This window comes from Pseudomonas morbosilactucae, assembly GCF_023241665.1.
In the GTDB taxonomy this organism is placed as follows: Bacteria; Pseudomonadota; Gammaproteobacteria; order Pseudomonadales; family Pseudomonadaceae; genus Aquipseudomonas; species Aquipseudomonas morbosilactucae.
The window spans coordinates 1-57,410 of sequence record NZ_JALQCX010000009.1 but is presented as its reverse complement, the minus strand read 5'-3'; the positions used below and the strand labels follow the sequence as shown (position 1 = coordinate 57,410).

47 protein-coding genes and 3 pseudogenes (1 of these 50 running past the window's edge) are annotated in these 57,410 nt (G+C 60.2%); 34 read left to right on the top strand and 16 right to left on the bottom strand.

Annotated elements, in window-relative coordinates; all coding sequences use genetic code 11:
- Window positions 1–188, bottom strand: the start of a protein-coding gene (locus tag M1B35_RS05290; protein ID WP_123336734.1) for a YbaY family lipoprotein. The gene continues 205 nt to the left of window position 1, outside the view; only the first 188 of its 393 coding nucleotides appear in the window; it begins with the start codon at window positions 186–188; its stop codon lies beyond the left edge, outside the window.
- A gap of 51 nt (window positions 189–239) precedes the next feature.
- Entirely contained in the window at window positions 240–2,744 is a 2,505-nt protein-coding gene (gene plsB, locus M1B35_RS05285; RefSeq protein WP_268261407.1) for a glycerol-3-phosphate 1-O-acyltransferase PlsB, read from the bottom strand.
- 246 nt (window positions 2,745–2,990) lie between these two features.
- Here plsB and M1B35_RS05280 point away from each other — a divergent pair, with 246 nt between their 5' ends.
- Window positions 2,991–3,200: a cold-shock protein gene (locus M1B35_RS05280; protein ID WP_123336730.1), complete on the top strand. Its 210-nt coding sequence runs from the start codon at window positions 2,991–2,993 to the stop codon at window positions 3,198–3,200.
- A 78-nt stretch (window positions 3,201–3,278) separates the two neighbouring features.
- Here M1B35_RS05280 and M1B35_RS05275 read toward each other — a convergent pair whose 3' ends face one another.
- From M1B35_RS05275 to M1B35_RS05260, 4 genes are all read right to left on the bottom strand, one after another.
- On the bottom strand, window positions 3,279–3,656 hold the full coding sequence (locus tag M1B35_RS05275; protein WP_123336728.1) for a hypothetical protein: 378 nt from the start codon (window positions 3,654–3,656) through the stop codon (window positions 3,279–3,281).
- An 83-nt stretch (window positions 3,657–3,739) separates the two neighbouring features.
- Window positions 3,740–4,549 (bottom strand): putative RNA methyltransferase, encoded by an 810-nt coding sequence (locus tag M1B35_RS05270; protein WP_268261406.1) that lies wholly within the window; start codon window positions 4,547–4,549, stop codon window positions 3,740–3,742.
- The gene (gene dapE, locus M1B35_RS05265; protein ID WP_123336724.1) at window positions 4,549–5,700 is read right to left on the bottom strand and encodes a succinyl-diaminopimelate desuccinylase; all 1,152 of its coding nucleotides are present in this window, start codon (window positions 5,698–5,700) and stop codon (window positions 4,549–4,551) included. Before dapE ends, M1B35_RS05270 begins: the two co-directional genes overlap by 1 nt.
- Before the next feature lie 180 nt (window positions 5,701–5,880).
- Window positions 5,881–8,472, bottom strand: a complete 2,592-nt coding sequence (locus tag M1B35_RS05260) for a glycosyltransferase (protein WP_123336722.1) — start codon at window positions 8,470–8,472, stop codon at window positions 5,881–5,883.
- 215 nt (window positions 8,473–8,687) lie between these two features.
- Between M1B35_RS05260 and tcdA the strand changes: the two are divergent.
- Window positions 8,688–9,499: pseudogene (gene tcdA / locus M1B35_RS05255) on the top strand (tRNA cyclic N6-threonylcarbamoyladenosine(37) synthase TcdA).
- A gap of 519 nt (window positions 9,500–10,018) precedes the next feature.
- Here tcdA and M1B35_RS05250 read toward each other — a convergent pair.
- From M1B35_RS05250 to M1B35_RS05235, 4 genes are all read right to left on the bottom strand, one after another.
- Window positions 10,019–10,423, bottom strand: a complete 405-nt coding sequence (locus M1B35_RS05250; RefSeq protein ID WP_268261405.1) for a SufE family protein — start codon at window positions 10,421–10,423, stop codon at window positions 10,019–10,021.
- A complete protein-coding gene (locus tag M1B35_RS05245) occupies window positions 10,420–11,625 on the bottom strand; it encodes an aminotransferase class V-fold PLP-dependent enzyme (protein WP_268261404.1) in 1,206 nt (401 codons plus the stop codon). Before M1B35_RS05245 ends, M1B35_RS05250 begins: the two co-directional genes overlap by 4 nt.
- A 76-nt stretch (window positions 11,626–11,701) precedes the next feature.
- The gene (gene dapD / locus M1B35_RS05240) at window positions 11,702–12,736 is read right to left on the bottom strand and encodes a 2,3,4,5-tetrahydropyridine-2,6-dicarboxylate N-succinyltransferase (RefSeq protein WP_123336714.1); all 1,035 of its coding nucleotides are present in this window, start codon (window positions 12,734–12,736) and stop codon (window positions 11,702–11,704) included.
- A gap of 33 nt (window positions 12,737–12,769) precedes the next feature.
- Window positions 12,770–13,078: an arsenate reductase gene (locus tag M1B35_RS05235; RefSeq protein WP_425273392.1), complete on the bottom strand. Its 309-nt coding sequence runs from the start codon at window positions 13,076–13,078 to the stop codon at window positions 12,770–12,772.
- A gap of 288 nt (window positions 13,079–13,366) precedes the next feature.
- Here M1B35_RS05235 and M1B35_RS05230 point away from each other — a divergent pair, with 288 nt between their 5' ends.
- On the top strand, window positions 13,367–15,013 hold the full coding sequence (locus M1B35_RS05230) for a Na+/H+ antiporter (protein ID WP_268261403.1): 1,647 nt from the start codon (window positions 13,367–13,369) through the stop codon (window positions 15,011–15,013).
- Here M1B35_RS05230 and M1B35_RS05225 read toward each other — a convergent pair.
- From M1B35_RS05225 to map, 5 genes and pseudogenes are all read right to left on the bottom strand, one after another.
- A complete protein-coding gene (locus tag M1B35_RS05225) occupies window positions 14,932–15,312 on the bottom strand; it encodes an AAA family ATPase (RefSeq protein WP_268261444.1) in 381 nt (126 codons plus the stop codon). The two genes, M1B35_RS05230 and M1B35_RS05225, sit on opposite strands and share 82 nt — an antisense overlap.
- Before the next feature lie 1,031 nt (window positions 15,313–16,343).
- The gene (locus M1B35_RS05220; RefSeq protein ID WP_268261402.1) at window positions 16,344–17,321 is read right to left on the bottom strand and encodes a hypothetical protein; all 978 of its coding nucleotides are present in this window, start codon (window positions 17,319–17,321) and stop codon (window positions 16,344–16,346) included.
- Window positions 17,322–17,825: 504 nt separating this feature from the next.
- Window positions 17,826–19,025 carry a succinyldiaminopimelate transaminase gene (gene dapC / locus M1B35_RS05215; protein WP_268261401.1) on the bottom strand — a complete coding sequence of 400 codons (1,200 nt, stop codon included), beginning with the start codon at window positions 19,023–19,025 and terminating at the stop codon, window positions 17,826–17,828.
- 39 nt (window positions 19,026–19,064) lie between these two features.
- Window positions 19,065–21,760, bottom strand: a pseudogene (locus tag M1B35_RS05210) ([protein-PII] uridylyltransferase).
- A 48-nt stretch (window positions 21,761–21,808) separates the two neighbouring features.
- Window positions 21,809–22,591: a type I methionyl aminopeptidase gene (map, locus tag M1B35_RS05205; protein WP_268261400.1), complete on the bottom strand. Its 783-nt coding sequence runs from the start codon at window positions 22,589–22,591 to the stop codon at window positions 21,809–21,811.
- 407 nt (window positions 22,592–22,998) lie between these two features.
- Here map and rpsB point away from each other — a divergent pair, with 407 nt between their 5' ends.
- From rpsB to ispD, 23 genes are all read left to right on the top strand, one after another.
- The gene (gene rpsB / locus M1B35_RS05200) at window positions 22,999–23,736 is read left to right on the top strand and encodes a 30S ribosomal protein S2 (RefSeq protein WP_003219330.1); all 738 of its coding nucleotides are present in this window, start codon (window positions 22,999–23,001) and stop codon (window positions 23,734–23,736) included.
- A 199-nt stretch (window positions 23,737–23,935) separates the two neighbouring features.
- A complete protein-coding gene (gene tsf / locus M1B35_RS05195; protein WP_123336700.1) occupies window positions 23,936–24,799 on the top strand; it encodes a translation elongation factor Ts in 864 nt (287 codons plus the stop codon).
- Window positions 24,800–25,005: 206 nt separating this feature from the next.
- Complete coding sequence (gene pyrH, locus M1B35_RS05190; protein WP_011059526.1) at window positions 25,006–25,749, top strand: UMP kinase; 744 nt, start codon at window positions 25,006–25,008, stop codon at window positions 25,747–25,749.
- Window positions 25,746–26,303, top strand: a complete 558-nt coding sequence (gene frr / locus M1B35_RS05185; protein ID WP_123336698.1) for a ribosome recycling factor — start codon at window positions 25,746–25,748, stop codon at window positions 26,301–26,303. Before pyrH ends, frr begins: the two co-directional genes overlap by 4 nt.
- Window positions 26,304–26,319: 16 nt before the next feature.
- Window positions 26,320–27,075: a polyprenyl diphosphate synthase gene (gene uppS, locus M1B35_RS05180; RefSeq protein ID WP_268261399.1), complete on the top strand. Its 756-nt coding sequence runs from the start codon at window positions 26,320–26,322 to the stop codon at window positions 27,073–27,075.
- On the top strand, window positions 27,075–27,881 hold the full coding sequence (locus tag M1B35_RS05175) for a phosphatidate cytidylyltransferase (protein ID WP_123336695.1): 807 nt from the start codon (window positions 27,075–27,077) through the stop codon (window positions 27,879–27,881). Before uppS ends, M1B35_RS05175 begins: the two co-directional genes overlap by 1 nt.
- Window positions 27,878–29,068, top strand: coding sequence for a 1-deoxy-D-xylulose-5-phosphate reductoisomerase (ispC, locus tag M1B35_RS05170; RefSeq protein ID WP_123336693.1), 1,191 nt, complete (start codon window positions 27,878–27,880; stop codon window positions 29,066–29,068). Before M1B35_RS05175 ends, ispC begins: the two co-directional genes overlap by 4 nt.
- A gap of 53 nt (window positions 29,069–29,121) precedes the next feature.
- Window positions 29,122–30,474, top strand: coding sequence for a sigma E protease regulator RseP (gene rseP / locus M1B35_RS05165; RefSeq protein ID WP_123336691.1), 1,353 nt, complete (start codon window positions 29,122–29,124; stop codon window positions 30,472–30,474).
- A 74-nt stretch (window positions 30,475–30,548) separates the two neighbouring features.
- Window positions 30,549–32,936 (top strand): outer membrane protein assembly factor BamA, encoded by a 2,388-nt coding sequence (bamA, locus tag M1B35_RS05160; protein WP_123336689.1) that lies wholly within the window; start codon window positions 30,549–30,551, stop codon window positions 32,934–32,936.
- A gap of 45 nt (window positions 32,937–32,981) precedes the next feature.
- Window positions 32,982–33,485 (top strand): OmpH/Skp family outer membrane protein, encoded by a 504-nt coding sequence (locus M1B35_RS05155; RefSeq protein WP_010444737.1) that lies wholly within the window; start codon window positions 32,982–32,984, stop codon window positions 33,483–33,485.
- A gap of 3 nt (window positions 33,486–33,488) precedes the next feature.
- The gene (gene lpxD / locus M1B35_RS05150) at window positions 33,489–34,544 is read left to right on the top strand and encodes a UDP-3-O-(3-hydroxymyristoyl)glucosamine N-acyltransferase (RefSeq protein WP_123336687.1); all 1,056 of its coding nucleotides are present in this window, start codon (window positions 33,489–33,491) and stop codon (window positions 34,542–34,544) included.
- Window positions 34,545–34,653: 109 nt separating this feature from the next.
- Window positions 34,654–35,094 (top strand): 3-hydroxyacyl-ACP dehydratase FabZ, encoded by a 441-nt coding sequence (gene fabZ / locus M1B35_RS05145; RefSeq protein ID WP_095146541.1) that lies wholly within the window; start codon window positions 34,654–34,656, stop codon window positions 35,092–35,094.
- Window positions 35,091–35,867: an acyl-ACP--UDP-N-acetylglucosamine O-acyltransferase gene (gene lpxA / locus M1B35_RS05140; RefSeq protein WP_123336686.1), complete on the top strand. Its 777-nt coding sequence runs from the start codon at window positions 35,091–35,093 to the stop codon at window positions 35,865–35,867. The genes fabZ and lpxA overlap by 4 nt, the downstream gene beginning before the upstream one ends.
- 2 nt (window positions 35,868–35,869) lie before the next feature.
- Window positions 35,870–37,000 (top strand): lipid-A-disaccharide synthase, encoded by a 1,131-nt coding sequence (gene lpxB / locus M1B35_RS05135; protein ID WP_123336684.1) that lies wholly within the window; start codon window positions 35,870–35,872, stop codon window positions 36,998–37,000.
- 11 nt (window positions 37,001–37,011) lie between these two features.
- A complete protein-coding gene (rnhB, locus tag M1B35_RS05130; RefSeq protein ID WP_123336682.1) occupies window positions 37,012–37,644 on the top strand; it encodes a ribonuclease HII in 633 nt (210 codons plus the stop codon).
- A gap of 69 nt (window positions 37,645–37,713) precedes the next feature.
- Entirely contained in the window at window positions 37,714–41,235 is a 3,522-nt protein-coding gene (gene dnaE, locus M1B35_RS05125) for a DNA polymerase III subunit alpha (RefSeq protein ID WP_268261398.1), read from the top strand.
- A 152-nt stretch (window positions 41,236–41,387) separates the two neighbouring features.
- Complete coding sequence (locus tag M1B35_RS05120) at window positions 41,388–42,335, top strand: acetyl-CoA carboxylase carboxyltransferase subunit alpha (protein ID WP_268261397.1); 948 nt, start codon at window positions 41,388–41,390, stop codon at window positions 42,333–42,335.
- Between the two features lie 131 nt (window positions 42,336–42,466).
- Entirely contained in the window at window positions 42,467–43,783 is a 1,317-nt protein-coding gene (tilS, locus tag M1B35_RS05115) for a tRNA lysidine(34) synthetase TilS (RefSeq protein WP_268261396.1), read from the top strand.
- Window positions 43,784–44,057: 274 nt separating this feature from the next.
- On the top strand, window positions 44,058–45,689 hold the full coding sequence (locus M1B35_RS05110) for a CTP synthase (RefSeq protein WP_123336674.1): 1,632 nt from the start codon (window positions 44,058–44,060) through the stop codon (window positions 45,687–45,689).
- A 5-nt stretch (window positions 45,690–45,694) separates the two neighbouring features.
- Window positions 45,695–46,540, top strand: a complete 846-nt coding sequence (gene kdsA / locus M1B35_RS05105) for a 3-deoxy-8-phosphooctulonate synthase (RefSeq protein WP_123336672.1) — start codon at window positions 45,695–45,697, stop codon at window positions 46,538–46,540.
- 143 nt (window positions 46,541–46,683) lie between these two features.
- On the top strand, window positions 46,684–47,973 hold the full coding sequence (gene eno, locus M1B35_RS05100) for a phosphopyruvate hydratase (protein WP_123336670.1): 1,290 nt from the start codon (window positions 46,684–46,686) through the stop codon (window positions 47,971–47,973).
- Window positions 47,974–48,145: 172 nt separating this feature from the next.
- Window positions 48,146–48,424, top strand: a complete 279-nt coding sequence (ftsB, locus tag M1B35_RS05095; protein ID WP_011059544.1) for a cell division protein FtsB — start codon at window positions 48,146–48,148, stop codon at window positions 48,422–48,424.
- Window positions 48,421–49,134, top strand: coding sequence for a 2-C-methyl-D-erythritol 4-phosphate cytidylyltransferase (ispD, locus tag M1B35_RS05090; RefSeq protein ID WP_268261395.1), 714 nt, complete (start codon window positions 48,421–48,423; stop codon window positions 49,132–49,134). Before ftsB ends, ispD begins: the two co-directional genes overlap by 4 nt.
- A gap of 52 nt (window positions 49,135–49,186) precedes the next feature.
- Here ispD and M1B35_RS05085 read toward each other — a convergent pair whose 3' ends face one another.
- Window positions 49,187–50,089, bottom strand: a complete 903-nt coding sequence (locus M1B35_RS05085) for a LysR family transcriptional regulator (RefSeq protein WP_123336666.1) — start codon at window positions 50,087–50,089, stop codon at window positions 49,187–49,189.
- Window positions 50,090–50,196: 107 nt separating this feature from the next.
- On the opposite strand from M1B35_RS05085, the gene M1B35_RS05080 reads away from it, so the two are divergent.
- The 8 genes and pseudogenes from M1B35_RS05080 to rpoS all read left to right on the top strand — a co-directional run bounded on the left by M1B35_RS05080 (window position 50,197) and on the right by rpoS (window position 57,380).
- Window positions 50,197–51,309: an S-(hydroxymethyl)glutathione dehydrogenase/class III alcohol dehydrogenase gene (locus M1B35_RS05080; RefSeq protein WP_123336664.1), complete on the top strand. Its 1,113-nt coding sequence runs from the start codon at window positions 50,197–50,199 to the stop codon at window positions 51,307–51,309.
- An 88-nt stretch (window positions 51,310–51,397) separates the two neighbouring features.
- Window positions 51,398–52,242, top strand: a pseudogene (fghA, locus tag M1B35_RS05075) (S-formylglutathione hydrolase).
- Window positions 52,243–52,295: 53 nt separating this feature from the next.
- Window positions 52,296–52,769 (top strand): 2-C-methyl-D-erythritol 2,4-cyclodiphosphate synthase, encoded by a 474-nt coding sequence (ispF, locus tag M1B35_RS05070; RefSeq protein WP_007907189.1) that lies wholly within the window; start codon window positions 52,296–52,298, stop codon window positions 52,767–52,769.
- On the top strand, window positions 52,766–53,824 hold the full coding sequence (truD, locus tag M1B35_RS05065) for a tRNA pseudouridine(13) synthase TruD (RefSeq protein WP_123336660.1): 1,059 nt from the start codon (window positions 52,766–52,768) through the stop codon (window positions 53,822–53,824). The genes ispF and truD overlap by 4 nt, the downstream gene beginning before the upstream one ends.
- Complete coding sequence (surE, locus tag M1B35_RS05060) at window positions 53,812–54,561, top strand: 5'/3'-nucleotidase SurE (RefSeq protein WP_123336658.1); 750 nt, start codon at window positions 53,812–53,814, stop codon at window positions 54,559–54,561. Before truD ends, surE begins: the two co-directional genes overlap by 13 nt.
- 41 nt (window positions 54,562–54,602) lie before the next feature.
- Window positions 54,603–55,238, top strand: coding sequence for a protein-L-isoaspartate(D-aspartate) O-methyltransferase (locus tag M1B35_RS05055; RefSeq protein WP_185039434.1), 636 nt, complete (start codon window positions 54,603–54,605; stop codon window positions 55,236–55,238).
- 195 nt (window positions 55,239–55,433) lie between these two features.
- On the top strand, window positions 55,434–56,267 hold the full coding sequence (locus tag M1B35_RS05050; RefSeq protein WP_268261394.1) for a peptidoglycan DD-metalloendopeptidase family protein: 834 nt from the start codon (window positions 55,434–55,436) through the stop codon (window positions 56,265–56,267).
- A 105-nt stretch (window positions 56,268–56,372) separates the two neighbouring features.
- Window positions 56,373–57,380 (top strand): RNA polymerase sigma factor RpoS, encoded by a 1,008-nt coding sequence (rpoS, locus tag M1B35_RS05045; protein ID WP_123336651.1) that lies wholly within the window; start codon window positions 56,373–56,375, stop codon window positions 57,378–57,380.
- Window positions 57,381–57,410: the final 30 nt, after the last annotated feature.

Genomic DNA, 57,410 nt, shown 5'->3' with positions numbered 1-57,410 from the left:
TGCTCGGCCAGGATGACCGCGGGGGCATCGGCCAGGGACACGTCCTGCAGGCTGACGCTCAGGGTGGCGTCTGGCGGCAAGGCAATACGTTGCAGGTAGAAGACTTCACCGTCGAGCTTGGCGGCCGGGTGCATGGTCTGACAGGCCCCGAGCAGGGTGGTGACGGCCAGCAGGATGAGTTTCTTCATGGAGGATCTCCGTATCGGCGGCGCCTGAAGTTGCCAGGCGCCCATAAGAATCTAGTCGCTTTGCTCAGGCGCCGCGACCTGATCGGCGGCATCTTCGCTGCGGTGCAGGGCGACCTGGCGGATCGACAGGCGAATCTCCGCCGGCAGCACGCGTTTGGCCGCGCCTTCGGCCAGGTCCCCCAGCAGTTCGTGGTAGCTGAGCTTGCCGGCGGCGTCGCGGCGCAGCACGTCGAGGTCGAGCAAGGTCTGGATAAAGTGCCGGAACAGGCTTTTGTCGAAGAACTCCGGGGCGTTCAGGCCATGGAGAATCGACAGGCGCTGGGCCATGACCGTGCACAGGTCTTCCAGCTCTTCGGCGCTGATGCTGTTCTGGCCGCTGTTGAGCAACAGGGAAATGGCCATGTAGAAGCGTTGCAGGGTCTGGGCGATGCTCTTGGACAGCAGGGTCAGCAACACAAAGTGCCGCGAACTTGGGGCGGGTCGCAGGTACGCGTCTTTCTCGAAACGCAGCAGCCCCTGTTCGACAAAGGCCTCCAGCCACTGGTCAACCACGCTGTCCAGTTCTTCCAGGGACCAGCGGATGAACAGCTCCGACTGCAGGTAGGGGTAGAGCGCGCGGGTGTAGCGCAGGATCTGTTCGCGGCTCATGCGCGACGAACTCTGGAAGAAGCTCGCCAGCAGCGCTGGCAGGGCGAAAATGTGCAGCACGTTGTTGCGGTAATAGGTCATCAGGACGGCATTCTGCTCATCCAGATAGAGGATCTTGCCCAGGGCGTCGTTCTGCTCGGACAACAGCTTCATGTCCTTCACATGCTCGATCAGCGCCTGCCCATCGCCTTCCGGCAGCGTGGTGTGGGGCGAGTAGGGCACCCGGCGCAGCAGCGCCAGGTACAGGTCCAGCACCCGAGCCATGGCACGGTCGTCCAGGGCCAGGCGGCTGGTGGACAGCAGCGCCAGGGCCACCAGGTTCACTGGGTTGATCGCAGCCGCTTCGTTAAGGTGCTGAGCCACCCGCTCGCCGAGGCGGTTGGTGGTTTCGTTGAGCCAGGCCGGGCGGAATTGCGGGCCCAGTTCCTGACTGCGCCAGTCCGGCTGCTCCTGGTCGAGGAACTCCGCCAGCTTGATCGGCTCGCCGAAGTTCACCGCCACCTGGCCGAAGCGCTGCTTGAGGGCGCCAATGACCTTGAAGATGTCGAAGATCGATTCTTTCTTCTTGCTCGCGCCACGCAGCTCGCCCAGGTAGGTGCGACCTTCCAGCACCCGCTCGTAGCCGATGTACACCGGCACGAAGACGATGGGCATGCGCGAGGACCGCAGGAAGCTGCGCAGGGTGATGGCCAGCATGCCGGTCTTGGGTTGCAGCATGCGCCCGGTGCGCGAACGGCCGCCCTCGACGAAGTACTCCACCGGGAAACCCTTGGTGAACAGGGTGTGCAGGTACTCGTTGAACACCGAGGTGTAGAGCGGGTTGCCCTTGAAAGTGCGGCGCATGAAGAACGCGCCGCCGCGCCGCAGCAGGCTGCCGATCACCGGCATGTTGAGGTTGATCCCGGCGGCAATGTGCGGTGGGGTCAGGCCGTTGCGGAACAGTAGGTAAGAGAGCAGCAGGTAGTCGATGTGGCTGCGGTGGCAGGGCACGTAGATCACTTCGTGACCCTGGGCGACCTTTTGCACGCCTTCGATGTTGTTGACCTTGATCCCGTCGTAGATCTTGTTCCAGAACCAGCTGAGCACCACTTCCAGGAAGCGGATTGCCGTGTAGGTGTAGTCCGAGGCGATCTCGTTGCCGTAGCGCAGGGCCTGGGCCTTGGCTTTTTCCGGGGCGATCTTTTCGCGCTCCGCCTCTTCGAGAATCGCTTGCTTGACCAGGGGTTGGTTGAGCAGGCCCTTGACCAGGTTGCGCCGGTGGGAAATATCCGGGCCGATCACTGCCGCCTTGAGGTTGCGAAAGTGCACCCGCAGGATGCGCTGGGCCATGCGCACGGTGCGCTCGTGGCCCTTATTGTGTTCGATCAGTTCACGCAGGTTGATCGGCGCCGAGAACTGCACCCGGGTCTTTCGCCCCAGGATCATGATGCTCAGCAGCCGGCGCAGGCGTCCGGTGACGGCCCAACTGTCGGCGAACAGGAGTTTCCAGGGGCTGGACTCGCTGTCCGGCGACTGGCCCCAAAACACGCTGACCGGAATGATCTGCGCGTCTTCGGCGGCGTTTTGCGTCAGGGCACTGACCAGGCGGGTCAGGGTCGGCGGTGCGCCGCGCTTGTCCTGGCGGCCAAGCCAGTCCGGTTCCGGGGTCAGGTAGAAGAACGCTGCCGGTTCCAGCAGGCCACCCACCGCCACCGGCAGCACCGGGCGCGGCAAACCGGCCCTGGTGCACTCGGCGTCGACCACCGCGAGGTCGGTCAGCGAGGGGTTTTGCAGGACGTAGAACACCGGTCGGCTGCGGTCGAGGTCGAGGGTGAAGGACGACTGGTTGATGGTCTCGGAGCGAACCCAGAGATACAGCAGTCGGCGCAAGGTGCCAAACACAAGACGGCGGATCGGGGAGCGGGTCATACGGCTTCTGCATGAGTGAATAAAAACCGAGCAGGCGCTCGGGGCCGGTAGTGTGCCGGATTCACCGAAAATCGGCAAAAAAGCGCCGAAACAAGATTGAGTTGAGAGTTTTTACGCCTGTCATATACTCGGCCGACTCTCCCGCGGCCGTATGGCTTCCACTCATAGAGAGGCAGGTCGAGGGAAAGTTCTCAAGGTTTGGTTGCAGTGCACCAATCCAATAATAAAAAAATGAGGTGTGGATTCATGTCTACTCGCGAGACCGGCAATGTGAAGTGGTTCAACGACGCCAAGGGTTACGGCTTCATTCAACGTGAAGGCGGGGCGGATGTCTTTGTGCACTACCGGGCGATTCGTGGCGAAGGCCATCGCTCCCTGGCTGAAGGCCAGCAAGTGGAATATGCGGTGGTGACGGGTGAGAAGGGCTTGCAGGCTGAGGATGTTGTAGGTCTGTAGGTCTGTAGGTGCGAGCTACAAGCTACAAGCTACAAGCGGTTCAGCTTGAGACTTGCCGCTTGTAGCTTGCCGCTGCTTTTAAGCCGTCTTCCAGGTAATTTCTTCTTCACCGTCAACACTGATGCGAATCCAGCGGTCGGCGGTTTCTTCGCCTTCTTCCTCGACCCAGGTACCGGGTGCACAGCGCACTTCGACGTTCAGCGCGGCGAAGGCGGCGCGGGCGCAGGCGATGTCGTCGTCCCACGGGGTCTGGTCGCTTTCCAGGTACAGGCTGTTCCACTTGCCAACGGCTTTGGGCAGCCAGGTCACGGGTACGGTTCCGGCCTTGCACTTGAAGGTCTGGCCTTTCTGGACCCAGTCGGTGCAGGGGCCCAAAGCGCTGCCGAGCCAGGCGGCGATGGCCTTGTAGTCGACGTCGGCGTCTTTCAGGTAAATCTCGATATCGGGCTGGCGCATGGATGTCCTCACTGCCGGTCTGAAAAATCCATTCGCGGATTTATTCGGCCTCGAGCCGTTGCTCAAGGCCGTGGGTTAAAGGGTTATTGCAAGACGAAATAATCGTAGCGCATGGACACAGTGACCTCGAACGGCTCGGCCTGTTCGATGACCTGGGCCCGGCGTTCGGCACTGGCGCGCCAGCCGTGGGGCGTCATCGCCAGCAGGTTGGCGCGGTCCTGCGCACTCGCCAGGCTCAGTGTGAACTCCAGGGTCTCGCTGTGTTGCAGTGCCATCCCATTGGGTACCAGGGCCAGGTGCTTGTCGTCGGTGTATTCGCGCACCTCATCGTACAGGCGCTCGCGCAGTTCCATCAGGTGGCCGCGGGTGGGGCCGACTTTCATCAGGCCGCCGCCGGGGCTGAGCAGGCGTTTGGCCTCCTGCCAGTCCAGTGGGCTGAACACGCTGGCCAGGAACTGGCAGCTGGCATCGGCCAGGGGGACCCGGGCCATGCTGGCGATCAACCAGGTCAGTTCGGGGTTGCGGCGGCAGGCGCGCTTGATCGCTTCCCGGGAGATGTCCAGGGCGTAACCGTCGGCACCGGGCAGGGCGTCGGCGAGCTGCGCGGTGTAGTAACCCTCGCCACAGCCGATGTCGACCCAGCGTTGCGGCGCCCGCTCAGCGGCCAGTTCGGCCAGGCGCCGGGCCACCGGGGCGTAGTGCCCGGCGTTGAGAAAGTCGCGACGAGCTTCGACCATGGCCTGGTTATCACCCGGGTCGCGGCTGTTCTTGTGCTGCACCGGCAACAGGTTCAGGTAACCCTGGCGCGCGCGATCGAAACGGTGCCCGACCGGGCAGGCCACGCCGTTGTCTACTGCGCTCAGCGGCGCACTGCAAATGGGGCAGGCGAGCATCAGGCGAGCAACTTGATCAGGGTCTGGTAGTAGATTTCGGTCAGCACGTCGAGGTCGCTGGCCAAGACCCGCTCGTTGACTTGGTGAATGGTGGCGTTGACCGGGCCCAGCTCGACCACCTGGGTGCCCAGGGTGGCGATAAAGCGCCCGTCGGAAGTGCCGCCACTGGTGGACGCTTTGGTTTCGCGGCCGGTGATGGCCTTGATGCTCGCCGACACCGCGTCCAGCAGGGCGCCGGGTTCAGTGAGGAACGGCAGGCCGGACAGTGCCCATTCCACGTGCCAGTCCAGGCCATGCTTGTCGAGAATCGCCGCCACGCGCTGTTGCAGGCCTTCCACGGTGGATTCGGTGGAGAAGCGGAAGTTGAACAGGGCCACCAGCTCGCCAGGGATCACGTTGGTGGCGCCGGTGCCGGAGTTGAGGTTGGAGATCTGGAAGCTGGTGGGCGGGAAGAAGGCGTTACCGTCGTCCCAATGCTCAGCGGCCAGCTCAGCCAAGGCCACGGCAGCCAGGTGGATCGGGTTCTTCGCCAGGTGCGGGTAGGCCACGTGGCCTTGTACGCCGCGTACCGTGAGCTTGGCACCGAGAGAGCCGCGACGGCCGTTCTTCACCACGTCGCCCACCAGGCTGGTGCTCGAAGGCTCGCCGACGATGCACCAGTCCAGGCGCTCTTTGCGGGCGGCCAGGCGTTCGACCACGGCTTTGGTGCCGTGGTGGGCCGGGCCTTCTTCGTCGCTGGTGATCAGGAAGGCCACCGAGCCCTTGTGGTCCGGGTAGTCGCCGACAAAACGCTCAGCGGCCACCAGCATGGCGGCCAGGCTGCCTTTCATGTCGGCCGCGCCACGGCCGCAGAGCATGCCGTGTTCGTCGATCAGCGCGTCGAACGGGTCGTTCTGCCAGGCCTGCACCGGGCCGGTAGGGACCACATCGGTGTGGCCGGCGAAGCACAGCACCGGGCCTTCGTGGCGGCCGTGGGTGGCCCAGAAGTTATCCACATCCTCGATGCGCATCGGCTCCAGCTTGAAGCCGGCATCGCCCAGGCGCTGCATCATCAGCTTCTGGCAATCGGCGTCGACCGGCGTCACCGACGGGCGGCGGATCAGATCACAGGCAAGTTGCAGGGTCGGCGAAAGGTCGGCGTGGGCCGTCATGGGGAACTCCGGTGCAAGGCATTGTGTAGGAGCCGGCTGGCCGGCGCGGAACGAGAACGCGGTGCGTATGAAAACATCGCTGGCAAGCCAGCTCCTACAGGGTTGGGCAGGGCGCGCAAAATGGCGGATATCTTAAAGCAAAACGGCGGCCAGAGGCCGCGTTTAGTAGGTGCAAGCGATTTAGACGGCCGGTGCCTCTTCTGTTTCTGCTGCCGGTTTGGGCAGCGAGGACAGGAACGCCATGATCAGTGCTGCCAGATAGGGCAGCGACTGCACCAGGAGCATGGTCACCCAGAAGCGCATGTCGTTGCTCGGCAGGCCCTGGACCAGGAAGATCCCCAAGGCCGCGCCCCACAACAGCAGCATGATGAACAACTCTTCCCGGGCTTCCGAAATCGCCACCCAGAAGCCGTGGTTATCGGCATTCTTCGGCGTCCGGAAGAACGGAATGCTGCTGGTGAAGAACCCGTACAACACCGCCTTGGCAATGGTGTGGGACAACGCCAGGCCGGCCAGGGCCGCACAGAACGCATCGGTCAGGTTCACCCCCACCGCGCGACGGTAGAGGAAGATGATCTTGCCGACCTTGAACACGAACAGCGCCAACGGCGGGATTGCGAAGATCAGCAGCGGCGGATCGACCCGTTGCGGCACGATGATCATCGCCGCCGACCACAGCAGGGCGCCGACGGTGAAGAAGATGTTCATGCCATCGGCCACCCACGGCAGCCAGCCCGCGAGGAAGTGATAGCGCTGGCCACGGGTCAGCTCGGTGTCCTTGCCGCGCAGCAGGCTGGCGGTGTGACGCTTGATGATCTGAATCGCCCCGTAGGCCCAGCGGAAGCGCTGTTTCTTGAAGTCGATAAAGGTATCGGGCATCAGGCCCTTGCCGTAGCTGGTGTGGTAGTACGCCGCCGACAGGCCTTTCTCGAACACCCGCAGGCCCAGTTCGGCGTCTTCACAGATGCACCAGTCGGCCCAGCCCAGCTCTTCGAGCACCGAACGCCGGGTCATGGTCATGGTGCCGTGCTGGATGATCGCGTCACGGTCGTTACGGGTGACCATGCCGATGTGGAAGAAGCCTTTGTATTCCGCGTAGCAGAGCTTCTTGAAGGTGCTTTCGTTCTGGTCGCGATAGTCCTGTGGCGACTGCACCACGGCGATTTTCGGGTCGGCGAAGTGCGGCACCATGTGCTTGAGCCAGTTCGGCTCGACGCAATAGTCGGAGTCGATCACCGCAATCACTTCGGCGTCTTTGGCGGTGTGCGGGATCAGGTAGTTCAGCGCCCCGCCCTTGAAGCCGGCGAGGGGCGCGACGTGGAAGAACTTGAAGCGCGGGCCGAGGGTTTCGCAATAGGCCTGCACCGGTTCCCACACCGCCGGGTCCTTGGTGTTGTTGTCGATGATCAGGACTTCGAAGTCCGGATAGTCGAGGTTGGCCAGGGCGTTGAGGGTCTGTTTGACCATCTCCGGCGGCTCGTTGTAGCAGGGCACATGGATCGAGACTTTCGGCCGGTAATCGGATTCACCTTCCACCGGCAGGAATTCACGCCGGCGTTTGTGGGTCCAGACCGCCTCCGCCAGTTCGTGGGCTTCGGTCAGCAGGACGATAAACACCCCGAGAGCGCCGAGGGCCAGCAGGAAGCCCACCGTCAGGCTGAACCAGGTGCTGTATTGCTGGCTGTAGTCGTAGCCGATCCACACCAGCACCGACCCGCACAGGAAGGCGATAAAGGTCAGGAAGGTGCGGCCACGCTGGCGCAGGGCTGAGCCGTCGATCATCAGCAGGGTCAGGGACAGCAATGCCAGGACCACCGAGCCGATGGCCAGGACCCGCCATTGCGGAATCGCCACCACCGGGCCTTCAAAGTTGAATTTCTGCTGGCGCGCAGCGTTGTACACGCCCCAGTAGGCGCCCACGGAACCTTCGTCGCTGGCCTTCCACGGCTGGTCGAAGGCTTCGATGACGAAGTAGTTGTAACCCTGGCGGTTGAGCTTGTTGACCAGGGTACGCAAGTAGATCGCCTGGTCTGCCGGGCTGGCGTCAGCGCCACCGCGCATACGACCGTTGCTCGGCCAGCCCACTTCGGAGAGCAGCAGGGGCTTTTTCGGGAAGAGTTTTTTCAGGTCGCGGGCGCGGTCGAGGACGAATTGCCCGGCCTTGTCCACTGGGATGAACTCCCAGTACGGCAGGACGTGCGCGGCGATCAGGTCCACGTGCTTGGCCAATTCTGGGTGTTCTTCCCAGACGTGCCACTGTTCTGAAGTGGTCACCGGCACTTTCACCGCCGCGCGAACCCGGTCGAGCAGCACCGACAGTTGGTCGGCGGTGATTTCCTTGCGGAAGATCGCTTCGTTACCCACCACCACCCGCACGACACTGCGGGAGCTGTTGGCGATCTCGATGGCGCGGGTGATTTCCCGCTCGTTGCGCTCCAGGTCCGGGCTGATCCAGATGCCCAGGGTCACTCGCAAGCCGAACTCTTCGGCGAGCTTGGGGATATTCTCCAGGCTGCCGTCGACCGAGTAGGTGCGGATGTTATCCGTCAGCTTGCTCATGATCTCCAGGTCGCGACGCATCTCATCGTCCGACGGGTACTGGTTTTTCTGCGGGAACTGGCCTTGCTGGAAAGGCGAGTAGGAAAAACCGGAGATCTGTTCAGGCCAGTTCGGGGCCGAAACCGGGCGATTGATCAGCGCCCAGAAACCGGTGAACAGTGCGGCAATGGCCAGCACTATCACCAGATTGAGTCCAAATTTACGCGATGACATAGCTATTTCGGGTTCCAAAAGGTGTGGAACGAGGGGAGGGTTGGCAGGCGCCAAACGGCGGGCATCCTACACCGGCCCTCAACTGAGCGTACAGCGCAGAGGAAAACCAGACCTTGGGCACTGCATTTGAACTTAAGTTCTTAACTTGTAGCTTGTCGCTTAAAACTTGTCGTTGCGAAGCCCTATAATGCGCGCCGGTTTTTGGGGTAATGGTCATGAGTACAGAAGATCCGCGGTTTGCTGGTGTCGCCCGTTTGTATGGCATTGAGGGCCTGGAGCGGCTGCGCGCGGCCCATGTGGCGATCGTCGGGGTCGGCGGCGTCGGTTCCTGGGCGGCGGAAGCCATCGCCCGTTGCGGTGTCGGCGAGATCTCGCTGTTCGACCTGGACGACGTGTGTGTGAGCAACAGCAACCGCCAATTGCATGCCTTGGACAGCACCGTGGGCCGGGCCAAGGTCGAGGTCATGGCCGAACGCCTGCGGGGCATCAACCCGGATTGTCGGGTGCACGCGGTGGCGGATTTCGTGACCCGCGAGACCATGGCCGAGTACATCACGCCGAACATCGATTGCGTGATCGACTGCATCGACAGCGTGAATGCCAAGGCGGCGCTGATCGCCTGGTGCAAGCGCCGCAAGATCCAGATCATCACCACCGGCGGTGCAGGCGGGCAGATCGACCCGACCCTGATCCAGGTCTGCGACTTGAACCGCACCTTCAACGACCCGCTGGCCTCCAAGGTGCGCTCGACTTTGCGTCGCGACTACGGTTTTTCACGCACCGTGACCCGTCATTACAGCGTGCCTTGTGTGTTTTCCACCGAGCAACTGCGCTACCCGAAGCCGGACGGCAGCATTTGCCTGCAGAAGAGTTTTGTCGGCGACGGCGTGAAGCTGGACTGCGCCGCGGTTTTGGCGCAGTGATGATGGTGACGGCGACCTTCGGCATGGTGGCGGCCACCAAGGCTGTGGATAAAATCGTCGCCGGCGTGCGGCGCCCCGCCGAGCGCAGCAAACCCGCCGCCTAAATACATTGTTCGCATAACCTTGCAGGCGCTGGCTCGCCAGCGATTACGCCCGCAAGAGCGATGCAAGACTCAAAGGCCTGATCGCCGGCAAGCCGGCTCCTACGGTAGAACGCCCAACGGTGTTTTGTAGGCGCTGGCTCGCCAGCGATTACGCCCGCAAGAACCATGCACACCTCAAAGGCCTGATCGCCGGCAAGCCGGCTCCTACGGTAGAACGCCCTACGATGTTTTGTAGGAGCTGGCTCGCCAGCGATGACGCCCGCAAGAACGATGCAAGACTCAAAGGCCTGATCGCCGGCAAGCCGGCTCCCACGGTAGAACGCCTAACGGTGTTTTGTAGGCGCTGGCTCGCCAGCGATTAGGCCCGCAAGAGCGATGCAAGACTCAAAGGCCTGATCGCCGGCAAGCCGGCTCCTACGGTAGAGCGCCCAACGGTGTTTTGTAGGCGCTGGCTCGCCAGCGATTAAGTCCGCAAGGACGACGCAAGGCTCAAAGGCCTGATCGCCGGCAAGCCGGCTCCTACAGGGCCAGTTCGCGCATGCGCTGGAGCACGGCATTTAATCCGTTGCTGCGGGACGGCGAAAGCTGGCGCGACAGGCCCAGTTGATTGAACCAGTCCGCCAGGTCCACCTCGCGCAACTGCTCTGCCGACAAACCGTTGACCCGTGCCAACAGCAGCGCCACCAAGCCGCGAATCAATCGTGCATCGCTGCCGGCCGCGAACTGCCATTGCCCCTCTGCCAGCGTGCCCACCAGCCAGACCTGGCTCTCACAGCCATGCACTCGATTGGCTTCGACCTTGTCGGCCTCACTCAGAGGCGGCAGACGCTCGCCCCATTGCATCAGCAAGCGCGCCCGCTGTTCCCAGCCGGCTGCCTGCTCAAAGGTGTCCAGCGCCTTGGCGGCGTCGACGGGCAGGCTCATCGCAACAGCTCCAGGGCTTGATCCAGGGCTTCGAAAAAGCGCTCCAGGTCCTCGGAGTCGTTGTACAAGGCCAGGGACACGCGAATCGCCCCGGCCAAGCCAAAGCCTTTCAACAATGGCATCGCACAATGATGCCCGGCACGCACGGCGATTCCCTGCTCCGCCAGCAGGTGCGCCAGGTCAGCGTTGTGCACGCCGTCGACGACAAAGCTGGCCAGGGCCAGTTGCGGCCGGCCCAGCAAGCGAACGCCATTGCGGGCCTGCAAACCGTGGAGCAAATAGTCATGCAGCGCCGCCTCGTGGGCGTTGACGGCGTCCTGGTCCAGGCCGTCCAGGTAATCCAGGGTCGCGCCCAGGCCGATCACGCTGGCAATCGGCGGGGTTCCAGCCTCGAAACCCAGGGGTGCCGGGCGGAAACTGGCGTGCTGGTACTCGGCTTCCTGGACCATTTCGCCGCCGAATTGCCAGTGGTGCAGGGCCTTCAGCGCTTCGTTGCGGCCGAACAGCACGCCCACGCCGTCGGGGCCATAGAGTTTGTGGCTGGAAAACACATAGAAGTCGCAACCCAGGGCCTGCACATCGTGGCGCCCGTGCACCACGCCCTGGGCGCCGTCGACCACGGTCAGGGCGCCCCGGGCCTTGGCCAGGGCCAGCAATGGGGTCAAGGGTTGCCAGGCGCCGAGGACATTGGACAGCTGGCTCACCGCCAATAGGCGGGTGCGCGGGCCAATCAGCCCGGTGGCGGCCTCGATGTCGATCAGGCCGTCGGCATCCAGGGGCAGTACCTGCAGTTTGAGGCCGCGACGTTGCGCCAGTTGCTGCCAGGGCAGCAGGTTGGCGTGGTGTTCCAGGGCGCTGATGACAATTTCATCGCCCGTTTCGAATTGGTGTTCCAGGCCGTAGGCCAGGAGGTTCAGCGCGGAGGTCGCGCCGTGGGTAAAGACGATCTGCCCGCAGTCACCGGCATTCAGCCATTGCGCGACTTTGCTGCGGCTGTCCTCGAACGCCTGGGTGGCGTGGGCGCCGGGCAAGTGTTGGGCACGATGCACATTGGCGGCGCCATTGGCGTAGTAGTGCGCCAGGGCATCCAGCAGGGCTTGGGGTTTTTGCGTGGTGGCGGCGTTGTCCAGGTAGGTCTGGTCTTGCCGTTGCAGGGCGGCGATGGCCGGAAAGTCGGCGCGCCAGGGGGAGGGCACAAGCATGGTGGTCAAGACTCGTTTGAGCAGGCCGGGCGCTGATGATACGCGCCCGGTCGCTGCTATGGCATCGAGTCGCTGCTTAGTTGTGAGCGTGCAGCGCTTCGTTCAGTTCGATGGCCGATTTGTGGGTTTTGCATTCCACGGCACCGGTCTCCGAATTGCGACGGAACAGCAGGTCCGGCTGGCCGGCCAGTTCGCGGGCCTTGAGCACTTTGACCAGTTGGTTGTTCTCGTCCAGCAGCGCCACCTTGGTCCCGGCGGTCACGTACAGGCCCGATTCCACGGTGTTGCGGTCGCCCAGGGGAATGCCGATACCGGCGTTGGCGCCGATCAGGCAGCCTTCGCCAACCTTGATCACGATGTTGCCGCCGCCCGACAGGGTGCCCATGGTCGAGCAACCGCCGCCCAGGTCCGAACCCTTGCCGACGAATACGCCAGCCGAGACACGGCCTTCGATCATGCCCGGGCCTTCGGTACCGGCGTTGAAGTTGACGAAACCTTCGTGCATCACAGTGGTGCCTTCGCCGATGTAGGCGCCCAGGCGGATCCGTGCGCTGTCAGCGATACGCACGCCGCTCGGCACCACGTAGTCGGTCATTTTCGGGAACTTGTCCACGGAGAACACTTCCAGCAGCTCGCCACGCAGGCGGGCTTCCAGTTGGCGCTCGGCCAGCTCGCTCAGGTCGATGGCGCCCTGGCTGGTCCAGGCCACGTTCGGCAGCAGCGGGAACACACCGGCCAGGCTCAGGCCGTGAGGCTTGACCAGGCGATGGGACAACAGGTGCAGCTTCAGGTAAGCCTCTGGGGTCGAGGTCAGTTGGGCGTCTTCGGCCAGAAGGGTCGCGACCAGGGGCTTGTGGCTTTCGGCCAGGCGGGTCAGCAGCGCGGCCTGGGTGGCGTCGATGCTCTTCAGGGCTTCAGCCAGTTGCGCGGCCTGGGTGTTGTTGAAGGTGATGGCCTGGTTGCCTTCGCTGTAGCCCAGCACCGGGGCCACGGCAGCGACCAGTTCGGCCGATGGGTTGAGCAATGGTGCTGCGTAAAACACTTCCAGCCATGCGCCTTGACGATTCTGGGTGCCGACGCCGAAGGCCAGGCTGAACAGAGTAGTGGACATGCAGTTACCTCTTACAAAAATGAATGGGCAGGTTTACTTGAGCGCTGCCGCATAGATATCTGGCTTGAAGCCAATCAGGGTTCGGTCACCGAGATCGAGCACCGGGCGCTTGATCATCGAGGGTTGGGCGAGCATCAGTTCGATGGCTTTCGTCTGGTCGAGATCGGCTTTGCGTTCGTCTTCGAGTTTGCGAAAGGTCGTGCCTGCGCGGTTCAACACCACTTGCCAGCCATGCTCGTCGCACCATTGCGTCAGGTGTTCACGGTCAATGCCGGCGGTTTTGTAGTCGTGGAAGTCGTAGCTGATAGCGTGTTCATCGAGCCAGGTGCGCGCCTTTTTCATGGTGTCGCAGGCTTTGATGCCGAAAAGGTGCAACGTTTTGCTTGAAGCGGTCAAGGAATTGCCCCCTTTGCAGTGTCGGAAAATAAAGGTGGAGGATTATGCCATGCCCGCGCCGGTTCGGGCTCCGCCAGAGCCGGGCTTTAGTCGCTTTGTGTTGCAGGGCGTTGGCCGCTTGCGACCTTTGTGCAGCGGCCAGCATCTAGCTTAAGGGGCTAATATGGCACTTCGACTGCGATTATTACCTCAGATAGGTACGATTTTTCTGTTTGGGTCAGGGACTTCCGCTTTATGCAAACCGCTTATACCGTCCTCATCTTGCTGATGCTGGTGAGTGTCTCGCGCCTGGTGGGGCGGATGATTCCACTGCCGTTGCCACTAGTACAGATTGCCGCCGGGGCCTTGCTGGCTTGGCCGACCCTGGGGTTGCACGTGGCCCTGGACCCGGAGCTGTTCCTGTTTCTGTTCCTGCCCCCGCTGTTGTTTTCCGATGGCTGGCGCATGCCCAAGCGTGAACTCTGGCGCCTGCGCGGGCCGATCTTGACCCTGGCCGTGGGGCTGGTGCTGTTTACTGTGGTCGGCGCGGGTTACTTCATTCACTGGCTGTTGCCGAGTATTCCCTTGCCGGTGGCGTTTGCCCTGGCGGCAGTGTTATCGCCGACGGACGCGGTGGCGGTCTCGGCGATATCTCAGAATCGATTGCCCACGCCCTTGATGCACATGCTTCAGGGCGAGGCGTTGATGAACGATGCGTCCGGCCTGGTGACCTTCAAGTTCGCCCTGGCTGCAGCCGTGACCGGGGTGTTTTCCCTGGCCAATGCCAGCCTGACGTTTGTCCTGGTGGCGCTGGGCGGCCTGGCCATTGGCGTGGCCTTGAGCTGGCTGGTGGGGCGCTTGCGGGCCTGGATGATCGCCCGTGGCTGGGACGACCCGGCGACCCATGTGGTGTTCATGCTCCTGTTGCCGTTTGCCGCCTATGTGCTGGCCGAGCGCCTGGGAGCCTCCGGCATCCTCTCGGCGGTGGCGGCCGGCATGATGCAGAGTTGGCTCGACCTGTTGCCGCGCCAGACCAGCACCCGGCTGCTCAATCGCAGCGTCTGGTCATTGCTGGAGTTTGCTTTCAACGGCCTGATCTTCCTCCTGCTGGGCTTGCAGTTGCCGGACATCATCAAGGCGGTGGCCAGCCATGAAACCTCGTTGTGGCCGACGCTGTTCTATCGTTGCCTGGATGTGGTGGCGATCTTCCTGGTGTTGTTGGTGCTGCGCTTTGTCTGGGTGCAGAGCATCTGGCGCCTGTCCGGGCTGTTGCGACGCTGGCGCGGCAAGGGTGAGCTGACCCTGGTGCCCACGGCGCGTTCCTGCTGGTTACTGACGGTGGGCGGGGTACGCGGGGCGGTGACCCTGGCCGGCGTGATGTCGGTGCCTTTGCTGTTGGCCCCCGGGGAGGTGTTCCCCGAGCGTGACCTGCTGATCTTCATTGCTGCCGGGGTGATCCTGCTGTCCCTGGTGGCGGCCTGTGTGGCCTTGCCCCTGTTGTTGCGAGGCATCGAGAAAAGCCCCGACGACAAGCGCCGTGGTGAAGTGCGGGATGCCTGGCGCAAGACGGCTGAAGCGGCGATTCATGCCCTGGAGGCCGAGGAATTGGATGAGCCCGCCCAAGCCCCGGACGCCGCCCTGGCGGCGCTGGCGACCGAACTCAAGGCGCGCTTGATGTCGGAATATCGCCATCAGTTGGAGGTCTTCAATGATTCCGCCGAGGCCCAGGCCCTGGCTTCGCAGATGGATCTGCTGGAGCGCAAGCTGCGCCTGAAAGCCCTGCGCGCCCAGCGGCTGGAGCTTTATCGGTTGAGCCGGCATCACCAGATTGGCGACGACGTGCTACGCGAGGTGTTGGCGGAGCTGGATTTGAGCGAGGCGAATCTGGGGGCGGTGAAGTGAAGGTGGTTTATGTTGGCAGTGGCAAACACGAAAATCGGTGCGGTTTTCTCTTGCATCCAGGTCAGCAGAGTGCGAAATATTCGGGTGGCGGTCCCTCCATCTAAAGAGCCGCTGGAGGAGCCAGAGAGACCCTTTTCAATTTCGTCGATCCAAAGGATGCAGGGTGAAATAGCTTTGGCAGTTTGAAGTGCAGAGCGAATATTGGACTCCGATGAACCTACGATACCTTGAAATATCTTGCCCATATCAAGGTGTAGCAACGGCATGTTCCATGAGGAAGATACACACTTCGCGGTCAAGGACTTACCACCGCCGGGAACACCGGTAAGCAGCAGGCCTTTGGGTCTGCCTACACCAAACTCCTTGGCGGCTTGGCCGAAGCACTGGCCACTAAGATGCAGCCATTTTTTTAGCGTACCCAAGCCTCCAACATCATCCAGGTTCAGTTGAGAGTCTATGTACTCCAGGATTCCGGTTTTGCGGATGATCTGCTTTTCTCTTCCCGCGCCTTTTCTTCACAGAAGTCCGGTGCCAGTTTCAGGTCAAAGGTTTTATCTTCGGCAGCGGCGTCGTTTGTCTGGATGCCTTGCGTCGAATTTCATAGGGAAAACGATGGTTAAGTGACTTGGCGATGTCGCCCAGTACAGCTACAACACATTTTTCTTCAAAGGATTCAATAATCAGAATTGCATAACGTGCTTTTAGGTGGTTGGTAATTTTCTAGGTACGGTTCATCTTGGGCATCTTTTCACTGTCTTGTGCTATTTCTGCTGTATAGGGAGTTCGGTCTTGGTCATGTCGAGACCTGAAACAAAGAATTCAACAATTTTTGTTGTTCTGAAGAGGTTGATATCTATTCTGTCGCTGATTTTGATGAACTGCTTGCTTTGATAAGGACGTATGGCGTTGCTGTTATAGAGGCCAGCGAGTGTCAGATCCACGGCCTTGTACCCACACGACTATGCGCAGCCCGGGACCGTTGGCACGACTCAGCTCGGTATGATGCAAGTGGATGTATATCTAGAGCCTCGCGCTCAGTATTTGCAGCGTCTGTCCCTATGCATCACCGTGTTTTCCGGTTTTCATTCGGTTATAAGTTCCGCTGAGGGGCTGGCCAGCAGTGATTCAATTCTTCAGTACGCTTTGTGCATATATCGCCTTTCACGTCCAACACATCCTCGTAGCCAGGATTTCGAAGTGTCAGCTTGCTGAAAAAGTTGTATTTGCAAGTCAACTCGGTTGTGGGTGTTGGTCTGAGTTTTATAAGTGCCTTTATTATGGTTTCTTCGCCGGTATAAGTGAGCCAGGATTTTGTGCGGTGTTACACTGCCTATAACTCCAGCTTTCTACCTGGCATGATTTCTTTGGCGTTTTTTATGTCGTTCAATATGGTTTGCGCGATTTCTATGCTTCGAGCTACTTCTAATGTTTTAGGGTTGGATGTTTTGGGCGGTGCTGTATCTTCGGCTGTAATTGCTTGGCGACTGATTGAGGCTGTTTTTGCGGTGTTTTCACCAAGCAGTTTATTATCGATTACTTCAAGAAGTCGTTTTATAATCAACTTCGGATTTGAAGTTGATTTGTTGTCAAGTTGAATGCGCAGTACTGCGTCAGTGCCGTCATCGAAAATTAGCTTGATATGATGTGTCTCAGTTTTGTCGGCGATTATGCCTATCTGAGTAATTTGATTCAGGTCGCGGGAAAGTTTTTCCCAGAACTTTCCATTGAAGGAGGCAATGACCAATTTGTTCGCAGTGGCAACAAAAGCATTACTGCCTTTTCGTATGTTATCTGTACTGAAGTTCTGGTAGCTTGCTAGCGCTTTTTCTCCGGGGTCGATTCCCAGTGACGAAACAAGATAGAGGTTTGTCGAAAAATCTATGTCTTCATGACGTTTTATGGATTTTGAAATTTGGTAAAAGATAATTAGGGCGGTAGTGGTTATGGCGATTATTGAGATGTAAATAGAAGGCATAAGCAGTGAAAGGCCAATGGCGAGCAAGGGGAGTGTCAGAGCAGCATATTTTATAGACTTTTGTGCTTTGGCTTGCGTTGATCGATAACCGATAAATGATTGTCTCGGAATATATTTATTTGTTGGAATGAATAGAATGACGGCGGCCAAGCCAAAGAAAATTACGCCCATCAGTCCTACTAAGGCAGACCCGATCCGGCCGGTTTGCAAGCCATTGATAAATGCCAGGGCGCCAGTCGCAATAAAAATAGGAAGCGTCGCAAGAATGGCTAAGCCACGGGCCTTCCCCTCTTTATCTATGAGCATCTTCCATAGGGGAATAATTGTTATCACTGCTTCTCTCCTTGATGGGCAACGTCTACGGTCTTGACGCGATGTTTTTCGTATTAAATGCAACGCATTCTATACAGGCAGTTGCTAAAAAGAATGCTGGCAAGCATTTGGCTGAGGCGGACTGTATCGAAATGGTCCAATTTTCTCGAGAGTGAGGGATTAAAAAACGAGGGGGTAATGCAGTCCTCAGGGATGGACTACTGTTTGGTATCGGAAACGGAAATCCAGAAAAATGCTGATATCAATCAGCATCGCGATGCTTGTGTTCAATGCGTTATAGCTAGAGGAGGCCTGTCGATGGGGATGTCGCAGGCCTGCATCCAGCGGCTGGATAGGGTGGGCGTAAATGCAGGAGTCACGGGCGGCAGGCTGGAGTGCGCAATAGCCGGTAAGAACACCAAGAGTTTTTGGGGGGAGGGCTTACCGGGGGATGGCGTCCTGACGGGCGGAGATGATTGCGAGTCTCCCTTGGGTAAGCCCTGTGATCTCAGGGCCTGTTTGAGATTAGTTGCGGCGTTGAATAAACGCGCGAATCCGCTCGGCCGCCTCGACGCATTCCGCCAGCGGCGCTACCAGCGCCATGCGCACGCGGCCGGCGCCCGGGTTGGTGCCGTCCACATCCCGCGACAGGTAGGAGCCCGGAACCACGGTCACGTGTTCCTGTTCGAACAGGTCGCGGCAGAACGCGGCGTCATCACCGGCCACGTTCGGCCACAGGTAGAAGCTGCCGTCCGGGCGTTGTACGTCCATCACGGGTGAGAGGATCGCCAGCACCGCATCGAACTTCTCGCGGTACAGGGCGCGGTTCGCGCGCACGTGCACTTCATCGTTCCAGGCGGCGATGCTGGCCAGTTGGGTTTGTACCGGCATGGCGCAGCCGTGATAGGTGCGGTACAGCAGGAAACCCTTGAGGATCTCGGCATCGCCGGCCACGAAACCGGAGCGCAGGCCCGGCAGATTGGAGCGTTTGGACAGGCTGTGGAACACCACGCAGCGTTTGAAGTCCCGGCGGCCCAGCTCGACGCAGGCGCTGAGCAGGCCCGGGGGCGGGGTTTGCTCGTCGAAGTAGAGTTCGCTGTAGCACTCGTCGGCGGCGATCACGAAGTCGTGCTCATCGGCCAGGGCGATGAGTTTTTTCAGCACGTCGACGGGAATCAGTGCGCCGGTGGGGTTGCCAGGCGAGCACAGGAACAGGATCTGGCAGCGCTGCCAGATTTCGGCCGGCACGGCGTCGAAGTCCGGGTTGAAGCCGTTTTCGTCGAGGCACGGCAGGTAGTGCGGTTTGGCCCCGGCGAGAAAGGCTGCGCCTTCGTAGATTTGATAGAACGGGTTGGGGCTGACCACCAAGGCGTCGTCGCCACGGTTGACCACGGTCTGAGTGAAGGCGAACAGTGCTTCACGGGTGCCGTTGACCGGCAGCACGTTGCGCGCCGGGTCGATCCAGCCGGCCGGCACGCCGAAGCGTCGTTCGCACCAGCCAGCGATGGCTTCACGCAGGGCCGGGATACCCAGGGTGGTCGGGTACACGGCCATCTGGTCGAGGTTATTGGCCAGGGCTTCGGCGACAAAGCTCGGCGAGCGGTGCTTGGGTTCGCCAATGGACAGGGCGATCGGGCGCTTGTCCGGGTTGGGCGTGACACTGCCGAGTAGGGCGCGAAGTTTTTCGAACGGGTAAGGCTGCAACTGGTTCAGAGCGTTGTTCATCGGTGCGGTGTCTCACTCAATGCGTTGGTTCGTGGCGCGTCAGATGCTCAGGCGCGTCATTTCAGGTTCGTGGCTCACGCTCAGCTGTTCGACGATGGCGTCCTGCAGGCGGCGGCACAGTTCCGGGTCGGACAGCGGCTGGTTGTGCGCGTCGGTGATGAAGAACACGTCTTCCACGCGCTCGCCCAGGGTGGCGATCTTGGCGTTCTGCAGTGACAGGTCGAACTCCAGGAAGATCTTGCCGATCCGCGCCAGCAGCCCGGGACGATCCGGTGCACTGAGTTCCAGCACCGTGACCGGGCGCTGGGCGTCGTTGTGGATGGTCACTTGCGGGGCGAAGGCAAAGTGCTTGAGCTGGCGCGGGACGCGGCGCTGGATGATGGTCGGATAGTCGTCCGGGTTGCGCACAGCCTCGGTCAAGCCGTCGCGGATCTGTTTGATCCGCTGCGGATTGTTGCCGATCGAGCCGCCGTCGTTGTCGAGCACGATGTAGGTGTCGAGGGTGAACTGGCTGCTGGAAGTGATAATTCGCGCGTCGTGAATGTTCAGGTTGAGCTGATCCATGGCTGCCACGGTCACGGCGAAGAAGTCGTGCTGGTCCGGGGCGTAGATAAATATCTGCGTGCCGCCTTCAAACTCGCGCTGGGTGATTTCCTTGATTAACACCAGCGGGCCACCATCGGCGGGCTGCTGGAGGATGGCATCGCTGTGCCAGGCCACGTCGCCGGCGGTGTGGCGCAGGAAGTAGTCATCCCCCAGCTGCGCCCAGAGTTGCTCGACGTCGTCCGGGTCGGTGCCGCTGCGCACCAGGATGTCCAGGGCCGCGCTCTGGGTCTGGCGGATCTGCTCTTCGCGGTCCACAGGGTTTTCCAGGCCGCGACGCAGGGCACGCTTGGTCTCGGTGTAGAGCTGGCGCAGCAGGCTGGCGCGCCAGGAGTTCCACAGCGAGGGGTTGGTGGCGTTGATGTCGGCCACCGTCAGCACATAGAGGTAGTCGAGGCGCGTCTGGTCCATCACGACCTGGGCGAAATCGTGGATCACCTGCGGGTCGGACAGGTCCTTGCGCTGGGCGGTGGTGGACATCACCAGGTGGTTCTGCACCAGCCAGACAATCAGGCGGCTGTCCCACAGGGGCAATTGGTGCCGCGTGCAGAAGGCTTCGGCATCCACCGCGCCGATTTCCGAGTGGTCGCCGTGGCGACCCTTGCCGATGTCGTGGTACAGGCCGGCGAGGTAGATCAGCTCGGGCTTGGGCAGTTTGCCCATGAGCTTGCTGGCCAGCGGGAATTTATCCGAAACCTGGGTGTACTGCAGTTTGCGCAGGTGTTTGATCAGGTTCAGGGTGTGGGCATCCACGGTGTAGATGTGGAACAGGTCGTGCTGCATCTGGCCGACGATAAAGCCGAATTCAGGCAGGTAGCGCCCGAGGATGCCGTAACGGTTCATGCGCCGCAGGTTGCGGTGGATGCCGATCTCGCATTTGAACAGCTCGATAAACAGGCTGGTATTGCGGATATCGTTGCGGAAATCGTCGTCGATCAGGTGCCGATGTTCGCGTAGCAGGCGGATGGTGTCGGCGCGCACGCCCTTGATTTCCGGGTGCTGGGCCATCAGCACGAAAATCTCCAGCATGGCGAACGGCGTGCGGCGGAACACGTTGTCGTTGATCGCCTCGATGTAGCCGTCGTGCAGTTGGAAGCGCGAGTTGATCGGCTGGGGCGGCGCTTCGTCTTCCGGGGCCAGGATCACTTCTTCGAAGTGCTGGATGATCAGGTCGCTGAGCTGAGCGATGCTCATTACCACCCGGTAGTACTGCTGCATAAAGCTTTCGATGGCCTGCTTGGCGTCATCGCCTTCAAAGCCCAGGAGCTTGGCGATGGAGCGCTGATGGTCGAACAGCAGGCGGTCTTCGGCGCGGCCGGCGAGCATGTGCAGGGCGTAGCGGACTTTCCAGATGAATTCCTGGGACGAGGCCAGCAGGGCGTTTTCGCTCTCCACCAGAAAGCCTTCGCCGGCCAGGGCTCGAAGGTTCAGGGTGCCGTACTGGCGCCGGGCAACCCAGAGAATGGTCTGGATGTCTCGCAGCCCGCCAGGGGAGCCTTTGACGTTAGGTTCTAGGTTGTATTCGGTGTCGTTGTACTTGTGGTGGCGGGCCTTCTGCTCGGCGCGCTTGGCCAGGAAGAAGTCCTTGCTGGGCCACATATGGGCGGTGCTGGTGACCTCGAGCATGCGCTGGCGCAAGTGCTCGGGGCCGGCAATGGTGCGGCTTTCCATCAGGTTGGTGATCACCGTCAGGTCGCCCGGGCCTCTTGGGCGCACTCGTCCACCGAACGAACGCTTTGCCCCACTTCCAGGCCGATGTCCCAGAGCAGGGTGAGGAAGCGCTCGATGGAGTCGCGGAAGATTTCATGGTCGGCGCTGTCCAGCAGGATCAGCAGGTCGATGTCGGAGTAGGGGTGCAGCTCGCCGCGCCCGTAACCGCCGACTGCCACCAGGGCGATGTCGGCGTCCTCGCTCCAGTTGAACTGGTCCCAGGCCTTTTGCAGGATGTTGTCGACGAACCAGGCCCGGTCCTCGATAAGCCGGCGGATATCCCGTCCGCTGCGAAAGCGCGCGTCGAGCACTTCATGTGCCTGACGGATGGCTTTCTTGAAGGCGGCGATGGGGCTTGCCTTCAGGGCCAGTTCAGCCTGGAACTGGCCGCGGTCGAACAACTCGGGATCCACCTGCGGCATCGATTGGCTTTCCTTTCTATCTAGTAGGTCAGGGCATGGCGCCGCGGATCAGGCCGATACGCGGGGGATGGTGTCATCGCTGCGCAGGGTGAAGATCTCGTAACCAGTTTCGGTCACCAAGAGGGTGTGTTCCCACTGGGCGGAGAGCTTGCGGTCCTTGGTGATGGCGGTCCAGCCGTCGCCCAGCACTTTGGTGTCGGCCTTGCCCTGGTTGATCATCGGCTCGATGGTGAAGGTCATGCCGGCCTTGAGTTCCATGCCGGTGCCTGCGCGACCGTAGTGAAGGATCTGCGGCTCTTCGTGGAACACCTTGCCGATGCCGTGGCCGCAGAACTCGCGCACCACGGAAAAGCCGTTTTTCTCGGCGTGCTTCTGGATCACTTCACCGATGTCCCCCAGGCGGCAGCCGGGCTTGACCAGCTCGATGGCCTTGTACATGCATTCCTGGGTGATCTGCGACAGGCGCTCGGCCCAGACCGGCACGCTGCCGACGTGGAACATGCGGCTGGTGTCGCCGTGGTAGCCGTCTTTGATCACGGTCACGTCGATGTTCAGGGTGTCGCCATCCTTCAGCGGTTTCTCGTTGGGGATACCGTGGCAGACCACGTGGTTGATCGAGGTGCAGATCGACTTGGGGAAGCCTTTGTAGTTCAGCGGCGCGGGAATGGCTTGCTGCACGTTGACGATGTAGTCGTGGCAGAGGCGGTCCAGCTCTTCGGTGGTGACGCCGGGTTTGACATGCTCGGCAATCATTTCCAGGACGTCGGCGGCCAGTTTGCCGGCGACACGCATTTTGGCGATGTCCTCGGGGGTTTTGAGGGTGACGGTCATACAGGCTCTCTTGACGCGCAATGGCGCGATAAACACGGAAATGGCTTGAGAACACGGGTGTTGCCGGTGGCGCCGGCAGCGGTTCGCTGGGGTTGCACAAGCCGCAAAGGGGCGATTCTAACAGAGGCACGCGGCAAATCTGAGGCTCTGAGCGTGCTTCTCCTCTATTCAATGGAGCATTTTGCCGCGATTCCAAGGGGTTGGAGAAAGCCTCGGCGGGTTAACACTGAATCGCGGTTCCGTTTTCGACCTTGCTGTGGTATAAAATGCGCCGCTTTCCGGGGATGCCCCGAAAAGCTTAAATCCACACACGTGTCGACACGATGACCTGGGTGCCGGAAGCTTTCATGCTGCTGGTTGGTCATTGGGATACGTGGAGGCCAAACCCGACTTATTAAGGAACTATCATGTCCCAAGTCAACATGCGCGATATGCTGAAGGCCGGTGTGCACTTCGGTCACCAAACCCGTTACTGGAACCCGAAAATGGGTAAATACATTTTCGGCGCGCGTAACAAGATCCACATCATCAACCTTGAAAAAACCCTGCCAATGTTCAACGAAGCTCTGACTTTCGTAGAGCGTCTGGCCCAGGGCAAAAACAAGATTCTGTTCGTCGGCACCAAGCGTTCCGCTGGCAAGATCGTTGCTGAAGAAGCAGCACGTTGCGGTTCGCCGTACGTCGATCACCGCTGGTTGGGCGGCATGCTGACCAACTTCAAAACCATCCGTGCTTCCATCAAGCGTCTGCGTGACCTTGAAGTGCAAGCCGAAGACGGCACTTTCGCCAAGCTGACCAAGAAAGAGGCGCTGATGCGCACTCGCGACCTGGAAAAGCTGGATCGTAGCCTGGGTGGTATCAAGGACATGGGCGGTCTGCCAGACGCACTGTTCGTTATCGACGTTGATCACGAGCGCATCGCGATCACCGAAGCCAACAAGCTGGGCATCCCGGTTATCGGCGTAGTCGATACCAACAGCAGCCCAGAAGGCGTTGACTACATCATCCCAGGCAACGATGACGCAATCCGCGCTATCCAGCTGTACATGGGTTCGATGGCTGACGCTGTAATCCGTGGTCGCAACCACGTTGCTGGCGGTACCGAGCAGTTCGTTGAAGAAGCTCCGGTAGCTGCAGCTGAGTAATTGACGCCTTGGCGTTGACTCAGTAAGCAAAAAGGGGGCTTGGCCCCCTTTTTGCCAACTCGGAAATCATTTGAAGGTGGCGACCCTGCTGTTTTGTAACGCGGGGCGTCTATTAAGTGTTTTCGGGGCAGAGCCCAAGAATTGAACGCCCGTTCGATCGGGTGGAATGGTTGAAAACCTATCCAAGAGGAATTTGAAAATGGCAGAGATTACTGCGGCGTTGGTTAAAGAACTGCGCGAGCGTACCGGCGAAGGCATGATGGATTGCAAAAAGGCCTTGACCAAGGCTGGCGGCGACATCGAGAAAGCCATTGATGATATGCGTGCTTCCGGCGCCATCAAGGCTGCCAAGAAAGCAGGCAACGTTGCTGCTGAAGGCGCTATCGCTATCAAAGAAGACGGCAAAGCTGCCGTCATCATCGAAGTTAACTCGCAGACCGACTTCCTGGCCCTGCAAGACGACTTCAAAAACTTCGTTGCTGCCAGCGTTGAAAAAGCGTTTGCCGACAAACTGACCGACGCAGCTCCGCTGATCGCCGCTCAGGAATCGGCTCGTGAAGCCCTGGTTGCCAAAGTTGGCGAGAACGTCAATATCCGTCGTCTGGCGCGTATCGAAGCTGACGTGCTGGGTTCGTACCTGCACGGCAACAAGATCGGTGTTGTGGTAGCCCTGAAAGGCGGCAACGCTGAACTGGCTAAAGACATCGCCATGCACGTAGCGGCCAGCAACCCCGAGTTCCTGCTGCCTTCGCAAGTTTCCGCTGAAGCCATCGAACGCGAAAAAGCCGTGTTCCTGAGCCTCAACGAAGACAAAATGAAGGGCAAGCCTGCTGAAATCGTCGAGAAGATGATCGCCGGCCGTATCAGCAAGTTCCTGGCTGAAGCCAGCCTGGTTGAACAAGCCTTCGTTAAAAACCCAGAAGTGACTGTAGGTACTCTGGCTAAGCAAGGCGGCGCTGAAATCGTTTCCTTCACTCGCTTCCAAGTGGGCGAAGGCATCGAGAAGCCAGTCGACAACTTCGCTGAAGAAGTTGCGGCTCAGCTGGCTGCCAGCAAGCAATAAGACGGTTTTTCAACTGTCGCCCAGAAGAGGCTGCCCGCTCACGCGCGCAGCCTCTTTTCAAATGGGCAGGGATTTAATTTTTTTCCGTCGGAACCGGTTTACAAAGTCGTGTTCTGATGGCGCTGTGACAGCGTCAAGCTAGAGTGAACGCAGGCTGTAAACAGCCCGCAAAGATTTTTTTAAATACGCCGCAGGAGAGATTCGCAATGGCTCAGCAGGGCAGTGGTTATCAAGCTCGCTATAAACGCATTCTACTCAAGCTTAGCGGCGAGGCCCTGATGGGCTCGGAAGAGTTCGGGATCGATCCCAAGGTACTGGATCGCATGGCGCTGGAAGTCGGCCAGTTGGTGGGCATCGGCGTTCAAGTCGGCCTGGTGATTGGCGGCGGCAACTTGTTCCGCGGTGCGGCCTTGAGCGCGGCCGGCATGGATCGGGTCACAGGCGACCACATGGGCATGTTGGCCACTGTGATGAATGCCCTGGCGATGCGTGATGCGCTGGAACGTGCGAATATCTCTGCCATCGTGATGTCGGCTATTTCCATGGTGGGTGTGACCGATCACTACGATCGTCGCAAAGCCATGCGTCACCTGAACTCCAAAGAAGTCGTGATTTTCGCGGCCGGTACCGGCAACCCGTTCTTCACCACTGACTCTGCGGCCTGCTTGCGCGCAATCGAGATCGATGCCGACGTCGTACTCAAGGCCACCAAGGTCGATGGTGTCTACACCGCAGACCCATTCAAAGACCCGCATGCCGAGAAGTTCGATCATCTGACCTACGATGAAGTACTGGATCGCAAGTTGGGGGTCATGGATCTGACGGCCATCTGCCTGTGCCGCGACCACAAGATGCCGCTGCGCGTCTTTAACATGAACAAGCCCGGCGCCCTGCTGAATATCGTGCACGGTGGCGCTGAAGGAACCCTGATCGAGGAAGGCGAACAATGATCAACGAAATCAAGAAAGACGCTCAAGAGCGCATGGCAAAATCCCTGGAATCCCTGAGCCATGCCTTTGGCCAGATCCGTACAGGCAAGGCGCACCCAAGCATCCTGGGCAGCGTGATGGTGCCTTACTACGGCGCTGACACCCCGCTGAGCGGCGTGGCCAACGTGACCGTGAAGGACTCCCGGACCCTGCAGGTCGTGGCGTTTGAGCGCAACATGCTCGCGGCCGTCGACAAGGCGATCCAGAGCGCTGGTTTGAACCTCAACCCGACCAACCTGGGCGAGTTGCTGCTGATCTCCATGCCGGCCTTGACCGAAGAAACCCGTAAGGGCTTCACCAAGCAGGCTCGCAGTGCTGCCGAAGACGCCCGTGTTGCCGTGCGCAACATCCGTCGTGACGCTTTGAGCGAGTTGAAGAAGCTGGTCAAGGACAAGGAAATCAGCGAAGACGAAGAGCGCCGTGCTGCTGCCGACATTCAAAAGCTGACCGATAAGGCTGAAGCTGATATCGACGCAGCGACCAAGGCAAAAGAAGCGGACCTGATGGCCGTATAAGGGTCAGGGCGCCTTCATGGAAAAGACCAAGCAGACTGTGCCTTCCGTGGTGCCGCGCCATGTCGCGATCATCATGGATGGCAATAATCGCTGGGCCAAAAAACGCTTTATGCCGGGTGTTGCCGGGCATAAGGCGGGCGTCGATGCGGTACGCGCGGTCATTGAGGTGTGTGCCGAGGCCAAGGTCGAGGTGCTCACCCTGTTCGCGTTCTCCAGTGAAAACTGGCAGCGGCCGGCGGATGAAGTCAGTGCGTTGATGGACCTGTTCTTCAAGGCTCTGCGTCGTGAGGCCAAGCGCCTTAACGAAAACAACATCAGCCTGCGGATCATTGGTGACCGTTCGCGCTTTCATCCTGAGTTGCAGGCGGCGATGCAAGAGGCTGAGGCCATTACCGCCGGCAGCGACCGTTTCATCCTGCAGATCGCCGCCAACTATGGCGGTCAGTGGGATATCGCCCAGGCTGCGCAGCGCTTGGCGCGAGAAGTTCAGGCCGGTCACCTGCGGCCGGAGGACATTACTCCGGACCTGTTGCAGACCTGCCTGGCCACTGGCGACTTGCCCTTGCCCGACCTGTGTATCCGCACGGGCGGTGAACACCGCATCAGCAACTTCCTGCTATGGCAGCTGGCGTACGCCGAGCTGTACTTCTCCGACCTGTTCTGGCCGGACTTCAAACACGATGCCATGCGTAATGCACTGGCCGATTATGCATCTCGCCAGCGGCGCTTCGGTAAAACGAGCGAGCAGGTCGAGGCTGGAGCCCGGGTTTAATGCTTAAACAACGAATCATTACTGCGCTGATCCTTCTGCCGATCGCCTTGTGCGGGTTTTTCCTGCTCACCGGCTCCGGCTTCGCGCTGTTTATCGGTCTGGTGGTGACCCTGGGCGCCTGGGAGTGGGCGCGCTTGGCAGGTTTCGAGGCGCAATCGGCCCGTGTGGGCTACGCGGTGCTGGTGGCGGTGCTGTTGTTCCTGATGCACTTGGTGCCCGGTGTGGCGCCTTGGGTGCTGGGGGCGGCGGTGCTGTGGTGGGCCTTGGCGACCTTTCTGGTGCTGACCTATCCAGGCACCAGTGGCCACTGGGCGGGGGCGGCGGCCAAGTTGGTGATCGGTCTGCTGATCCTGTTGCCGGCCTGGCAGGGGCTGGTGTTCATCAAGCAGCAGCCGCTCGGCAACTGGTTGATCCTGGCGGTGATGGTTCTGGTGTGGGGTGCGGACATTGGCGCCTACTTTTCCGGCAAGGCCTTCGGCAAGCGCAAGCTGGCACCGCAGGTCAGCCCGGGCAAGAGCTGGGAAGGGGTCTACGGCGGCTTGCTGTTGAGCCTGCTGATTACCCTGGTGGTCGGGTTGGTGCGTGATGCCTCTGCCGGGCAGATCGTGCTGGGCTTGCTGGGCGCCGCGTTGGTGGTGTTTATCTCGGTCGTGGGTGACTTGACCGAGAGCATGTTCAAGCGTCAGTCAGGGATCAAGGACAGCAGCAACCTGCTGCCTGGTCATGGTGGCGTGCTGGACCGCATTGACAGCCTGACGGCGGCAATTCCGGTGTTTGCCGTGCTGTTGTGGATGGCGGCATTGTGAGTCGCGTGCAACAAGTCACTGTGCTGGGGGCTACCGGCTCCATCGGCCTCAGTACCCTGGATGTGATTGCTCGGCACCCGGACCGCTACCAGGTGTTTGCCCTGACGGGGTTCAGTCGCCTGGCCGAATTGCTGGCCTTGTGTATTCGCCATGTGCCACGTTTTGCCGTGGTGCCCGAGGCGGCTGCAGCGGCTGGCTTGCAGGACGATTTGCGCGCGGCCGGTTTGGCGACCCAGGTGCTGGTGGGGGAGGAGGGGCTGTGCCAAGTGGCTTCAGCCCCTGAAGTCGACGCGGTGATGGCGGCGATCGTCGGTGCCGCGGGCTTGCGTCCGACCCTGGCCGCCGTCGAGGCGGGTAAAAAGATTCTGCTGGCCAATAAAGAAGCGCTGGTCATGTCCGGCGCCTTGTTCATGCAGGCGGTGCGCAAGAGCGGCTCGGTGCTGCTGCCCATCGACAGTGAACACAACGCGATTTTCCAATGCATGCCCTCGGATTTTTCTCGTGGTTTGAGCGCTGTGGGTGTGCGTCGTATTTTGCTGACGGCCTCGGGCGGTCCATTCCGCCAGACGCCCATGGCTGAGCTGGAGCATGTTTCGCCGGAGCAGGCGTGCGCCCATCCCAACTGGTCCATGGGGCGCAAGATCTCCGTGGACTCGGCCAGCATGATGAATAAAGGGTTGGAGTTGATCGAGGCGTGCTGGCTGTTTGATGCACAGCCGTCGCAAGTCGAGGTGGTGATCCACCCGCAAAGCGTGATCCATTCCCTGGTGGATTACGTGGATGGCTCGGTGCTGGCGCAACTGGGTAACCCGGACATGCGCACGCCGATCGCCAATGCCCTGGCTTGGCCTGAACGTATCGATTCGGGTGTGGCGCCCCTGGATCTGTTTGCCGTCGCCCGCCTGGACTTCCAGGCGCCGGACGAGCAGCGGTTCCCGTGCTTGCGCCTGGCGCGCCAGGCGGCGGAGGCGGGCAACAGCGCGCCGGCCATGCTGAATGCGGCCAACGAGGTAGCGGTTGCTGCGTTTCTTGAACGGCGCATCCGCTATCCCGAGATCGCGAGTATCATCGATGAAGTTTTAAACCTCGAACCCGTGGTGGCAGTCAATGAACTGGACGCGGTGTTTGCGGCGGATACCAAGGCTCGAGCCCTGGCCGAGCAATGGCTGCAGCGCAACGCTCGATAAGCATTGTGAGCCGCCCAAGCGGCCGGCACCGGATAGGATTGCGGAGAAAGTAGATGAGCGCGCTCTATATGATTGTCGGCACCCTGGTTGCTCTGGGTGTGCTGGTCACCTTCCACGAATTCGGCCATTTTTGGGTTGCGCGTCGTTGCGGCGTCAAGGTGCTGCGCTTCTCCGTGGGCTTCGGCATGCCCCTGCTGCGCTGGCACGACAAGCGTGGTACCGAGTTCGTCATCGCCGCCATTCCCCTGGGCGGCTACGTGAAAATGCTCGACGAGCGTGAAGGCGATGTTCCTGCCGATCAGCTCGATCAGTCGTTCAATCGCAAGTCCGTTCGTCAGCGCATCGCTATTGTCGCGGCGGGTCCGATTGCCAACTTTTTGCTGGCCCTCGTGTTTTTCTGGGCTCTGGCAATGCTCGGCAGCCAGCAGGTGCGTCCAGTCATTGGCGCGGTCGAGGCTGGCAGTATCGCCGCCAAGGCCGGCTTGAGTGCAGGTCAGGAGATCGTCGCCATTGATGGCGAGCCGACCTCCGGTTGGGGGGCGGTGAACCTGCAGTTGGTACGGCGCTTGGGCGAAAGCGGTGCGTTGCAGCTTTCGGTGCGCGAGCAGGGTTCTACGGTCGATTCGCCGCGAGAACTGGTGCTGGATCAGTGGCTCAAGGGGGCCGACGAGCCGGATCCGATCCGTTCCTTGGGGATTCGTCCTTGGCGCCCGTCCTTGCCGCCGGTTCTGGCTGAGCTGGATTCGAAAGGTCCGGCCCAGGCGGCTGGGCTGAAAACCGGTGATCGGCTGCTGGCCCTGGATGGCCAAGCGCTGACCGATTGGCAGCAGGTCGTGGATTGGGTGCGCGTTCGCCCGGATGCGAAAATCGTCCTGCAGGTTGAGCGCGACGGTGCTCGCCTCGATGTCCCGGTCACCCTGGCCAGTCGCGGTGAAAGCAAGGCGCCCAATGGTTATCTGGGGGCTGGTGTGAAGGCCGTCGATTGGCCGCCAGAGATGATTCGCGAGGTCAGCTACGGCCCGCTTGCCGCCATTGGTGAAGGTGCCCGGCGTACCTGGACCATGAGCGTATTGACCCTCGAATCCCTGAAGAAAATGTTGTTCGGCGAGCTCTCGGTAAAAAACTTGAGTGGACCGATAACCATTGCTAAAGTGGCGGGCGCTTCTGCCCAGTCGGGCGTCGCTGATTTCTTGAATTTCCTTGCTTATCTGAGTATTAGCCTGGGTGTTCTGAATTTGTTGCCCATCCCGGTACTGGATGGGGGGCATTTGTTGTTCTATCTGATCGAGTGGGCGCGTGGTCGTCCCTTGTCGGATCGGGTGCAAGGTTGGGGGATACAGATCGGTATCAGCTTGGTGGTCGGAGTGATGTTGCTTGCTCTGGTCAACGATCTGGGTCGTCTGTAACGCTTCGCTGAATTGCGAATCTGCCGCATTTTGCGGCAGTTTGTTTATTGCCAGTTGGAATAAGAAAGGACTTCATGAAACGTCTGCTGCTAACTGCGGTTCTCACCGTATTGATGATCGCCGAAGTTCACGCCGAGTCCTTCACTATCTCCGATATTCGCGTCAACGGCCTCCAGCGGGTCTCCGCGGGTAGCGTCTTTGGTGCCTTGCCGTTGAACGTCGGTGAACAGGCGGATGACCGTCGCCTGGTGGAATCCACTCGTGCCCTGTTCAAAACCGGGTTCTTCCAAGATATCCAGCTGGGCCGCGATGGCAACGTCTTGGTTATCACGGTAGTCGAGCGCCCGTCTGTCGCCAGTATCGAGATTGAAGGCAACAAAGCGATCTCTACTGAAGACCTGATGAAAGGCCTCAAGCAATCCGGTCTGGCCGAAGGCGAGATTTTCCAGCGCGCGACCCTTGAAGGTGTACGTAACGAGCTGCAGCGCCAGTACGTCGCCCAGGGTCGTTACTCCGCCACCGTTGAAACCGAAGTGGTGCCGCAGCCGCGCAACCGCGTAGGCCTGAAGGTCAATATCAACGAAGGCACCGTAGCGGCCATCCAGCACATCAACGTGGTGGGCAACACTGTCTTCCCTGATGAAGACCTGATCGGCCTGTTCGAACTGAAGACCACCAACTGGTTGTCGTTCTTCAAGAACGACGACAAGTATGCCCGTGAAAAACTCTCCGGTGACTTGGAGCGCCTGCGTTCCTACTACTTGGATCGTGGCTATATCAACATGGATATCGCTTCGACCCAGGTGTCGATTACACCGGACAAGAAACACGTCTACATCACCGTCAACGTCAACGAAGGCGAGAAGTACAGCGTTCGCGACGTCAAGCTCAGCGGCGACTTGAAAGTGCCTGAAGACCAGGTCAAGGCCCTGTTGCTGGTGGAAAAAGGCCAGGTGTTCTCGCGCAAACTGATGACCACCACCTCCGAGCTGATCACCCGTCGCCTGGGTAACGAGGGTTACACCTTCGCCAACGTCAACGGCGTGCCACAGCCCCATGATGAAGATCACACCGTAGACATCACTTTTGTCGTCGATCCAGGCAAGCGTGCCTACGTCAACCGCATCAACTTCCGTGGCAACACCAAGTCCGAAGACGAAGTGCTGCGTCGTGAAATGCGTCAGATGGAAGGTGGCTGGGCGTCGACCTACCTGATCGATCAGTCCAAGACCCGTCTTGAGCGCCTGGGCTTCTTCAAGGAAGTCAACGTCGAAACCCCGGCTGTTCCGGGTGTCGATGACCAGGTTGACGTGAACTACGCCGTTGAAGAACAAGCTTCCGGTTCGATCACTGCCAGTGTCGGTTTCGCCCAGAGCGCGGGCCTGATCCTCGGTGGTTCGATCACTCAGAACAACTTCCTGGGTACCGGTAACAAGGTCAGCATCGGTCTGACGCGCAGTGAATACCAGAGCCGCTACAACTTTGGCTACGTGGACCCCTACTGGACCGCCGATGGCGTGAGCCTGGGTTACAACGCCTTCTATCGCACCACTGATTACAAAGACCTCGACGTCGACGTGGCCAGCTACGCAGTAGACAGCCTGGGTGCCGGCGTCAGCGTGGGTTACCCGATCAGTGAAACGGCGCGTCTGACCTTCGGCCTGACCGCGCAACAAGACAAGATCAAGACCGGCCTGTACACCGTCGACGAAATTTTCGACTTCGTGAACAAGCAGGGCGATAGCTACCTGAACTTCAAGGCTTCGGCCGGCTGGTCCGAGTCGACCTTGAACAAAGGCGTGCTGGCCACCCGTGGTCACTCCCAGAGCCTGGTTCTGGAAGCCACAACCCCGGGCAGCGACCTGTCGTTCTTCAAACTCGACTACCGTGGCCAGGTGTTCGCGCCGTTGACCGACACCTACACCATGCGTTTGCACACCGAGCTGGGTTATGGCGACGGTTATGGTTCCACTGACGGCTTGCCGTTCTACGAGAACTACTATGCTGGTGGTTTCAACTCGGTTCGTGGCTTCAAGGACAGCACCTTGGGTCCTCGCAGTACGCCGAGTCGTGGTGTTGGCCGTACCGGTAACGTCGGTACAGCGGCGGATCCGGATCAGGACCCTCTGCCATTCGGCGGTAACGTAATGATTCAAGGTGGTGCCGAGTTGTTGTTCCCGCTGCCATTCGTCAAGGATCAGCGTTCGTTGCGTACCTCGCTGTTCTGGGATGTGGGTAACGTTTTCGACTCCAAGTGCGAGAAGGTGACCAACACCAGCGGTCTGAAGTCGAACACACAGTGCAACGATATCAGTCTCAGCAACCTCGCCAGTTCCGTCGGCGTGGGTGTGACTTGGGTCACCGCTCTGGGTCCATTGAGCTTCGCCCTGGCGATGCCGATCAAGGAACCGGATAACGCTGAAACCCAAGTGTTCCAATTCTCCCTCGGCCAGACTTTCTAAAAGCCTGACCCAAGATAACGACAATGGATTTTGTAGGAGTGCATCGTGCGTAAGTTGACTCAATTGGTTCTCCTGGCGACTGTCCTGGTAGCGACCCCGGCCTTTGCCGAAATGAAAATCGCGGTCCTGAACTATCAAATGGCCTTGCTGGAATCGGACGCGGCGAAGAAATACGCAGTGGACGCCGAGAAGAAGTTCGGCCCGCAACTGACCAAGCTGAAAACCCTGGAAAGCAGTGCCAAGGGCATCCAGGATCGTCTGGTAGCCGGTGGCGACAAGATGCAGCAGGGCGAGCGTGAGCGCCTTGAGCTGGAATTCAAGCAAAAGGCCCGTGACTTCCAGTTCCAGTCCAAGGAACTGAACGAAGCCAAAGCCGTTGCCGACCGTGAAATGCTCAAGCAACTGAAGCCGAAGCTGGACAGCGCGGTTGAAGAAGTGATCAAGAAAGGTGCTTTCGACCTGGTCTTCGAGCGTGGCGCTGTGATCGATGTCAAACCTCAGTACGACATCACTCGCCAAGTCATCGAGCGCATGAATCAGCTGAAGTAAGCCATGACCGCGACTATGAAACTCGGCCAATTGGCCGAGTTCCTCGGCGCCACCCTGTGTGGCGACCCGGAGAAGAACATCACTGGGCTAGCCACCTTGCAGGAGGCTGGCCCAGCTCAGTTGAGCTTTTTGGCAAATCCCCAATACCGCAAGTACCTGGTAGACAGCCAGGCTGGCGCCGTGCTGCTTAAGTCGGCCGACGCTGAAGGTTATGCCGGTGATGCGCTGGTGGTGGCTGATCCTTACCTGTCCTACGCGCGGGTTTCCCATCTGTTCGATCCCAAGCCCAAGGCGGCGGCGGGCATCCATCCATCCGCAGTGATTGCCGATGATGCTTGGGTCGACCCGGCAGCCAGCATCGGGCCCTATGTGGTGATCGAGAGTGGTGCGCGAGTGGCGGCAGGCGTGACCGTCGGCGCTCATTGCTTTATCGGTGCGCGCAGCGAAATCGGCGAGGGCGGCTGGCTGGCTCCGCGGGTGACGCTGTACCACGATGTGCGTATCGGCCAGCGTGTGGTGATTCAGTCGGGCGCCGTGCTGGGGGGTGAAGGTTTCGGTTTCGCCAACCAGAAAGGCGTCTGGCAAAAGATTGCCCAGATTGGTGGCGTGACCGTCGGCGATGACGTGGAGATTGGCGTGAACACGGCCATCGACCGCGGTGCGCTGGCCGACACCATCATTGGTAACGGCGTGAAGCTGGATAACCAGATCCAGATTGCCCACAACGTGCAAGTTGGCGATCACACTGCCATGGCCGCCTGTGTGGGGATTTCCGGCAGCACCAAGATTGGCAAGCACTGTATGCTCGCCGGTGGCGTGGGGTTAGTGGGCCACATCGATATTTGCGACAACGTTTTCTTGACCGGCATGACCATGGTCACCCACTCGATCACCGAGCCGGGTTCCTATTCGTCCGGTACCGCCATGCAGCCTGCTGCCGAATGGCGTAAAAGTGCAGCACGTATCCGTCAGCTCGATGACATCGCGCGACGCTTGCGGCAACTGGAAAAGCGCGTTGGGGACGTGACCCCTGACGGCAATGCTTCATCAGAAGGCTGAGACCATTTCCATATCAAGTGTGTACAGCCGCTAGCGGCCTCCTTGATTTGCTAGAGGCGTGTGCGTTCAGTCGCACACTCCCACTCTTTACTACAGGCTTCCCCCCGAAATGATGGACATCAACGAGATTCGCGAATACTTGCCTCACCGCTACCCTTTCCTGTTGGTGGATCGGGTGGTGGACCTGGACGTTGAGGGCAAGTGCATTCGTGCCTACAAGAATGTCAGCATCAACGAACCTTTCTTCAATGGTCACTTTCCTGCGCATCCAATCATGCCGGGCGTGCTGATCATCGAAGCCATGGCTCAGGCTGCCGGCATTCTTGGTTTCAAGATGCTGGACGTGAAGCCTGCTGATGGCACCCTTTACTATTTCGTCGGCTCCGACAAGCTGCGCTTCCGCCAGCCTGTGCTGCCGGGCGATCAACTGATCCTTGAAGCCAAGTTCCTCAGCTGCAAGCGGCAGATCTGGAAGTTCGAGTGCCAGGCTTCGGTCGATGGCAAGCCGGTCTGCTCGGCTGAAATCATCTGTGCGGAACGCAAACTATGAGTTTGATTGACCCTCGCGCAATCATCGATCCGACGGCCGTACTGGCCGCCGACGTTGAGGTTGGCCCGTGGTCGATCGTCGGCGCTGGTGTGGAAATCGGCGAGGGTACAGTGATCGGGCCCCATGTGATTCTCAAGGGCCCAACCCGGATCGGTAAGCACAACCGCATCTACCAGTTCTCGTCGATTGGTGAGGACACGCCGGACCTGAAGTACAAGGGTGAGGAAACTCGCCTGGTGATAGGCGATCACAACGTGATCCGTGAAGGCGTGACCATTCACCGTGGCACCGTTCAGGACCGTTCTGAAACCACCCTGGGTGATCACAACCTGGTGATGGCCTATGCCCATATCGGCCATGACAGTGTGATCGGCAACCATTGCATCCTGGTCAACAACACAGCGTTGGCTGGGCATGTGCACGTTGACGACTGGGCGATTCTCTCGGGTTTCACCCTGGTGCATCAGTACTGTCATATCGGCGCCCACAGCTTCTCCGGCATGGGCACCGCCATCGGCAAGGACGTTCCAGCGTTCGTCACCGTGTTCGGCAACCCGGCCGAGGCACGCAGCATGAACTTCGAAGGCATGCGCCGTCGTGGTTTCAGCGAAGACGCGATCCACGCTCTGCGTCGCGCTTACAAGGTGGTCTACCGTCAAGGGTTGACCGTCGATCAGGCGCTCGCCGGTCTGGCCGAGCCCGCTGCACAGTTTCCCGAAGTCGCGATCTTCCGCGATTCGATCCAGTCGTCGACCCGCGGCATTACCCGCTAACCATGGCTACTTTGCGTGTTGCGCTGGTAGCTGGCGAGGCTTCCGGCGACATTCTCGGCGCCGGTCTGATGCGCGCCCTCAAGGCCCAGCATCCTGATGTCGAGTTCATGGGCGTCGGTGGCCCGTTGATGCAGGCCGAAGGGCTGACGTCCTACTTCCCCATGGAGCGCCTGGCGGTCATGGGCCTGGTAGAAGTCCTCGGGCGTTTGCGTGAGCTGCTGGCCCGCCGTAAAAAACTCATTCAAACCCTGATCGCCGAACAGCCGGATGTGTTTATCGGCATCGACGCGCCTGACTTCACCCTGAATATCGAACTCAAGCTGCGTCAGGCCGGGATCAAGACGGTGCATTACGTCAGCCCCTCGGTCTGGGCCTGGCGGCAGAAGCGTGTGCTGAAGATTCGCGAAGGCTGCGATCTGATGCTGACCCTGTTCCCGTTCGAGGCGCGCTTCTACGAAGAAAAGGGCGTGCCGGTGCGTTTTGTCGGGCATTCCCTGGCCGACGCCATTCCCCTTGAGGCGGACCGGGCGGCAGCCCGAGCCGAGCTGGGCTTGCCTGAAGGCCCCCTGGTGGCCTTGATGCCGGGCAGTCGCGGCGGCGAAGTCGGGCGCCTGGGGGCGTTGTTCCTTGACGCTGCGCAGCGCCTGCGGGCCCTGCGCCCAGGCGTGCGTTTTGTTATGCCGTGCGCCAGCCCCGAACGGCGCGCGCAGTTGGAAGAATTGCTGGCCGGTCGCGACCTGCCTCTGACCTTGCTCAATGGCCAGTCCCATCAGGCCCTGGCGGCCTGTGATGCGGTGCTAATTGCCTCCGGAACCGCGACCCTCGAAGCGTTGCTCTACAAGCGTCCGATGGTGGTGGCTTACCGCCTGGCGCCGCTGACGTTCTGGATTCTAAAGCGCATGGTCAAGAGCCCCTATATCTCCCTGCCGAACTTGCTGGCCCAACGTCTGTTGGTGCCTGAGTTGCTGCAGGATGATGCGACTGCAGAGGCGCTGGCCCAGACCTTGTCGCCGTTGATCGAGGGCGGGCAAGAGCAGACCCGGGGCTTTGACGAAATCCATCGCACCCTGCGTCGCGATGCCTCCAATCAGGCCGCTGAGGCGGTGCTGAATCTGATCGGAAAACCTTCATGAGTCAGGCAAAAATGCAGATGGGACTGGATTTCTCCCTGGTGGCCGATGCCCAGGACCTGGTAGCCGGCGTCGATGAAGTCGGTCGTGGCCCCTTGTGCGGTGCGGTGGTGACGGCGGCGGTGATCCTCGATCCCAATCGGCCGATTCTCGGTCTCAACGACTCGAAGAAACTCACCGAGGCCCGTCGTGAAAAACTGTACGACGAAATTTGCGAAAAGGCCCTGAGCTGGTGCATTGCCCGGGCTGAAGTCGAGGAAATCGACGAGCTGAATATTCTTCACGCCACTATGCTGGCCATGCAGCGTGCGGTGGAGGGGCTGAGCATTACCCCGAAACTGGCGATGATCGATGGCAATCGCTGCCCGAAACTGGCGATGCCGGCTGAAGCCGTGGTCAAGGGCGATAGCAAGGTGCCGGCGATCGCTGCGGCGTCGATTCTGGCCAAGGTCAGTCGCGACCGCGAGATGGCGGCGTTTGAGTTGATCTACCCAGGCTATGGCATTGGCGGCCACAAGGGCTATCCGACGCCCGTCCATCTGGAAGCCCTGGCCCGCCTGGGGCCGACTCCGATCCATCGGCGCTCTTTTGCGCCTGTGCGCCAGGCCTACGAGCTGCGTGAGAGCTTGAGCAAGATGCAGCCTTGAGGCTGATGTTTTAGTCGAGGCCCGGTACAATCCGGGCCTTGTTGTTTTTGCGCTATTTACAGGATCACTATGCCGGCTTCATTCGTTCACCTGCGCCTGCACACTGAATACTCCCTGGTCGATGGCCTGGTGCGTATCAAGCCCTTGGTCAAAGCCCTGGCGGGCCTGGGCATGCCAGCCGTAGCCGTGACCGATCAGAACAACATGTGTTCCCTGGTCAAGTTCTACAAGGCCACCATGGGGTCCGGGATCAAGCCGATCTGTGGCGCCGACCTGTGGCTGTCGAACAAGGACCCCGATAACCCCCTGAGCCGCATCAGCCTGCTGGTGATGAATGCCGTGGGTTATCGCAACCTGACCGAGCTGATTTCCCGCGGCTTTATCGATGGCCAGCGCAATGGTCAGATCATCATCGAGCGCGAATGGGTGGCCGAGGCGGCTGAAGGCCTGATCATGCTGTCGGCGGCCAAGGAGGGCGAGATCGGCATGGCGCTGATCGCCGGCGATCTGGAACTGGCCGAGACCCTGGCCCGCGAGTGGATGGCGGTGTTCCCGGATCGCTTCTACCTGGAAATCCAGCGCACCAATCGCGCCAATGATGAAGAGCAACTGCACGCCGCTGTGGCCCTGGCGGACAAGCTGGGTGCGCCGCTGGTGGCGACCAACGACGTGCGCTTCATCAAGCAGGAAGATTTCGAGGCGCACGAAACCCGCGTTTGCATCGGTGAGGGCCGGGCCCTCGACGATCCGCGGCGTTCGAAGAACTACAGCGATCAGCAGTACCTGAAAAGCCCGGAAGAGATGGCCGAGCTGTTCAGTGACCTGCCCGAGGCCCTAGAAAACACCGTCGAAATTGCCAAGCGCTGCAATATCGAGGTGAAACTGGGCACGCACTTCCTGCCCAACTTCCCGATTCCCGATGGCATGACCATCGACGAGTACTTCCGCAAGGTGTCGTTCGACGGCTTGGAAGAGCGCTTGGCGGTGTTGCTGCCCCGAGACACCACCGAGGACTACGAGGCCAAGCGCCAGGTGTATGTCGATCGGTTGAATTTCGAGCTGGATATCATCATCCAGATGGGCTTCCCCGGTTACTTCCTGATCGTGATGGACTTTATCCAGTGGGCCAAGAGCAACGGCGTGCCGGTGGGCCCAGGCCGCGGATCGGGTGCCGGGTCGCTGGTGGCCTATGTACAGAAGATCACCGACCTCGACCCCCTGGAATACGACCTGCTGTTCGAACGTTTCCTTAACCCGGAACGGGTCTCCATGCCCGACTTCGACGTCGACTTCTGCATGGACGGCCGGGATCGGGTGATCGACTACGTGGCCGAGAAATATGGTCGCAACGCGGTAAGCCAGATCATCACCTTCGGTTCCATGGCGGCCAAGGCGGTGGTACGCGACGTGGCGCGGGTGCAGGGCAAGTCCTATGGCTTGGCCGACCGTCTGTCGAAGATGATCCCCTTCGAAGTCGGCATGACCCTGGAAAAAGCCTACGAGCAGGAAGAAATCCTCCGGGACTTCATCAAGGTCGATGAAGAAGCGGCGGAAATCTGGGAGATGGCCCGCAAGCTCGAAGGCGTTGTGCGTAACGTGGGCAAGCACGCCGGTGGTGTGGTGATCGCGCCGACCAAGCTGACTGACTTCTCGCCGATTTATTGCGACGAAGAAGGTGATGGCCTGGTGACCCAGTTCGACAAGGATGATGTCGAAGCGGCGGGCCTGGTGAAGTTCGACTTCCTCGGCCTGCGGACCCTGACCATCATCGATTGGGCCCTGAAGACCATCAACCGCGACCGCGCCAAGGCCGGTGAAGAGCCGCTGGATATCGCCTTCATCCCCCTGGACGACAAGCCGACGTACAGCCTGTTGCAGAAAGCTGAAACCACTGCGGTGTTCCAGCTTGAATCCAGAGGCATGAAGGAGCTGATCAAGAAGCTCAAGCCCGACTGCCTGGAAGACTTGATCGCACTGGTGGCCCTGTTCCGTCCGGGCCCACTGCAATCGGGCATGGTGGATGACTTCATCAACCGTAAGCACGGTCGCGCCGAGCTGGCTTATCCGCACTCGGACTATCAGTACGAGGGTCTCAAGCCGGTCCTGGCACCGACTTACGGCATCATCCTGTATCAGGAACAGGTGATGCAGATCGCCCAAGTCATGGCCGGTTACACCCTCGGTGGTGCGGACATGCTGCGGCGAGCCATGGGTAAGAAAAAGCCCGAAGAAATGGCCAAGCAGCGTGGCGGCTTTATTGAGGGCTGCGCCACCAACAACATCGACCCGGACCTGGCGGGTAACATTTTCGACCTGGTGGAAAAGTTCGCCGGTTACGGCTTCAACAAATCCCACTCCGCCGCCTACGGCCTGGTGTCCTACCAGACCGCCTGGCTCAAGGCCCATTACCCGGCGCCCTTTATGGCGGCGGTGCTGTCTGCGGATATGCACAACACCGACAAGGTCGTGACCTTGATCGAAGAAGTGCGGACCATGAAGTTGCGCCTCGACGCGCCGGACGTGAATACCTCTGAGTTCAAGTTCACGGTGAACGCCGAAGGCCGCATCCTGTATGGCCTTGGGGCGATCAAGGGCGTGGGTGAAGGTCCGGTGGAAGCGATTACCGAGGCGCGCGAAGCGGGGCCGTTCAAGGACCTGTTCGACTTTTGCGCCCGGGTCGACCTCAAGCGCATCAACAAACGCACCCTGGACGGCCTGATTCGCAGTGGCGCCCTGGATCGCCTGGGGCCGTACTTCCATGACGAGCCCAAAGCTTATCAAGCCAGCATCGACCAGAACCGCGCCGTGCTGTTGGCGGCCATGGAAGAGGCGATCAAGGCGGCGGAACAGACCGCGCGTACCCACGACAGTGGCCACGCCGACCTGTTTGGCGGTGTGTTCGTCGAGGAGGATGCGGATGTCTATGCCAATCATCGCAAGGCCAAAGAACAGACCCTCAAGGAACGCCTGAAAGGGGAGAAAGACACCCTTGGTCTGTACCTGACCGGGCACCCGATCGATGAGTACGAAGGCGAAATCCGCCGTTTCGCCCGGCAGCGCATCATTGACCTGAAGCCAGCGCGGGATACCCAGACGGTGGCGGGCATGATCATCGCCCTGCGGGTGATGAAGAATAAAAAGGGCGACAAGATGGGCTTTATCACCCTCGACGACCGTTCGGGGCGGATTGAAGCGTCCTTGTTTGCCGATGCCTTCCATTCGGCGCAGTCCCTGCTGCAGACCGATGCGATGGTGGTGGTCGAAGGGGAGGTCAGCAATGACGACTTTTCCGGCGGCCTGCGCTTGCGGGTCAAGCGCGTGATGAGTATGGAAGATGCCCGGACCAACCTGGCGGAAAGCCTGCGGCTGAAGGTGCATACCGAAGCCCTGAAGGGCGATCAGCTACGCTGGCTGGGCGAGTTGTGCAAGCGCCACCGCGGGGCTTGCCCGATTACCATGGAGTACACCCGGGAGGATGCCAAAGCCTTGCTGCAGTTCGGCGAAGGCTGGCGGATCGATCCGGCGGACAGCTTGATTCAAGCCCTGCGTGACCAGTTCGGGCGAGACAACGTCTTCCTCCAATACCGTTGATGGTCAGGTGCCGTTCGTTGTCGTTATTGAGCGTGCCCTGATCTCGACCCCATTTTTAATCTCGACCTGAACGCGCCTCTCCCTTAAGGTAGGCGCGAATAGACAACCGGCCGGCCCAAGCTCTCTTGGATGTCGACCCAAGACGGACGCCTATGAACCCGAATTTTCTAGATTTCGAACAGCCGATCGCCGACCTGCAAGCCAAGATCGAAGAGTTGCGCTTGGTCGGTAATGACAATTCGCTGAATATCGGCGATGAGATCTCCCGCCTGCAGGACAAGAGCAGCACGCTCACCGCGGACATCTTCGGCAAGCTGACCAGCTGGCAGATTGCGCGTCTGGCGCGTCACCCACGTCGTCCGTACACCCTGGACTACATCGAGCACATCTTCACCGAGTTCGACGAGTTGCACGGCGACCGTCACTTCTCGGATGACGCCGCGATTGTCGGCGGTGTCGCTCGTCTGGACGACCAGCCAGTGATGATCATCGGCCACCAGAAAGGCCGTGAAGTGCGCGAGAAGGTTCGCCGCAACTTCGGGATGCCGCGTCCCGAGGGCTACCGCAAGGCGTGCCGTCTGATGGAAATGGCTGAACGTTTCAAAATGCCGATCCTGACCTTTATCGACACGCCGGGCGCCTACCCGGGCATCGACGCTGAAGAGCGCAACCAGAGCGAAGCCATTGCCTGGAACCTGCGGGTCATGGCACGCCTGAAGACCCCTATCATCGCCACCGTGATCGGTGAAGGTGGTTCCGGTGGTGCGCTGGCCATTGGCGTCTGCGACCAATTGAACATGCTGCAATACTCGACATACGCGGTGATCTCCCCTGAGGGCTGTGCGTCGATCCTGTGGAAAACCGCCGAGAAGGCACCGGATGCTGCTGAAGCCATGGGTATCACCGCCGAGCGTCTGAAAGGCCTGGGTATCGTCGACAAAGTCATCGGCGAACCACTGGGTGGCGCACACCGTGACCCGGTCACCGCTGCCGCGTCGATCCGTGCCGAGCTGACCTCGCAATTGGCGATGCTCAAGGGCATGGATAACGACACGCTGCTGGCCCGTCGTTACGACCGCCTGATGAGCTACGGCCTCTGATCGAGCGTCGTTCCCTCTTGTAGGGGCGCGCCGGCTCGTGTGGCGGTGAAGCGGTCGATCTGATCGATTGCTTCATGCTTCGCGGGCCAGCGTAACGCCGACCGGCCGCTCCTACAGGTCTTGATAGGCTCATGAATTCTCTCTCCGCCACACTGCTGCAAAACCTGGCACCCTGGCGCGACTCCCCCGCGTGGCATATCGCATTCTCTGGCGGTCTTGATTCCACGGTATTGCTCCATCTCTTGGCCGACCTGTCCCGGCATCAATCTCTGCCTCCTCTGAATGCGCTGCATGTCCATCATGGCTTGCAAGCGGCGGCTGATGCTTGGCCGGCACATTGTCAGGCGGTATGCGATGCCTTGGGCGTGCCATTGCAAGTACTCGAGGTCCAGGTTGAGCCGGGTGCAAGCCTGGAACGGGCAGCCCGTGAGGCGCGCTATGCGGCCTTCGAAACGCGGGTGGGTATCGATGAACTGCTGTTGACCGCCCAGCATCGTGACGATCAGGCGGAAACCCTGCTGTTTCGGCTATTGCGTGGCGCGGGGGTACGTGGGTTGGCGGCGATGCCTGCTGTGCGGCCGCTGGGCGGCGGTCATTTGCTGCGTCCGTTGTTGCAGGCTTCGCGTGCCGATCTTGAGCGCTATGCGCTTGAGCGTCAGTTGCACTGGATTGAAGACCCCTCCAACGGCGACCGTCAGTTCTCCCGCAACTACCTGCGCCATGAGGTTTTTCCGCGGCTCACGGAGCGCTGGCCGCAAGCCGTCGGGTGCATGGCCCGCAGCGCCTCGCACATGAGCGAGGCGCAAGGGCTGCTTGATGAGCTGGCACAGATGGATCTGGCGGCAGCGCGTGAATCCGGGGCGTTCGACTGGCTGGCTGTGCCTTCGCTGTTACTGGCCCCCTTGCAGGGGGTGTCTGAGGCGCGCCAGCGCAATGCCTTGAGTCATTGGCTGAGCTCGCTGACTCGGTTGCCGGATGCCGAGCACTGGGCGGGCTGGCAGACATTGCGGGACGCCGCGGGTGATGCGCGGCCGCTCTGGCGCCTGGCCGATGGCGAGCTGCACCGCACCGGCGGACGGCTCTGGTGGTTGCACGGGGCCTGGTTGCGTGACCTGCAACCGGCGGCTGATTGGCTTGCCCCGCAATACCCGTTGCAGCTGCCGGACAATGGCCACTTGTCGTTCAGCGGGCAGGTGCCGTCGGGGCCGTTGCAGGTGCGTTATCGCCAGGGCGGTGAGGTCATGCACTTGCCTGGGCGTGGGCATCGCGACTTGAAGCGCTTGCTCAACGAGAGCGGCCTGCCGGTGTTCGCCCGTGGCAGATTGCCGCTGCTGTACCGGGACGGGCAACTGCTGGCGGTGGCGAATCTGCCAGGGCTTGTCGCAAACGCCCATGATTGCTGGCAATTGCATTGGCAGCCGCCGAACAGCGATCAAGGTTTGAGCTGAAAGGGGCTTTCCGGTAGACTACGCTCCCTTCTTGATACAACTTCTGTGGATTCGCCTGAATTACAGAAGTTGCCGATTACCAAGCAGTCTTTGCTGGGCGATTCCAAAAAATGTGTAGCGAGCAACGTACCGGTGTTTTCACTTCCGGTCTGTCCCAACGCGGCGGTTTTTTTGAAAGGTGCACTGTGATTAATGCAGGTGATCGGGGGCTTCGGCCTTCCTTCGCTTTCCCCGGCGGCTCGGACCGCTTTAACGCAGACTTCTAGGGTTTTTCATGACGCGCTACATATTCGTCACGGGCGGTGTTGTTTCTTCATTGGGGAAAGGCATTGCCTCGGCTTCATTGGCGGCCATCCTGGAGGCGCGGGGACTTAAGGTCACCATGCTCAAGCTGGACCCGTACATCAACGTCGACCCGGGCACCATGAGCCCGTTCCAGCACGGTGAAGTGTTCGTCACCCATGACGGCGCCGAGACCGACCTGGACCTGGGCCACTACGAGCGGTTCATCCGCACGACCATGACCCAGAACAACAACTTCACCACCGGCCGTGTCTACGAGCACGTGCTGCGCAAAGAGCGCCGCGGTGATTACCTGGGCGCCACCATTCAGGTGATCCCGCACATCACCGACGAAATCAAGCGCCGCATCATCAAGGGCGCCGGTGATGCCGACGTGGCCATGGTCGAGATCGGCGGCACCGTGGGTGACATCGAGTCGCAACCGTTCCTCGAAGCCATCCGTCAATTGCGTTTCGAGGTCGGCGCCAAGCGCGCGATGCTGATGCACTTGACCCTGGTTCCGTACATCGCCACGGCTGGCGAAACCAAGACCAAGCCAACCCAGCATTCGGTCAAGGAACTGCGTTCCATCGGCCTGCAGCCGGACGTGCTGGTGTGCCGCTCCGATCACCCGATCGATATTTCCTCGCGTCGCAAGATCGCCCAGTTCACCAACGTTGAAGAGCGTGCGGTGATTGCCCTGGAAGACGCCGACACCATCTACAAGATCCCGGGCATCCTGCATTCCCAGGGCTTGGACGATTTCGTCGTCGAGCGTTTCGGCCTGCAATGCGCCGGTGCCGATCTGTCCGAATGGGAAGCCGTGGTCGACGCCAAGCTCAACCCTGAGCACGAAGTCACCATCGCCATGGTCGGCAAGTACATGGAGCTGCTGGACGCCTACAAGTCGCTGATCGAAGCGATGAGTCACGCCGGCATAAGCAATCGCACCAAGGTCAATCTGCGCTACATCGACTCCGAAGACATCGAGAACCAAGGCACTGCGCTGCTGGAAGGCGTCGACGCGATCCTGGTTCCGGGTGGCTTCGGTCTGCGTGGCGTGGAAGGCAAGATCACTGCCGTGCAATATGCTCGCGAAAACAAGGTGCCGTACCTGGGCATCTGCCTGGGCATGCAAGTGGCGGTCATCGAGTTCGCCCGTAACGTACTGGGCTGGAAAGACGCCAACTCCACCGAGTTCGACCGCGCCAGCGGCCACCCGGTCGTGGGCCTGATTACCGAGTGGGAAGACGCCACCGGTGCCGTGGAAACCCGTACCGAAGCGTCCGATCTGGGCGGCACCATGCGCCTGGGTGCTCAGGATTGCCTGCTGGAAGCTGGCTCCAAGGTTCACGATTGCTACGCCAAGGACGTGATCGTCGAGCGTCATCGTCACCGTTACGAAGTGAACAACAACCTGCTGCCGCAGTTGATCGAAGCCGGCCTGAAGATCTCCGGTCGCTCCGGTGACGGCGCGTTGGTTGAGGTGGTCGAAGCCCCGGATCATCCATGGTTCGTCGCTTGCCAATTCCACCCTGAGTTCACCTCGACGCCACGTGACGGTCACCCACTGTTCAGCGGCTTCGTCAAAGCAGCATTGGCTCAACACCAGAAGAAGGCCTGAACCTGATGGCGCAGAAGATCATCCGCGTAGGCAACATCGAGATCGCCAACGACAAGCCGATGGTGCTGTTCGGTGGCATGAACGTGCTGGAAAGCCGCGACATGGCGATGCAGGTCTGTGAAGAATACGTACGGGTGACCGAGAAACTCGGCATCCCCTACGTGTTCAAGGCCAGCTTCGACAAGGCCAACCGTTCCTCGGTGACCTCGTATCGTGGTCCCGGCCTGGAAGAGGGCATGCGGATTTTCGAAGACGTGAAGCAAGCCTTTGGCGTGCCGATCATCACCGACGTCCACGAGCCGGCCCAGGCCGCGGTGGTGGCGGAGGTCTGCGACATCATCCAACTGCCGGCCTTCCTGTCCCGGCAGACCGACCTGGTGGTGGCCATGGCCAAGACCGGCGCGGTGATCAACATCAAGAAAGCCCAGTTCCTCGCCCCTCAGGAGATGAAGCACATCCTGAGCAAATGCGAAGAAGCGGGTAACGATCAGTTGATCCTCTGCGAGCGTGGTTCCAGCTTCGGTTACAACAACCTGGTGGTGGACATGCTCGGCTTCGGCATCATGAAGCAGTTCGAATACCCGGTGTTCTTTGACGTGACCCACGCCCTGCAGATGCCGGGCGGTCGTGCCGATTCGGCAGGCGGTCGTCGGGCCCAGGTCACTGACCTGGCCAAGGCCGGCATCAGCCAGTCCCTGGCCGGCCTGTTCCTGGAAGCTCACCCCGATCCGGACAACGCCAAGTGCGATGGTCCTTGCGCCCTGCGCCTGGACAAGCTCGAGCCGTTCCTGGCCCAGCTCAAGCAGTTGGACGAACTGGTCAAGAGCTTCCCGACCATCGAAACCGCATAACCCTGTAGGAGCCGGCTTGCCGGCGATTGCGCGCTCAAGGGCCCGATCGCCGGCAAGTCGCCCTCTACAAAAAGCAATTTGACCCACAAGTTATAAATCGAGCGGTACTCAGCGTTTTCGTCAACTTTGGAGTGTTTACAACAATGGCAAAAATCGTCGACATCAAAGGTCGTGAAGTTCTCGACTCCCGTGGCAATCCCACCGTCGAAGCGGACGTGCTTCTCGATAACGGCATCATCGGCAGTGCTTGCGCGCCGTCCGGTGCCTCCACCGGCTCGCGTGAAGCGCTCGAGCTGCGTGATGGCGACAAGAGCCGTTACCTGGGTAAAGGCGTACTCAAGGCCGTAGCCAACATCAACGGCCCGATCCGCGACCTGCTGCTGGGCACAGACCCAAGCGATCAGAAAGCGCTGGATCACGCGATGATCAAGCTCGACGGCACTGAAAACAAAGCCACCCTGGGCGCCAACGCCATCCTGGCTGTGTCCCTGGCTGCTGCCAAGGCCGCTGCCCAGGACCAGGACCTGCCGCTGTACGCCCACATTGCCAACCTCAACGGCACGCCGGGTGTGTACTCGATGCCGGTGCCGATGATGAACATCATCAACGGTGGCGAGCACGCTGATAACAACGTCGACATCCAAGAGTTCATGGTCCAGCCGGTGGGCGCCAAGTCGTTCTCGGAAGGCCTGCGCATGGGTACCGAGATTTTCCACCACCTCAAAGCCGTGCTCAAAGCCCGTGGCCTGAACACTGCCGTGGGTGACGAAGGTGGTTTCGCGCCGAACCTGGCGTCCAACGAAGACGCGCTGAAAGTCATCTCCGAAGCCGTGGCCAATGCAGGCTACACCCTGGGCACCGACGTGACCCTGGCTCTGGACTGCGCGGCCAGCGAGTTCTACGAAGACGGCAAGTACAACCTGTCCGGTGAAGGCCAGGTGTTCACCGCTGAAGGTTTCGCCGACTACCTGAAAGGTCTGACCGAGCGTTACCCGATCATCTCCATCGAAGATGGCCTGGACGAGTCCGACTGGGCTGGCTGGAAAATCCTCACCGACAAGATCGGCGAGAAGACCCAGCTGGTGGGCGACGACCTGTTCGTGACCAACACCAAGATCCTGAAAGAAGGCATCGACAAGAAGATCGCCAACTCGATCCTGATCAAGTTCAACCAGATCGGCACCCTGACCGAAACCCTGGAAGCCATCCAGATGGCCAAGGCCGCTGGTTACACCGCAGTGATCTCGCACCGTTCCGGCGAAACCGAAGATTCCACCATTGCCGACCTGGCGGTGGGGACTGCGGCTGGCCAGATCAAGACCGGCTCCCTGTGCCGTTCCGACCGCGTTTCCAAGTACAACCAATTGCTGCGTATCGAAGAGCAATTGAACGGCAAGGCCAAGTACAACGGTCGCAGCGAGTTTCGCGGCTGAGCCTTAGCGGTTAAAAAGACAGCGGATTGTGTCGAAAAAGTCGCAAAAGCGTACTGTTTGCCTCTAATCTGATGCCTTACAAGCACAAGCCTGGTTCTTCCAGGCTTCGTGCTATCAGTCGGTTCGAAGTTGTTGGCATGGCTGTCTTTTTTCACTGGAAACCTGATATTCGATGCGCAGTCCCAATTGGTTGTTCCTGGTCTTGCTCCTGCTGCTGGCTGGCCTGCAGTACCGCCTGTGGGTGGGAAATGGCAGCCTGGCCCAGGTGGCTGACCTGACTCAGCAGATTGCTGACCAGCACGCTGAAAACGAGCGTCTGTTGGAGCGCAACCGCGTACTCGATGCCGAGGTCATGGAGTTGAAAAAGGGCATGGAGACCGTTGAAGAACGGGCTCGTCATGAGTTGGGCATGGTCAAGGAGGGCGAAACCCTCTACCAGTTGGCCCAATGACTGAAGTTCTGCCGGCCTTCTGGGCCGTGATTCCTGCCGCGGGCATTGGTGCCCGTATGGCCGCGGACCGCCCCAAGCAATACCTGCAACTGGGTGGCCGCACTATTCTCGAACACAGCCTTGGCTGTTTCCTCGATCACCCCGGCCTCAAGGGCCTGGTGGTCAGTCTTGCTGTTGATGATCCTTACTGGCCCAACTTGGCGTGCGCCATTGACTTGCGTATTCATCGTGCGCAAGGGGGGGCGGAGCGCTCGGGCTCGGTGCTCAATGCGTTGCTGCAACTTAATGCCTTGGGCGCCTGCGACGATGATTGGGTCTTGGTGCACGATGCCGCGCGGCCTAACTTGAGTCGTGGCGACCTCGACAAACTGCTGGCCGAACTCGCCGACGACCCGGTGGGCGGCCTCCTGGCGGTGCCGGCCCGCGATACCCTCAAGCGCGTCGACAAGCACGGGCGCGTGGTGGAAACCGTCGACCGCAGCCTGATCTGGCAAGCCTATACGCCGCAGATGTTTCGCCTGGGTGCGTTGCATCGCGCCTTGGCCGACAGCCTGGTCGCCGATGCGCTGATCACCGATGAAGCCTCCGCGATGGAATGGTCCGGCCAGGCGCCGCGCCTGATCGAGGGGCGCTCGGACAATATCAAGGTGACTCGGCCGGAAGACCTGGAGTGGCTGCGGTTGCGCTGGTCCAACCGCCGTCCTCTGTAGGGCCTGGTTTTTCGGCAGTGATTTACAGCCGCCATCGCCTTTAAGCCGGCTTCTACGGGTTGTGTTCGTACTCTGGCCGTTCGGCCAATCCTTCCTTCAGAAAATCCACCAGTTTCCTGACCTTCGGCGACAAATGTCGCTGCTGTGGATACAGCGCCCACACCGCCGTATTCGGCGGCTGATGCGCCTCCAATAGCGACACCAGCGCGCCGCTGTGCAAATGCTCCAGCACGTAATAGTCCGGCAACTGGCACAAACCGACCCCTTGTAACGCCGCATCCAGCACTGCCTGCCCACTGTTGCAGCGCCAGTTGCCCTGGACCCGCTGGGAAAACTCCCGCCCATCCTGGGCCAGTTGCCAAATGTCCGAGCTGCCAATCAGGCAGTTATGCCGGCTCAGTTCCGACAAGCTATGGGGCCGGCCATACCGAGCCAGGTAGGACGGCGACGCGCACAAGTACATGCGTCGCGGCGCCAGTCGGCTGGCGACCATGCGTGAGTCTTGCAGGCGCCCAAGACGAATCGCCAGGTCCAGGCCTTCGTGCACCAGGTCCAGTTGGCGATTGCTCAGCTCGATATCCACCCGCAGTTGTGGATAGAGCGCCATGAACCGCGTCACCAACGGCACGATGAAGCGTTCGCCATAGGCCACTGCGCAGGTCATGCGCAACATGCCTTTGGGTTCGCTGGTGAGGTCGCCGACAGCGCGCAAGGCCTCTTCACGACCGTCCTGCAAGCGCTGGCAATGTTGCAAAAACGTTTGCCCGGCCTCGGTCAGGTTGACGCGTCGGGTGCTGCGGTACAGCAGGCGGGTTTGCAGACGCTCTTCAAGGCGCGCCACTTGCCGGCTGATGTGGGAGGACGACACCCCGAGGCGCTCTGCCGCAGCTGTGAATTGGCTGCATTCGGCCACAGCCACGAACTCATCGATGCCCTCCCAGCGGTTCTCATTCATGTTGATTGTCCCTGTGCAGCAATAATGTTTTGCTTTTGTCTGGATTATTCATCCTGGTGCGCTGTTTTACACTCCCTGTCTCGTTTTTATTCGCTTGGAGAAACAGGATGATCAAGTCGCGCGCTGCCGTTGCCTTTGAGGCCAAGAAACCTCTGGAAATCGTTGAAGTCGATGTCGCGATGCCCAAGGCTGGCGAGGTCCTGCTGCGGGTCGTCGCTTCCGGCGTTTGTCACACCGATGCCTACACCCTGTCTGGCGCTGACCCGGAAGGCATCTTCCCGTCGATCCTCGGCCACGAAGGTGGTGCCGTGGTCGAAGCCATCGGTGAGGGCGTGACCTCGGTAGCGGTCGGCGATCATGTGATCCCGCTGTACACCCCGGAATGCGGCCAGTGCAAATTCTGCCGTTCGGGCAAAACCAACCTCTGCCAGGCCATTCGTGCCACCCAAGGCAAGGGCCTGATGCCAGACGGCACCACTCGCTTTTCCTACAAAGGTCAGCCAATTTTCCACTACATGGGCACCTCGACCTTTTCCGAGTACACCGTGTTGCCGGAAATCTCGGTGGCCAAGATCCCTAAAGAAGCGCCCCTGGAAAAAGTCTGCCTGCTGGGTTGCGGCGTCACCACCGGCATCGGTGCGGTTATCAACACCGCCAAGGTCAAGCCGGGCGATACCGTGGCCATCTTCGGTCTCGGTGGTATCGGCCTGTCGGCGGTGATTGGTGCGGTCAAAGCCAAGGCTGGCCGGATCATTGCCATCGACATCAACCCGGCCAAGTTCGAAATCGCCAAGCAACTGGGGGCCACCGATTGCGTCAATCCGAAGGACTTCGATCGTCCGATCCAGGACGTGATCGTCGACATGACCGACGGCGGCGTGGACTTCTCCTTTGAATGCATCGGCAACGTGCAACTGATGCGCGCCGCCCTCGAGTGCTGCCACAAAGGCTGGGGCGAGTCGGTGATCATCGGCGTGGCCGGTGCCGGTCAGGAAATCGCTACCCGTCCTTTCCAACTGGTGACCGGTCGCGTCTGGCGCGGTTCGGCGTTCGGCGGTGTGCGCGGTCGTTCCGAGCTGCCGAGCTACGTGGAAATGGCCCAGACCGGCGAGATCCCGCTGGACACCTTCATCACCCACACCATGGGCCTGGAAGACATCAACAAGGCTTTTGACCTGATGCACGAAGGCAAGAGCATCCGTACTGTCATTCATTTCTGAAGCAGCTGTAAGCCACAAGCCACCAGCTGCAAGTGAGCGCGCCTGACTTGCAGCTGGAAGCTTGCAACTTGTAGCTGGGAGCATTCCCATGACCTTGGAAAATATTTCCTGCCAGAAGAGTTTTGGTGGCTGGCACAAACGATACAAACACAGCTCCCGCGTGCTGGGTTGCGACATGGTGTTTGCCGTCTACCTGCCGCCGCAAGCGGAGCAGGGGGTCAAGCTGCCGGTGTTGTACTGGTTGTCTGGCTTGACCTGCACTGATGAGAACTTCATGCACAAGGCGGGCGCATGCGCATGGCGGCCGAGTTGGGCTTGATCATCGTCGCGCCGGATACCAGCCCCCGCGGAGCCGGGGTGCCGGGCGATCCGGACGGCGCCTGGGATTTCGGCCTGGGCGCCGGGTTCTACCTGAACGCGACCCAGGAACCTTGGGCGCAGCATTACCGCATGCATGACTATGTGGTGCAGGAGTTGCCGGCCCTGGTGGAGGCGCATTTCCCGGCTTCGGACAAGCGCGGCATCAGTGGGCACTCCATGGGCGGGCACGGCGCGCTGGTCTGCGCATTGCGCAACCCAGGGCGTTATCAGTCGGTTTCGGCCTTTGCGCCGATCAGCAATCCGATGGATTGCCCCTGGGGGCAGAAAGCCTTCTCCCGCTACCTGGGCGAGGAGCGTTCGCGGTGGCGCGAGTGGGATGCCAGCGTGCTGATTGCCGAGGCCAGCGAGAAGTTGCCGTTGCTGGTGGATCAAGGCGATCGTGATGATTTCCTGGCGACCCAGCTCAAGCCCGAAGTCCTGCAACAAGCGGCGAAAAACGCCGGTCATCCGCTGACCCTGCGACTGCAGCCAGGCTATGACCACAGCTATTTCTTCATCGCCAGTTTTATTGACGACCACCTGCAGCATCATGCGCAGGCTCTTAGCGCCTAATGTCCGACAAAGCAGGTAGAATCACGCCCTGACTCAATCAGGGCGTTTTTTTTATGCGTATTGGCCACGGCTATGATGTGCACCGTTTCGCTGAGGGCGATTTCATTACCCTGGGCGGGGTGCGTATTGCACACGGTTTCGGGTTGCTCGCTCATTCTGACGGCGACGTGCTGTTGCATGCGCTGAGCGATGCGTTGCTCGGCGCGGCGGCATTGGGCGATATCGGCAAACACTTTCCAGACACCGATCCGCAGTTCAAGGGGGCAGACAGCCGGGTGTTGCTGCGTCACGTCGTCGCGCTGATCCATGCCAAAGGCTGGAAAGTCGGCAATGTCGACAACACCATTGTCGCCCAGGCGCCGAAAATGGCGCCCCATATTGAAAGCATGCGCGCGCTGATCGCTGCGGATCTGCAAGTCGAATTGGATCAAGTGAACGTGAAAGCTACTACCACCGAAAAGCTCGGTTTTGTCGGCCGTGAAGAAGGCATTGCCGTGCATTCCGTTGCCTTGTTGCTACGCGCATGACGGAACTGCAATTGCTGGGCCCGCGTGCCTATGGTCAAGCCCTGGGCAGTGCCGTGCTCAAAGCCACCGCTGAAGATTTCCAGGTCGATGAAGTGCTGGATATTCCCTTGAGTGGCGACGGTGAACACCTGTGGCTCTGGGTGGAAAAACGTGGCCTGAATACCGAGGAAGCAGCCCGGCGTATCGCCAAGGCGGCGGGCGTGCCTCTGCGTACTGTCAGCTACGCGGGGCTCAAGGATCGCCAGGCCCTGACCCGTCAGTGGTTCAGTGTGCAACTGCCAGGCAAGGCCGATCCGGATATGAGCGCGGCCGAAAATGACACCCTGAAAATCCTCAAGCAGACCCGTCACAAGCGCAAATTGCAGCGCGGCGCCCATGCGGCCAACGGCTTCACATTGCGCCTGACCGAACTCAAGGGCGACCAGGCGGGTATCGACGAGCGCTTGAAGACCATCGCCCAGCAGGGCATCCCCAATTACTTCGGTGCCCAGCGTTTCGGCCATAACGGTGGCAACCTGGTGGATGCCCGGGATTGGGCCGCTCGCAAGGCCCTGCCTGAGCAGCGCAATGTGCGCTCGCGCCTGCTTTCCACGGCCCGCAGCTACCTGTTCAACCAGGTGCTGGCGGCGCGTGTGGCGGATGGCAGTTGGCAGCGCGCCCAGGTCGGCGATCTGCTGGCCTTCACCGATAGCCGCAGTTTCTTCCCGGCGGGGGAGGCCGAGTGCAGTGACCCGCGCCTGGCGATTCTCGATCTGCACCCGACCGGCCCGCAGTGGGGCGAAGGTGATTCCCCTGCCAGCGGCGTGACCCAGGCCCTGGAACAGGACATTGCGGCCCGTGAGGCGGATTTGCGGGACTGGTTGATAAAAGCGGGAATGAGCCACGAACGTCGCATCCTGCGGCTGCCCATTGGCGGGTTGACGTGGCATTATCCCGAGCCTGACATTCTGCAATTGGAATTCGTCCTGCCGGCTGGATGCTTCGCCACTGTATTGGTGCGCGAACTCGTCGATCTGGTGCCGGTGGGGCAGACGGACAGCCCATGCGTATTCTGATTTCTAACGACGATGGCGTCACCGCTCCCGGCCTCGCCGCGCTGCATGCTGCGCTGGTGGATTATGCCGAGTGCGTGGTGGTTGCCCCGGATCAAGATAAAAGCGGCGCCAGCAGCTCGCTGACGCTCGACCGTCCGTTGCACGCCCAGACCTTGGGCAACGGTTTTATCAGCATCAACGGTACGCCCACCGACTGCGTGCACCTGGGCCTTAATGGCTTGCTCGAAAGTCCCCCCGATATGGTGGTTTCCGGCATTAACCTGGGCGCCAACCTGGGGGACGACGTGCTGTATTCGGGCACTGTCGCTGCGGCGCTCGAAGGTCGTTTTCTGGATCTGCCGGCCTTCGCGTTTTCGTTCGTATCGCGCCAGTTGGAGAACCTGCCTACGGCGGCCTACTTCGCGCGCAAGCTGGTGGCGGCTCACGCTTCGCTGCAGCTGCCGCCGCGTACGGTGTTGAACGTGAACATCCCCAACCTGCCGCTGGACCATATCCGTGGTATCCAGTTGACGCGCCTGGGGCACCGCGCCCGCGCCGCCGCGCCGATGAAAGTCGTCGACCCGCGGGGCAAGGCCGGTTACTGGATTGCCGCAGCCGGTGACGCCGAAGACGGTGGTCCGGGAACGGATTTCCATGCGGTGATGCAGGGGTATGTGTCGGTGACTCCGCTACAACTGGATCGAACCTTCAACGAGGCGTTCAGAACACTCGACGGCTGGCTGGAGGGACTGCGCTGATGGCTCGTGAGCAAGACGATTTGCTGCGACGGGGCATCGGCATGACCTCCCAGCGCACCCGGGAACGCCTTATTCAACGTTTGTACGATGAGGGGCTGTCCAACCCGCAGGTCCTGGAAGTCATTCGTCGCACACCGCGTCACCTGTTCGTCGATGAAGCCTTGGCGCATCGTGCCTATGAAGACACGGCGCTGCCCATCGGCCACAACCAGACCATCTCCCAGCCTTATATGGTGGCCCGCATGAGCGAGTTGCTGCTGGAGGCGGGGCCGCTGGACAAGGTGCTGGAGATCGGTACCGGCTCCGGTTACCAGACGGCGGTGTTGTCGCAATTGGTCGAGCGGGTGTTTTCGGTCGAGCGGATCAAGGTCCTGCAAGACCGGGCCAAGGAACGTCTGCAGGAGTTGAACCTGCGTAACGTGGTGTTCCGCTGGGGCGATGGCTGGGAGGGGTGGCCGGCATTGGCGCCTTACAACGGCATCATCGTGACCGCCGTGGCGACCGATGTTCCACAGGCGTTGCTGGATCAGCTCGCACCGGGTGGTCGCCTGGTGATCCCCGTCGGTGCGGGCGAAGTGCAGCAGTTAATGCTGATCGTTCGTGAGGAGCAAGGTTTTTCACGGCATATTCTGGGGGCCGTGCGTTTCGTGCCATTGCTCAATGGGCCGTTGGCCTGAGCATTTGTTGGCATGGGGTGAATTCTGTTTGATCGCCCGGGTCGAAGGCTGCGGTCTGGTCGAATCGGTCAACCGTCTACCGGCCTGCTTCTTGCGTTTTGCCAGCGGTAAAGCACCGGCAGCCAGTTATACTTGCGACATTTCATGCCTGAGCCAGGCAATCTTTATCGTCAACCACCACAAAGGGAGCGGCGGGTGAGTCTCACAGTCATTGCGCAGCGTATGGGTATCACAAGCTTTCAGCGACTGATGATTAGCCTTGTCTTGAGTTCCTTGTTGGTCGGTTGCTCCAGCACCAAATCCAGCAGTGTGCGAGTCGTCGATCGCAACAGCGCGGTTGCCCAGCGTCCAACCGTGACCACTGGCCAGTATGTGGTTCGTCGTGGCGATACCTTGTTTTCGATTGCCTTCCGTTATGGTTGGGACTACAAGGCGCTGGCCGCGCGTAACAACATTCCAGAACCGTTCACCATTCATCCCGGGCAGACGATTCGTTTCGACGGTCGCTCGGGTGCGGCACCGACCACGGTAGTGACCACGTCCCAATCCAGTGCTTCCTCGTCCAGTAAAACCACCGTGACCCGGCGTCCGGTGGGCGTTGCGCCGGCCACGCCGAGCAAATCTACGCCGGCACCTCTACCGCCGGCAGGCCCGGCCCCAACGGGCTGGGGATGGCCTGCAAACGGCATTCTTATTGGAAAATTCTCTTCAAACGGTAGTTTGAATAAAGGCATTGATATCGCCGGGGATTTGGGACAGCCTGTTTTAGCTGCGTCTGATGGGACGGTGGTTTACGCCGGGAGTGGCTTAAGGGGCTACGGCGAATTAGTCATCATCAAACACAACGAAACCTACGTCAGCGCCTACGGCCACAACCGCAGGCTCCTGGTTCGGGAGGGGCAGCAGGTCAAAGTTGGGCAAACAATTGCGGAGATGGGGTCAACTGGTACAGACCGGGTGAAACTGCACTTTGAGATTCGCCGACAAGGTAAACCTGTAGATCCGTTGCAATTCCTGCCACGTCGTTGATCTGTTACAAGCCTGTTCCGTCGCGTAGAGGGGACAGGTTCCAGCGTTGCCAAGGATAGAGGCGCCGCTTGAGCCTGAGGTCGAACTCACCAAAGGACTATAACAATGGCTCTCAGTAAAGAAGTGCCGGAGTTTGACATCGACGATGAGGTTCTCCTGATGGAGACCAGCATCGATATGGATTCGATGTCGAATAATGAGGGGGCAACTCCACCTTCCGTTCGCGCCAAATCCAAAAGCTCCGCTTCACTCAAGCAACACAAATACATTGATTACACGCGAGCGCTCGACGCGACGCAGTTGTACCTCAATGAAATCGGCTTTTCCCCATTGCTCTCACCCGAGGAAGAAGTTCACTTTGCGCGTTTGTCGCAGAGTGGCGATCCGGCCGGGCGCAAGCGCATGATTGAAAGCAACTTGCGATTGGTGGTGAAAATCGCCCGTCGTTATGTCAATCGTGGGCTCTCGCTGTTGGATCTGATCGAAGAGGGCAACCTCGGCTTGATCCGAGCGGTGGAGAAATTCGATCCGGAACGGGGCTTCCGCTTCTCGACCTACGCCACCTGGTGGATTCGTCAAACCATCGAACGCGCGATCATGAACCAGACCCGGACCATCCGGTTGCCGATTCATGTGGTCAAAGAGCTCAACGTCTACCTTCGGGCCGCCCGCGAGCTGACTCAAAAACTCGATCACGAACCCTCGCCCGAAGAAATCGCCAACCTGCTGGAGAAACCGGTAGGAGAGGTCAAGCGCATGCTCGGCCTGAATGAGCGGGTTTCTTCGGTTGATGTCTCGCTGGGTCCGGATTCGGATAAAACCCTGCTAGACACCCTGACGGACGACCGTCCGACCGATCCATGCGAACTGTTGCAGGATGACGACCTGTCCCAAAGCATCGATCAGTGGCTGTGTGAACTCACCGAAAAGCAGCGCGAAGTAGTCGTGCGACGTTTCGGCCTGCGTGGTCATGAAAGCAGCACCCTGGAAGACGTTGGCCTGGAAATCGGCTTGACCCGTGAGCGGGTTCGGCAGATCCAGGTTGAAGGGCTCAAGCGCTTGCGTGAGATCCTTGAAAAAAATGGCCTGTCCAGTGAGTCGTTGTTTCAATAACTGCGCCTGCTGACTCAAGCAAGTAAAAAA

Excerpts from the sequence above, each read along its gene's own strand:
- plsB (WP_268261407.1), bottom strand. The coding sequence starts at position 2,744 with ATGACCCGCTCCCCGATCCGCCGTCTTGTGTTTGGCACCTTGCGCCGA.
- M1B35_RS05280 (WP_123336730.1), top strand. The coding sequence starts at position 2,991 with ATGTCTACTCGCGAGACCGGCAATGTGAAGTGGTTCAACGACGCCAAG.
- M1B35_RS05275 (WP_123336728.1), bottom strand. The coding sequence starts at position 3,656 with ATGCGCCAGCCCGATATCGAGATTTACCTGAAAGACGCCGACGTCGAC.
- M1B35_RS05270 (WP_268261406.1), bottom strand. The coding sequence starts at position 4,549 with ATGCTCGCCTGCCCCATTTGCAGTGCGCCGCTGAGCGCAGTAGACAAC.
- dapE (WP_123336724.1), bottom strand. The coding sequence starts at position 5,700 with ATGACGGCCCACGCCGACCTTTCGCCGACCCTGCAACTTGCCTGTGAT.
- M1B35_RS05260 (WP_123336722.1), bottom strand. The coding sequence starts at position 8,472 with ATGTCATCGCGTAAATTTGGACTCAATCTGGTGATAGTGCTGGCCATT.
- M1B35_RS05250 (WP_268261405.1), bottom strand. The coding sequence starts at position 10,423 with ATGAGCCTGCCCGTCGACGCCGCCAAGGCGCTGGACACCTTTGAGCAG.
- M1B35_RS05245 (WP_268261404.1), bottom strand. The coding sequence starts at position 11,625 with ATGCTTGTGCCCTCCCCCTGGCGCGCCGACTTTCCGGCCATCGCCGCC.
- dapD (WP_123336714.1), bottom strand. The coding sequence starts at position 12,736 with ATGTCCACTACTCTGTTCAGCCTGGCCTTCGGCGTCGGCACCCAGAAT.
- M1B35_RS05235 (WP_425273392.1), bottom strand. The coding sequence starts at position 13,078 with ATGAAAAAGGCGCGCACCTGGCTCGATGAACACGCTATCAGCTACGAC.
- M1B35_RS05230 (WP_268261403.1), top strand. The coding sequence starts at position 13,367 with ATGCAAACCGCTTATACCGTCCTCATCTTGCTGATGCTGGTGAGTGTC.
- dapC (WP_268261401.1), bottom strand. The coding sequence starts at position 19,025 with ATGAACAACGCTCTGAACCAGTTGCAGCCTTACCCGTTCGAAAAACTT.
- map (WP_268261400.1), bottom strand. The coding sequence starts at position 22,591 with ATGACCGTCACCCTCAAAACCCCCGAGGACATCGCCAAAATGCGTGTC.
- rpsB (WP_003219330.1), top strand. The coding sequence starts at position 22,999 with ATGTCCCAAGTCAACATGCGCGATATGCTGAAGGCCGGTGTGCACTTC.
- tsf (WP_123336700.1), top strand. The coding sequence starts at position 23,936 with ATGGCAGAGATTACTGCGGCGTTGGTTAAAGAACTGCGCGAGCGTACC.
- pyrH (WP_011059526.1), top strand. The coding sequence starts at position 25,006 with ATGGCTCAGCAGGGCAGTGGTTATCAAGCTCGCTATAAACGCATTCTA.
- frr (WP_123336698.1), top strand. The coding sequence starts at position 25,746 with ATGATCAACGAAATCAAGAAAGACGCTCAAGAGCGCATGGCAAAATCC.
- uppS (WP_268261399.1), top strand. The coding sequence starts at position 26,320 with ATGGAAAAGACCAAGCAGACTGTGCCTTCCGTGGTGCCGCGCCATGTC.
- M1B35_RS05175 (WP_123336695.1), top strand. The coding sequence starts at position 27,075 with ATGCTTAAACAACGAATCATTACTGCGCTGATCCTTCTGCCGATCGCC.
- rseP (WP_123336691.1), top strand. The coding sequence starts at position 29,122 with ATGAGCGCGCTCTATATGATTGTCGGCACCCTGGTTGCTCTGGGTGTG.
- bamA (WP_123336689.1), top strand. The coding sequence starts at position 30,549 with ATGAAACGTCTGCTGCTAACTGCGGTTCTCACCGTATTGATGATCGCC.
- lpxD (WP_123336687.1), top strand. The coding sequence starts at position 33,489 with ATGACCGCGACTATGAAACTCGGCCAATTGGCCGAGTTCCTCGGCGCC.
- fabZ (WP_095146541.1), top strand. The coding sequence starts at position 34,654 with ATGATGGACATCAACGAGATTCGCGAATACTTGCCTCACCGCTACCCT.
- lpxA (WP_123336686.1), top strand. The coding sequence starts at position 35,091 with ATGAGTTTGATTGACCCTCGCGCAATCATCGATCCGACGGCCGTACTG.
- lpxB (WP_123336684.1), top strand. The coding sequence starts at position 35,870 with ATGGCTACTTTGCGTGTTGCGCTGGTAGCTGGCGAGGCTTCCGGCGAC.
- rnhB (WP_123336682.1), top strand. The coding sequence starts at position 37,012 with ATGCAGATGGGACTGGATTTCTCCCTGGTGGCCGATGCCCAGGACCTG.
- dnaE (WP_268261398.1), top strand. The coding sequence starts at position 37,714 with ATGCCGGCTTCATTCGTTCACCTGCGCCTGCACACTGAATACTCCCTG.
- M1B35_RS05120 (WP_268261397.1), top strand. The coding sequence starts at position 41,388 with ATGAACCCGAATTTTCTAGATTTCGAACAGCCGATCGCCGACCTGCAA.
- tilS (WP_268261396.1), top strand. The coding sequence starts at position 42,467 with ATGAATTCTCTCTCCGCCACACTGCTGCAAAACCTGGCACCCTGGCGC.
- M1B35_RS05110 (WP_123336674.1), top strand. The coding sequence starts at position 44,058 with ATGACGCGCTACATATTCGTCACGGGCGGTGTTGTTTCTTCATTGGGG.
- kdsA (WP_123336672.1), top strand. The coding sequence starts at position 45,695 with ATGGCGCAGAAGATCATCCGCGTAGGCAACATCGAGATCGCCAACGAC.
- eno (WP_123336670.1), top strand. The coding sequence starts at position 46,684 with ATGGCAAAAATCGTCGACATCAAAGGTCGTGAAGTTCTCGACTCCCGT.
- ftsB (WP_011059544.1), top strand. The coding sequence starts at position 48,146 with ATGCGCAGTCCCAATTGGTTGTTCCTGGTCTTGCTCCTGCTGCTGGCT.
- ispD (WP_268261395.1), top strand. The coding sequence starts at position 48,421 with ATGACTGAAGTTCTGCCGGCCTTCTGGGCCGTGATTCCTGCCGCGGGC.
- M1B35_RS05085 (WP_123336666.1), bottom strand. The coding sequence starts at position 50,089 with ATGAATGAGAACCGCTGGGAGGGCATCGATGAGTTCGTGGCTGTGGCC.
- M1B35_RS05080 (WP_123336664.1), top strand. The coding sequence starts at position 50,197 with ATGATCAAGTCGCGCGCTGCCGTTGCCTTTGAGGCCAAGAAACCTCTG.
- ispF (WP_007907189.1), top strand. The coding sequence starts at position 52,296 with ATGCGTATTGGCCACGGCTATGATGTGCACCGTTTCGCTGAGGGCGAT.
- truD (WP_123336660.1), top strand. The coding sequence starts at position 52,766 with ATGACGGAACTGCAATTGCTGGGCCCGCGTGCCTATGGTCAAGCCCTG.
- surE (WP_123336658.1), top strand. The coding sequence starts at position 53,812 with ATGCGTATTCTGATTTCTAACGACGATGGCGTCACCGCTCCCGGCCTC.
- M1B35_RS05055 (WP_185039434.1), top strand. The coding sequence starts at position 54,603 with ATGACCTCCCAGCGCACCCGGGAACGCCTTATTCAACGTTTGTACGAT.
- rpoS (WP_123336651.1), top strand. The coding sequence starts at position 56,373 with ATGGCTCTCAGTAAAGAAGTGCCGGAGTTTGACATCGACGATGAGGTT.